We start from the raw sequence: 57,671 nt of genomic DNA, 5'->3' as shown, positions 1-57,671 counted from the left end.
TAAATACCCGACCTGAATCGCTGAGTCTCAACAAGACCTTAAGCGGTTATAAGGCAAAAGTGAAGTTTATGCTGCGCAATGTATCCAAAGTAACGATTCCGCTTCCGGCTTATGATTATTACATACAGTCAGCCGAAGGGAACATGTACAAGCTGACTCCAACAACCAAGCTTGAAAACTTTATGCTGGAACCAGGAGTTCTCAAAGAAGTTGCCTTGTCAGCAGATCTTCCTGCTTTATCGAACACAACCAATTTCCGATTGGTCGTCACGCAGAGCGTGTCCTCGAAGGACGGGGATAAAATCACCATACCGGTAGGGTCTTATGTCATCCCTAATAAGCAGGTCGTAGAAAATACGACGGTGAACACAAAAGCATCCTACTCTAATGATTTTGGTACGTACGATGCCGAATTGACAAGCTTGCAGAGACTTCCATGGCTTTCATCCGACAATGTAGTGGCACAGGTCGTCATCCGGAATAAAGGCAATTCTTATCTTCCTTTGCCCACATACTTAGGCAAGTTTGTATTAGATAACAATGTCAACGTGGATGCCAAAGAAGTTCAAAATACGGCAGATGTAGGACTAGCCCCTGGAGCGCAAGCCATTGTCTATTTATACGGAACGATTCCTTACAATTATACGCTAAATGATATAAACATCTCGTTGGGTCAAAAAGACGAGTCGGAAGAAGTAACTCTTTTGTCTTTTAATCAAAAGGGGAATGCGTTTAAACTCCCGACGATTGCAGTTGGCCAAACCTATGAATCGAAGGATAACGGGAGAGAGGTTGCCATTTCCATCGATTCTATTCGAACCTACACGGGAACCAGTTCCGACTTTGTAGCCGCCTATGTGAATGTTACCAATGCGCAGCAGAGAAATGCCGAGCTGAATGCGTGGACGGGCTACTTTAAAACAAGTGACGGCGTGTACCGGTCAGCTAAGCTTATCAAAGCAAAGGGAAGCGTCACCCCGGGTCACAAGGAGCAAATTGTCCTCTATGCAGATCTTCCCAAAAATACGGATACAAAAGATATGCAGTTAATCATCGGAGAAGGTGTAACGGAAAAAGGTTTTGCAGCCACGGAAGAAGGTCTGCTGGGATATGTTAATGCTGCAACGTTTCAAATTCCTAGCGAAGTTCCGACGAACAATCAGTTCCAAAACCTAAAAGTGGGTCCATACACCCTCAACTTTAGCTCGCTGATCACCCATCTGGATGTCAATGAAATTAAGTTCGGAATTAATGTAGATATCGAACGTGACTATTCGGTGGATGTCTTCTCGCCACGAAAAATAACGGTCAAGATTGAGGATATTGGCACCGGGAAATCAATTATCTCTGAAGAAATTGAGATTGAGAATCCACAAGCCACTCATAATTGGAAACAAGGATTTAACACTGATTTGATTACCAAAGATCTTGGTTCTACAATGGTAGGCTCAAACTACATGTTGTCTATCTATGAGACCATTGATGGCAAGACAAAACAATTGGCTTCGAAAAGCATCACTTGGAATCCGTTCACCAACTGGGCAGATCCCAATTCTATTAACAGTTAAATTTCAAAAATGACAACAATCGCCACTTCGACATCCAGACGAAGTGGCGATTTGTCGTCAATCCTGGGTAGTATTGTGTTATAATTGGGAATGATGAGTCGGAAAATGCAATGGGGAATCGAAATGCCGAATCTACATGTAGGTCATTCCTCTACCGGAGGACGAACGAACAATTATACGGAGCGTGTTGCTATTCAAAGGCAATATTCTCAACAACGGAGACAACTTCTGCATGTAGGAATTTTGGTTGCCGAATTGGTGACTTACATGCTGACGTTTATTTTATTGTTCGCCATTCGCGTATGGCCGGAATTTGAGAACGGCGAGATCGGTCGGATCCCGGTGTTGCAAAACTATACGTTATTTTTAGCGCTCTTTTTCTTCATTTACTTTCTTCTTACGTACCAGAAACATTTTTATAAATGGGATAAAGACCAGAGTCTATCTGAAGAGTATGTTCAAATCATGAAAGCGGTATGTCTAAGCTTCCTTATTGCCGTTGGCGTTTCTTATTTGTTTAAAAACACATTCATGCTGTCACGGATCCTGCTTGTTTCTTTTGCTTTGTCATTTGCGGTTGAAGCTGCGTTTTATCGTTACATAAGAAAATGGTTCATGGCCAGGTTGAAGGAGAAAGGAGTCTTTGTTCGAAGGGTCCTCATCATTGGGGCTGGTAAGGTGGGGATTCAATTAAGAGACTTTTTAAGCGAGGAAAACCGTGCGGGGTACGAAGTGATCGGTTTCTTAGATGATGATCGAAAAAAAGAAGGTGTCATCGGGAACGTTTCGGAATTAGAACGCGTCATCGAGAAAGAACGAATCGAAGTCCTCTACATTACGATTCCGTCTGCAAGGGAAAGAATGCAGGAGCTGCTTCATACGATATACAAATATCATGTCGATATTCGCATTATTCCTGAAATGTATGATCGAATTGGTACTGTGTTCGAATATCACCAGGATGTAGACTTTCCCTATATTGAAGTAGTAAAGACGCCATTAAGAGGCCTTAATCTTCTCATCAAAAGAATCATGGATCGAATGATCGCTATACTCGCTTTATTGTTTTGCTCGCCCCTCTTTTTAGTCATCGCAATTGCCATCCGAATAGATTCCCCAGGAGGCGTGCTATACAAACAAGTTCGAATCGGAAAAAATGGACTGCCTTTCTACATGTATAAATTCAGATCAATGGTGACTGATGCTCATCTGATGCAGCATCGGCTTCATGGTACGAATGATATGGAAGGTCCGGTCTTTAAAATAAAGAGCGACCCAAGAGTAACGAGAGTGGGCCGATTCCTGAGGAAATATTCGTTGGATGAGTTGCCTCAATTGCTAAATGTGCTAAGGGGCGATATGAGTCTAATCGGACCGCGCCCGCCACTTCCAGGCGAAGTAGCGCAATACACGAATCACCACTGGAGAAGGATGGACGTGCTTCCAGGCATGACTGGATTGTGGCAAGTCAGCGGACGAAGCGATTTGGACTTTGAACAGTGGGTGGATTTGGATATCTATTACATCGAAAGATGGAGCTTTGGATTGGAAATGAAGATCCTGTTCAAGACTATACCGGTTGTCCTTCGAGGTACCGGGGCTTACTGATGAGGAGTGTCCGCGTTGAAGAATCGGAAAGAAGCCGTATCGGCTATGGAATGGTTCGCTTGGGCTTGGATCGGCATGTTTTTGTTGATTGCTTTGTTCAATCAGGGAACATTTGCAGGAAACGGTATTTTTCAAATTAGCCAAATGCAATTTGAACAGCCTATATTGATGACCGTAATTGTGATCGCCTTTGCAGCAGTATGGGTAGCATGCCGCTTTCTAAGCAAGCAATTTACGCTGGAATTTCGAATGCTATATGTGGCGGCAGCTATTGCACTACCCCTAATCTATCTAATCAGCTCCTTTCAAGGTGTATCACGCTATTTGTCCGGTTATGGCGTGCTTACCAGTTGTATGTTGTTTGTCTTTTTTGCGGCGGGAGCTTATTTAACGGATTTTCCTCGTATCATCAATCAGTTGCCGCGAGTATTTCTAGCGTTCGGTTATCTCATCGTTTTTTACGGCTTTCTAAATCTGTTTGGCAACGTTTATCTTCTAGACTCTTTGTCTGCACAAGACGGCGTACGGATCAGTTCCATTTTTCAGTATGCGAATGCTTATGCCGTACTGCTGCTGATTCTCTGGGTGATTACACTTGTTGAGATCCAACGGTCAAAACATATTGCAGTTCAAGCAGCTTACGGTTTTATGCTGGTTCCTATTCTTGTCTCCTTCCTCCTGACGCTTTCTCGGGGAGCCATCGTTATCCTTCCTGTGATTGCGATCGTAGCTCTTCTGATGTTTCGATTGAAGCAGCAGTTGATGATCATTCTTTATTCCGTCATTGGGATGGGGCTTTCCCTGCTCATCTATACGAAGTTGGCGGATCGGGGTATTGAAATCGTGAAGCTGATTGGGCAAGCGCTGGATCAGAAGCAGCAGCCGACGACGGTATCATTGTTCAACTCCGAATCGCTCGCAGTATGGGGACTACTGATCGGTGTCTCCTTGATTATGTGCGGTGTGACCTACGTCATTCAGAAGTACCTGGAACCTAAGCTCGACGCTAAGCTCGGTTCGGTACCAGCCTCAAGAGGATTGATTGTTCCGTTGGGATTAATCGCCGTATTTGTTTTGGGGGCACTTGCGATCGCTTCGGATTGGATCACGAGGTTTCTGCCTGCAGTGATTCGAACTCGCGTCGAAGATATTAACTGGAATACCCACAGTGTGTACGAACGGTTAACTATGTATAAGGACGCTCTTAAGATATGGAGAATCCATCCGATTATCGGAGGAGGGGGCGGCGCTTGGGATGCCTTGTATGAACAATATCAATCCTACTCGTATACAAGCAACCAGACACATAGCTTTCTCGTACGATATCTTATTGAGGTAGGTACGGTTGGTATCCTGCTGCATCTCGCACTTTTCATAGCTGTTATAGTAAGCTTTGTCCGTTATTACCGTCGAGCGGATGAAGGGCAAAGAAACCGGTATGTATTTTACTTCGTAACACCCGTTACGATCCTACTGCATGCTTCCATTGATTTTGAGATGAGCTATACGCTTTATGGGGGGCTTGTCTTTCTCTCCTTGGGTATCATGGCTGGAGTACAAAGACAAGAGCTGGGAAGCTGGACGAAACAAAAGCTGAAGAGCATTCGCTATACAGGAGCTGCAGTGCTCGGTATGCTAGCAGTTGTATTGTTAATCGTGAGTATAATCAAGCTTTCCGTTAATCAGCACTTTCATCAGGCAATGAAAGAAGCGAGTAATTCGCAGGCAAACTTCCAAGTTATTGATGGAGAGCTTCGTCAAGCCCATGCAATCGATAAAAAGCATCCGATTATATTGATCCAGTTAGCTTCCTGGAACTACAAAGCCTATGAACAGACGCAAGATAAACAGTACTTGGATCTTGCAACGCGTTATGCGACCTTACTGCAAAAATATGAGCCACGTTATCGAAGCGTCGCCGAAATGAATTATGTGACACAGGTAGCTTTGGGTCACCGGGATCAAGCGCTGGGCATTATGGAACAAGCCATTGAACAACGTCCTTTTACCGTAAGTTATTTCGATCAGACCATAAAGGATCTACAGTCCGATTGGGAATCATTGCAACAGTCGCAACAATCAACGAAAAAAGAGGAGCTTGAACAGCAGATTCTTCATTACTACGATAAGATGAAGCAGCTCGACGAAGTCATGAATGATCTGCCGGATACCGTCATCCCATCTAAAGAATTCGCGCTTTCGAATGTTGCGCGTCTGGCAGCAGGGAAAGTAGAGTTTGATAAACACCAATATGACCAAGCTGCAGAAATTCTGCAAAGTGGAATAAAAGAAGACTTTAGCGTGGATGCGGATCGAGATGTTGCAGCTTATTATGTTGCTGCGCTGCGCAAGCAAGGAAAAGATGATTTGGATCTCTATCAGAAGCTGATTCAATCAGAACCCTCCATGGAGCAGAAAGTGGATCAACTCACATCATCGTAAGGAGGTGGCTAAGTGCGTATATCAGTCATCCTTCCCACTTATCAAGCGGAGCCCTATCTGGCTGAGTTAATCGAGAGGCTGCAAGCGCAGAGTTTGCAGCCACATGAGATCATTGTAGTGGACTCGTCCTCATCCGATCGCACGGTTGAAATTGCAAGTAGCTATGATTGTCGCGTGCTTGTTATTGGCAAGTCGGAGTTCGATCATGGGGGGACGAGAAATCACGCTGCTAAAGAGGCTTCTGGAGACGTTCTCGTCTACATGACCCAAGATGCGCTCCCTGGTAGCAGAGAGTTCCTGGAGCATCTTATAGAGCCTCTCAGGGACGCTCAGGTGGGGGCAGTCTGCGGCAGACAAGTCGCAAGGGAAGACGCCAATGTCTTAGAACAAATGACGCGTGAGATCAATTACCCGAATCAAATGATTCGTAAAACATTTGAGGAGTTGGATCGGTACGGAATCAAATTGTTCTACTTTACAAATGTATGTTCGGCTTTTCGCCGAGAGACCTTTATGAAGCTAGGCGGGTTCCCGGATCCCATTATCCTGAATGAGGATATGATGATTTCTGCCAAGTGCATTCTGAGCGGCTATACTGTTATTTACAACCCAAAAGCAAGTGTAATTCACTCTCATAACTACTCCATTAAAAAGCAATTTCAACGAAACTTTGATATTGGTGTATCTATGCGGATGAACAGCTGGATTCTTCAGTATGCCACGGCCGAGCGAGAGGGGCGCAAGTTTGCTCAAGAACAATTGAGTCAATTGTGGCAGGGTGGACACTGGCGGTGGATCCCAAGATGGTTTGTGGAGTCTGCAGCCAAGTATATCGGTTATCGGCTCGGTCTTTCCTATACGACGCTTCCTTTTGGATTAAGACAATGGTGCAGCATGAATCCGCACTTCTGGCATCACCATCGGGATCTACAGCCTACAACGGTCTTTCCAGGGCGGACGCCTTCAGCATAATTCGATTCCTACTAAACGTAAAAGGATGATGTTCGATGAAAAAACGCACAAAGGTCGCCACTATTCTCGCCACGCTTAGCGCAGCAGTCGCCATTGGAGGCGTTGGTTGGTATCAATCGGCCTATGCGGATAGCCAACAATCCACTCCCGGCTATGCGGACGATCCGCTCGTGACGAAGAGCTATGTAGAACAAAAAGTAGCCGAGTTGGTAAAGCAGGAACTGGCGAAAAACGGCGGCGGCGGTGCCACTACGGGCTCCGGAGCCGTTGCCAAACTCGAGGTCGTGACGGTGCCGTTTGGCAAGAAGATTATTGTCGAGGATGGCGGGGAACTTATCGTTCGATCTGGTAAAGCTGTTGCCTATAGCACGGACGCCAATGGTTTGTCCGACATGACGGATGGCTTGGATATCTCGCCTGGCAAGCCTGTGGGGAATAATCATTTGATCCTATTTCCTCGTGGAGGTCGCGGAGTAGAAGCGGACCCGAAGCAGAAGAATGGATTGACGGTGTTGGTGCGGGGGAGTTATAAAATTCAATAATTACTACTGAACCTTAGTAACTTGGGAATAAGATTTTTCATAAAAGGGAATGAACTGGGTTGCTTAAGACAGTTAAGGAAGTATTCCGATTTAGAGAGCTCTTATTTGAATTAGTTAAAAGGGATTTAAAAATTAAATATAGAAGATCGATGCTAGGAGTACTTTGGAGTGTACTAAACCCTCTATTGTTTATGAGTATTACTTCGATCATCTTTTCAACCATGTTCAAAGTGCAAATTCCGAACTTTCCAATTTATTTTTTATGCGGACAAATTATTTTTACTTTTTTTGCGGAGTCTACAAGTCTGGCTCAGAATGGGATTATTGGTAATGGCGCGCTTATTAAGAAGGTCTACACACCAAAATATATTTTTCCTCTTTCGAAAATTTGCTTTGCATTAATTAATACGCTGTTTTCATTAGTGGCCATACTGATCATAACTTTATTTATGGGATATTCTTTGCCACTAACATCCATTCTGTTTTTAATTCCGATACTTTACGTTTTTATTTTCTCAGTAGGGGTGGGCATTCTACTTTCAGCATTAACTGTATTTTATAGAGATATCCTTCATTTGTACTCCATATTTATTAGCTTGTTGTCATTTTTTTCGGCAATCTTCTATCCAGTTGAGATCATTCCTGAGAAAGTTCGAACGTTCGTTCTGTTTAATCCCGTATATGTATTCATTTCGTATTTTAGGGACCTAATTCTTCATGGAAAATTGCCTGGTTTGGGAACAAACCTGTTATGCATAGCCTACTGTTCTCTTTCAATTCTAATAGGATTTATAGTGTTTAAGAAAAATGAAAATAAACTCGTTTTGTTTATTTAGATTAGAGGGTAGCCAATGATCAAAGATGCTGTTTCTCTAAAAAATGTTTCGATTGAGTTTAACCTTCATAAAGAGAATATAGGGAGTTTTAAGGAGTATATTATCAAAAAAATAAAAAGAGAGTTGGTTGTTGACAAATTTCTTGCCCTCGATGATATATCTTTCACAATTAAAAAAGGTGAGGTTGTTGGAATTCTGGGTTTTAATGGTGCTGGAAAGAGTACTTTGTTAAAAATAATTTCAGGCATTCTAAGACCAACTAAAGGGGATGTTAGAACAGAAGGGATGATCTCGCCTCTAATAGAATTAGGTGCGGGATTCGATATGGAGTTAACTGCAAGAGAGAACATTTATCTAAATGGTGCAATTCTGGGTTACTCTCGAAAGTTTATTAATGAAAAATTTGATGAAATTGTCGAATTTGCAGAGATTGATGAATTCCTTGACGTACCATTGAAAAACTATTCATCTGGCATGGTAGCACGAATTGGATTTAGTATTGCAACCATTGTTAAGCCAGAGATACTGATCATTGATGAGATTTTGTCTGTAGGTGATTATAAGTTTCAGAGGAAGTGCGAAGATCGTATTAAAAATATGCTTATGGGACAAACAACAGTAATCATTGTTTCTCATTCGATAGAACAAATCAGAAGCTTGTGTAGTCAAGCTTTGATTTTAAAGAAAGGGAAGTTAATCGAATTTGGGGAAGCGCAAGCTATTTGTGATCAGTATATGAACAATATGGATTAAGGCGATCGGAGGATTAGTAATGAAAAAAGAAATATGTTTGGTTACCGGCGGAGCAGGGTTTATAGGGTCGAAATTATCTCAGTCACTTGTAGATGTATTTGATGAAGTCATTGTTATCGATAGTTTGCACCCACAAATTCATAAAAATAGCGAAAGACCGGTTGAATTGGATTCAAAAGTAAATTTAATGGTAGCAGATATTTGCGATGGAGATATGTGGGATGCGATTCTAGAAAAGGCAAAACCGACAGTGATTATTCATCTAGCAGCTGAAACAGGTACGGGCCAATCTCTTACAGAAGCAACAAGACATGCAAATGTAAATGTTGTTGGGACCACTCAAATGTTAGATGCCTTAGTAAGAAATAGAGCTATTCCAAGAAAAATTATATTATCAAGCAGTAGGGCTGTTTATGGTGAAGGCAGATGGAAGCCACTAAGCGGGCAAGAGTTCTATCCAGGTCAAAGAACCCAAGAACAACTTGAAAACCAAGAGTGGGACTTTATAGACTCCAAGTATTTGCCCATGAACAGCAAGATTAATGTACCGATGCCTACTAGTATTTATGGCTCAACAAAGTTGGCTCAAGAGAATATTATATCAAGTTGGTGCAAATCTTTTAGCGTCGATTTTACAGTATTAAGATTCCAGAATGTCTATGGACCGGGTCAATCTTTAATCAATTCATATACTGGAATTGTATCATTATTCGTAAGAATGGCTAAAGAAAATAAATCAATTCCTTTATATGAAGATGGTAATATGCTAAGGGATTTTATTTATATTACGGATGTTTCAAATTCTATAATGGCAGTGTTGCCAAGTGAGAAAGCTATTAACGGTGCAGTTTTTGACATAGGTAGCGGGTATGCAGCTACTATTAAAGAGGTAGCGTATATTATTGCTCATCGTTATGGAGCTCCTGAACCTCATGTATGTGGAAAATATCGAAATGGAGATGTAAGACATGCTTCATGCGATATTTCAGATACACGGGATTTCATTAATTGGACGCCGCAAATTTCATTAAACGAAGGGCTAGGATTACTGTGCGATTGGATTGATCAGAAGCTGCAATAATCATTAATTATAGATGGGGAGAAGTGTAAGATGCAAACTGGTAGAAGTCTGCATATACAATCGGTACTATATAATAATGATCAGGAGCGGATAACGAAATCAATCAAAAGTTTAATAAGGGCTGCTGACTTTGCGATAAATAAAGGCGTTTTTTTTCGCATTAGTCTAAACTATGGAGATGGTTCCTCAAATCCGATTTTTACTGATCAGGAAATAATAAAACTGAACGATCAATATAGAGAATATATTGATATTCATTATACTCATTTTAATTCGAATTTAGGATCTGCAAGGGGCCATAATCAATTGGCAAGCTCCTGTTCTTCTGACTATATTCTTATTATTAATCCTGATATCTTAATGGCGCCTGATACTCTCATCGGGCTTTTTGAGCCATTTAAAACCAATAGTAAGGTTGGAATTGCTGAAGCAAGACAACTTCCTATCGAGCATCCCAAGTTTTACAATATTAAAACCGGAGAAACAAGTTGGGCTTCAACCGCCTGTGCAATGATTCCAAGAGAGGTTTTTGAATTAGTAAATGGCTTCGATGCGGATACTTTCTTCTTGTATTGTGATGATGTCGATTTTTCATGGAGGGTTAGACTGAAAAACTACCAGGTTATTTATCAGCCTTCGGCCGTAGTATTTCACGATAAGACTTTATCGAACGAAGGAAGCTGGATAACAAGTGACGCTGAAAATTACTATTCTGCTGAGGCTGGTCTTCTAATGGCGTATAAATGGTCCCGAATGGATGTGTTGGAAGGGATTTTGAAGTATTTTGAAAACTCAAATATTGATTATTACATAAAGGCTGCAAATGCGTTTAAAATACGAAAAAACGATGGGAAGTTGCCCGAGCAACTAGATGGTGATCACAAAATCGGCGAATTTGTTAATAATAACTATGGGAAAATGAGGTTTTCGCTGTGAAAAACTCTGATAATTATGTATACAAATTTGAATATGCCCATGATAATGTCTATGGACATGTCATAAGTCTTATTCAAAATATGAATTTTCCTGAGGCAGGACTTCATTTGGATATCGGTTGTGGTTGGGGGGCTATTAGTAACAAGGTTCAAGAATTGGGAGAAATAAAATATATTGGGATAGACGCTAGTGAAGAAGCAGTAAATCATTTGATTGAAACAGGAAAGGAAGCACATTGTTATAAGCTCGGGAAATTTGAGGAGAACATAAAGTTTCTTGAATCCATAATTTTAGATCGTAAGATAGCCTCTATTTCCATTATTGATATTCTGGAGCATGTATTAGAGCCGGAAGAACTAATAAAGACCGCAGTGGAATTGTCAAAGAAACATAGTGCACCTGTGGTTATTAGTGTGCCAAATTTCACCCATGACGATGTAGTCTTGAAGCTACTTTGTAACAGGTTTGATGAGACAGATTCAGGGTTGTTAGATAAAACTCATATTAATATTTTCAATGAAGAAAAGCTGTTAACTATTTGCAAAAAGCACGGCTTGTATCAAATAGGCGAAAATGATGTGATTATGGAGAAGAGTGACCAACATTTCCCAAACGAATTGTTGACATTAGCGGGTGGGTCATCCCTATCTCAAGTTTTGCAAGGATTAAGGCGCAACATGGGGAGGACAGGGAAGGTTAATCAGTTTGTTAGATCTTTCTTAGCAGGACACCCCACCGATAATACAAAGAATGTAAATGAAAATAGGCCCTTTTTATCTATAATTACCAGAACTACAGGGAACAGACCGGAAGAACTTAAAGAGATAATATTATGTCTAACTGGGCAAGAATGCACTGACTTTGAAGTTTTAGTTATGGGTCACAACTTGAATCTTGAAAAACAATTAATAGTAGAAAAAGTCATTAATGATTCGCCCGAGTGGATTAGGAATAAAGTCAAATTAATAAGAGTAAATGGTGGGAATCGTTCAACTCCCCTTAATGTTGGCTTTGAAAAAGCTCAAGGATATTATATAAGCATACTTGATGATGACGATTTAGTGTTTAGTAATTGGGTTAGTGAATTCAAGGAACTGTCCCAAGCTAGTTACGGGAAGATCCTAAAGTCAGTAACTGTTAGGCAAGAGTATGAGCCGGTTCAAACGACATATAGTCCTAAGACATCAAGAGCAGTATCGTCTTTTCTAAAGGATTATCCATCCGAATATGATTTCCTCACCATGCTTCATCACAATCAATGTCCAGGACTTTGCTTGGCATTTCCTAGGTCGATTTATCACGACTTTGGGCTAAGATTTGATGAAAATATAAACACAATTGAAGACTGGGATTTTATAGTTCGAGCGTCCTTCCTGTGTGGAGTTGAAAGTTCGAATGCTATGACAAGCATCTATAGATGGTGGAAAAAAGGGGAGAGCTCGCAGTCACTACATAAACAAGAAGAGTGGCAAGAGAATTACAAATATGTGCAAAGTAAAGTTAACTCTCAATACATATTATTGCCACCTGGAAGTGCGAAGAAAATTTCTGATTTAATAGACTCCGTCTACAATAGAGGATACACGCACTCGAGTGAATCTCCACCTACTTACTCTCAAAAGAGGGAAGTGGCCCATCGTCTGTTAACGTCTAATTCGTGGTCAATCACAAAACCACTTAGAGCGTTAAAGCATTTACTTGGGGGGGATACTAATATCCCCAATATTTTTACCGCCTCCGAAGACCAATTAAATGAGTTGATAACGAATATTTATAATTCAAGGAGTTGGAGATTAACTAAATTTTTAAGAAGAGATACTTATTCAAGAAGAGAGTAATTCTAGAGAATGTGGAGTGCGGAGAATGGAGAGGGCGAATAACAGATGGAAATAGATATTATCATTGTTACTTATAATTCATCGAAGTGGGTGAATGCCTGCCTAGAAAGTATTCGCAACTCTTCATTCTCCGTTGGAAATGTACATTTAACATTAGTTGATAATAAATCATCTGACAACACAGTGGAATTACTTGAGAGATATCCGAAACAAAAAAATTTTGGATCTTTTACTATAATTAAATCTGAAGTAAACCTAGGTTTTGGAAAGGCCAATAATTTAGCAGTAAGTCGTACTAATCAGGATTATATTTTTTTTCTCAACATTGACACCGAACTCGATTTGAATTGTTTAAGTCAGTTGGAAAAAACCATTCAAAGCAGCTGCAAGGAAGTGGCATTGTGGGAGTGCAGGCAGTTTCCCTATGAACATCCCAAATACTATAATCCAGTCAATTTAGAGACAACATGGGCAAGTGGTGCCGCTTGTGTTGTAAAGAGAAATGCTTTTGTGGATGTAGGAATGTTTGATGAAGAAATTTTCATGTATGCAGAGGATGTCGATCTTAGTTGGAGATTAAGGGCGAGGGGGTACAAACTACTCTATAGTCCAAATTGTATTGTCCACCACTATACCTATCAGAGCGCTGGAGAGGTTAAGCCAAATCAATACTATAACAGCACATATAATAACTTAATGATGCGTTATAAGTTTGGTACTTGGAAGGATATCATAAAAGGTTACATTCTTTACGGGGCATTAATGGTGATCCCTAACTCATTTAAAGGTCATCGTAAAAAGATTGCTAAATCATTGGTGAAAAGCATTGCCCAAGGAATTCATTTTAGACAAAAGGGCCGACATATTCGCAATGCTGGCTTTAAACCAAAGTTTAAAATATGGAATTATGAAATAGTTCGAGAGGGCGCCTTTTATGTAAATGAGTTACCTTCGAGTAATCCGCTTGTGTCTGTTATTATTCGTACATGCGGCAGACCAGACGTACTTAGAGAAGCCTTGCTTACAGTCCGTCACCAGACATACTCAAATATTGAAGTTGTGATTGTGGAAGATGGTCCAGCGATCTCAGAAGAAATGATAAGAAATGATTTTTTTGATTTGAATATTAGATATATTTCCACAGAAAAGAATGTTGGAAGGTGTATCGCTGGTAATATTGCGCTAACAAATGCAAGTGGAGAGCTTTTTAACTTCCTAGACGACGATGATGTTCTATTTGCAGATCATATCGAAGTTCTAGTTGCTCAATATTATCAGCACCATTCTGACAATGTTGCAATATACGCGATTGGATTGGAAACGCCTATTCGAATAATGTCTAAAACACCTTATGTCTATGAAGAAACATCATACAATTTAATTCACAGACAGGAATATGATCGGCGTATATTATTGCATCATAATTATTTTCCTATCCAGACCGTATTGTTCTCTAGAAAGTTGTTTGATCAGTTTGGCGGTTTTGATCCCAAACTGGAGGTTCTGGAAGACTGGGATCTCTGGCTACGGTATTCTTTTGCAGGTGAGTTCTACTTCGTTGACAAAGTTACTTCCATGTACAGAGTTCCGAGTGAACCGACGGATAATTTGAAGAGACAGCAAATGTTGGATCATTACTTGAAAGTCGTAAGAGAGAAACACGTTGGAACAGGAGAAGCAAATATCGAAGCAGAACTATCAGATTTTGTCGGTTTTAAAAGCAAGTTACTCGTTGTAATGAGTCAAATCAGGCAGGGAAGATATGACGTGTTAATTTACAAAATGAAAAATAAGTTGAAGGCGAAAATCAAAAAAATATTCTAGTATCAAAATGATTCTTATAGATGAATAATCATCCATTTGATATACTGACAACAAATGACATTATTATTCGACAAATATGGTTGTTCTACGAAAGGAAATCGTGATGGGCTTCTTATATGCAATAAGTATAATTAGTTTGGGATTCGCCTTATTGAATTTATTTAAGTTTGGAAGAGAAACAAATATAATCAACGCCATCATAATTGTTGTTACATCTCTTATGTCATTTGTGGCATTAGAGAGTTTAGTATTGGAGTTTTTCACAATAAAGAGCAGTCTTTGGCTTCTTTCCCTTATTCACTTGGTCTTTTCAAGCTACATTTTGTACAAGAGGAAAATTGTTCCGGTCAAAGAATGGGAATGCAAGTTAATTGGTTGGGATATAGCTGCGATAGTCATGTCGCTAGCGGCAACATTTGGATTTTCAGTATACTATTATACTTTAGACTTAAGTGTACGATTCGAAACTTCTGATCCTGCAATTCACTTCTTTCTAAGTAAGAAGTTTGCCCAAACAAGCCATTTAGCGCTCACATCAACAGATCTTTTTCCTTTTCAACATCTGAGTACATACCCCTTTTTGGATTATGTGAATACAGGCTTATTAATGAAAGTGTTTTACTTTATTGATAATATTAATGTCTATATGGTTGGTAATCTGTTTCTATTCTCCTTAACCATACTTTTAATTTATGCCTTATTAAAAGAATTTATCAAGTATGATTTGTTTATATTTATTTCAATGATGGTGTTGGCTTGCACCGGCTATAATCTCAATTCCGTTATTTGGGGATTTAGCAGTCAAATGGCTGGGATCATAATGATTCTGAGCTTACTTCTAATTAACAAAACGCTAAAGAATAAGATTGATAGAGGTGTGTATCTATCTTTAGTGGCACTACACGTTTTAGGTGTTTTATTTGCTTACTACTATTTTGCTCCAGTAATATTGGCAAGCGTTGTTATTCAGGAACTCGTGATCAGAAAAAAAATAAATATTAGAAGCTTATTCTGTTTAGAGAATATTGTATACGTCGGCTCATTTGTGGTATTTGCATACATTTACCTAGTCCATTTCGGGTCTAATATTGAAAATGGTAATATTAGCTCGGTAAAACTAGAGGGGTATATTACTAGAGATTTATACTCCACATTTGCACCTTTATTACTTTTTGCAGTATTCGTAACCCTCAACTGGATAAAAGAGAGAAAATTTGAGTTCATATTAATTTTGTTGAGTTGCCTACTGCTATTTGCCGGCATTATCTTGATTGCGGGGCTGCAAGGGTATGCATCATCGTATTATTTTTATAAAAATCATTTCGTCATAGGATTGTTATTAATAATTCTATATGCAATTGGGCTTTCAAAAGTGAAAGAAAAATCGAAGGCATTATATATCAGTTATGTTATATGCATTCTTTTTTTCACACTTCAATACACATGGTTTGATAAATATATAAACCAGAAGAATGCTTTATTTAACCCTGTAGCTCCTAATTATGTGGGGCAAGTTTTTACAATAAATAAAATAAAATTGAACCAGACTGAAGTGATTTTAAACGGAGAAGAAAAAGCTATATTGAATGAAATTAAAAATAATAAAGCACTTTATCTAAATGGGGCAGATTACTTGCCAGTCCTCGGTGGATCTCTGCAACTTCTATGGTTTGAGATTTCGACTGAAATATGGCCAAGCTATGATGATCGTACGCTATATGCATTATTTGATGAAACTGTCAAAATGGATATCAAAAAATGGGAGCAAGATCCTCTGAAAAATCCCTATTTGTTGGTAATTGGAGGAAAGGGAAGGGAGGCATTTTCTGAACGTGCAGACATTTCGCATTATAAAATTATCTTCTCAACTAAAAGTAAAAGTACTGTTTTGTATAAATATTTCTCTAATTAAATAATAAGGGTGCATATAATGACTAACGCAAAAACCTTGGTGCTTATACCTGCATACAATGAGGAACGAAATATATCCTCTGTAATTAAAGGTATTCAAGAAGAAACTTCAGAAATTGATATCTTGGTCGTGGACGATTGCTCTAAAGATAACACTGCAAAAGTGGTTAGATCCCACAGTGTAAATATGATTTCCCTTGGTGCAAACTTAGGGTACAGTGGAGCAATTATTACAGGATTTAAATATGCTTTAGATCATAATTACAAGTATGTAATCCAGTTTGATGGCGATGGACAACATGATCCAAAAACGATAAAGGAGTTGATTCATTTTATTAAAGAATCCAATTGCGATATCGTAATAGGTTCAAGATTTCTACAAAAAACAGCCTATAAGCATGGTTCGTTTCGCAGTTTGGGAACTAAACTGTTCTCTTTAATTATTAAATTGTCTACAGGGAAAACCATAACAGATCCAACATCAGGTCTGCAAATTCTCAACCAACAAGCATATAGCTATTATGTTTCTTCTGATAATTACCCGGAATATCCAGATGCGAATATAATAATATTAATGTTACGTAATGGTTACGCGATTAAAGAAATGCCAGTAACAATGCATTCACGATTAAGTGGGGTAGGTATGCATGCATGATTCTATAATTAGAAATATAAAGTATATTATCTCCATGTTTTACTCCATTTTCATTTCGTTACTAAAACAGACGACTGCGAAGAGGATTGACAATGGATTATAAATTAGTCGTTCTTTCAAGAGTGGTTTCTTTATTTGTCGCCGTTTATATAATTAATAAAACTAGAAAGAATCTATTAAACGAAAAAGAATCTTTGTTTTGGGTATTGGGAAGTTTAATTATGTTATTAATATCATTTTTTCCTAGGGTTTTAGATGTTGCAGCTAAAAGTATCGGTATACAGTACCCACCAGCGATGTTATTTCTAGTGGTAATTCTTGTAATATTGCTTATTCTCTATAGACAATTCGCTAAATGGTCATTATTAAATAAAAAATTGAATTATTTGGTTCGCACCGTAGCATTATTGTCGAATGAGCTTGAAGAGCTGAAAAGGACAAAGAAAGAATAAAATAGAACGTTCGGGTGGGATTGAAATTAATATTCAATATTCGTTGCTTTTGCTTGTAAATATTCTTTTGTTAGTAGTAGGGCAAATCCTTTGGAAGTTTGGTTTGCAAAATATTAATGTGAGCATCCAACAAATTAATTTGATTATAAAATCACCATTAATTTGGGCCGGTTTATTACTTTACGGTGTGGCGACATTGATTTGGTTTAAACTTTTGTCTTCTGTACAATTTAGTGTTCTATATCCTTTGCAGAGTATAGCTTATATTGTAGCAATGATTGCTGCATGGTACTTCTTTGACGAGAATATTTCATGGACAAAAATTATAGGGGCTTTGATTATTTTAATTGGTGTATATATTATTTCGAAGTAAGAGAAGGTGAGTAGATGAGAGTCTTAGTAACGGGTGGGGCAGGATTTATTGCTTCTCATATTGTTGATGAGCTTGTACTTCAAAAATATGAAGTACATGTCGTAGACGATCTTTCAACGGGAAAACGAGAGAATTTAAATGAAAATTCAATATTCCATAATATAAACATACATGACGATAGATTTGAAGAAATGTTTGCTAGAGTAAGCCCTGATATCGTGATTCATCATGCTGCACAGGTGTCAGTTAGTCATTCAATGATTTGGCCTGTAGAAGACGCAAAGATAAATATGATCGGCAGTATTAACGTTATAGAGTGTTGTAAAAAATATAAAGTTAGAAAGATTATATACGCCTCATCCGCAGCTGTATATGGAGTTCCAGTAAGTTTACCAATTCAAGAAACTCATGAAATTAGACCCCTATCACCGTACGGTATTAGTAAGTATACGCCGGAAGAATATTTAAGAATATGCACCACACATTCGGAAGTTGATTATACAATTTTGAGATATGCTAACGTTTACGGTCAAAGGCAAGACCCAAAAGGCGAGGGGGGGGTTGTTTCAATATTTATGGACAGATTTTTAACGGGGCATGCACCATCTATTTATGGAGATGGAGCTCAAACTCGTGATTTTATTTATGTGAAAGATGTAGTCGCAGCTAATCTTCAGGCATTAACATCCGGAAGTAGGAACACGTTCAATATTGGAACTGGGACAACAACATCTATTAATGAATTAGTTACAATTCTAAATAAGATATTTCAGACTAATATCACTCCCCAGTATTATTCTCCAAGGTTGGGGGACATCACACACAGTGTATTATGCAATCAAAAAGCTGAGCAAGAGCTAGGTTGGAAGAGTAAATATAGCATTTTTGAAGGTTTAAATGAGACTTATAGAGCTATTCAGAAGCAAAGCAATTCTCAATTAATGATCGGTTGAAGAAGGGGTAAATTAATTTGATTTCGCTCACTAGAAATAACAATTTTGATTTTTTGCGCTTCCTAGCGGCTACTATGGTTATTTTAACCCATAGTTATGCTTTGACAGGGAATGATAGCCAAGAGGTTTTAGTTAGACTAACTCATGGCCAATGGACACTTGGGGGGCTCGCAGTTGCAGTTTTCTTTATGATTAGCGGTTTTTTGGTAAGCCATTCATATTTGAATTCTAAAGATATATCGGAATTTATTTTAAAACGATTTTTGAGAATTTTCCCTGGATTGGCCGTTGTGATTTTACTTTCTGCATTTCTTCTTGGCCCGATTATCAGCGAACTTACTCCTAAAGAGTACTTTACACATCCCCAAACTTATCATTATTTACATACAATTGTGCTGTTTCCGATCGAATATGTTCTTCCGGGGGTTTTTGGAAGCAATTTATATCCGAATGCGGTTAATGGCTCTATATGGACGATTCCCTATGAAGTATTATGTTATATCGGTGTATGTCTACTTGGAGGATTTGGTTTTTTTAAACAGAAAAAAACGTTAATTGCATTGTTTTTGATAATATTCTGCGTCATGTCTTATTTGCCGGAATCTATTCTAATAACCACAAAAAATGGTATAACGATTCGCTATCTGCTAGAGTTATCCTGTTATTTTCTTGTTGGAGCGATTTTTTATTTCTATCATAACAAAATAAAATATAATTACTTGTATTTGGCGCTGTCACTAGTAGTATTGATTTATTGTTCTTATCAAAATGAATTCAAAAATGCATTTATGCTTGCAGGGGCTTACGTTGTTTTTCATTTTGCATTTGATACTAATATTAAGCTTAGTAATTTTTCGAAATATGGAGACTTTTCATATGGATTGTATATATATGCATTTCCTGTTCAACAATTAGTCCAACATTTAACAATAAATTCGGTTGGCTTTAAAGGTAATTTCTTAATATCATTTGTAATCACTTTAATCTTAGCTTTTCTCTCCTGGCACATAGTTGAAAAAAATTTTATTAAGAAGAAAAGCTATTTTTATACTACATTAAAACGATTCCAAAAAGATGTATCACTTGCCTCAAATAATGCAAAATAGGAGTGTATGTAATGAAGGGCATCATCTTAGCCGGAGGTACCGGCTCACGTCTGTACCCTTTAACAAAAGTAACAAATAAGCATTTGCTTCCCGTCGGGAAATATCCCATGATATTTCATGCCATTGCCAAATTAAAAAAAGCTGGTATTCATGACATTCTAGTTGTAACCGGCAAAGATCATATGGGTGATGTGGTAAACCTCCTAGGCAGCGGTCGTGAACTGGAACTCAATTTTACGTATAAGGTTCAAGACGAAGCAGGAGGAATCGCGCAAGCGCTTGGAATGGCTGAGCAATTTGTTGCCGGTGATTCCTGTGTTGTCATATTGGGGGACAATGTATTTGAGGATTGCATCGAACCGTTTGTCAATAATTTTAACAAACAGCAGGACGGAGCGAAGATTCTAATCCAACAGGTTCCTGACCCCAATCGGTATGGGGTGCCGGAGTTGGATGGAGAGCGTATCGTCTCCATTGAAGAGAAGCCACAGCAGCCTAAGAGCCATTACGCAGTGACAGGAATATATATGTATGATGCCAATGTCTTCGAAATTATTCGGACACTGAAGCCTTCTGCAAGAGGCGAGCTCGAAATCACAGATGTCAACAATGCATACATTGCACAAGGAAAGCTGACCTATGACGTGCTTACCGGATGGTGGACCGATGCCGGGACCTATCATTCGCTCATGCGTGCGAATGAATTAGCTCAAGAAGTTCGCTTCGGAGAAGAGTTTGGCAAACTTAAACTATAAGGTGATCTAAATGAAGGTGATAGAAGGTCGATTGCCGGGTGTTAGGCTTATCGAACCAGTCGTGCATGGCGACCATCGAGGTTTTTTTCTGGAAAGTTACAATCGCGAGCGGATGGTTCAGCATGGATTGGCCATGGAATTCGTTCAAGACAATCATTCGCTCTCCGTTGAGCCAGGTGTCCTTAGGGGGTTGCATTACCAGCTGACACCTAAAGCGCAAACCAAACTTGTGCGCGTGGTTGCAGGCGCCATATTCGATGTTGTCGTAGATATTCGCAAGGGCTCTTCTACATTCGGTCAATGGGAAGGATACGAGCTATCTGCCGAAAATAAACGTCAACTCTTGGTGCCACAGGGGTTTGCTCACGGATTTTGCACATTGGTGCCAAACACTGAAGTTCTCTACAAAGTGGATGAATTATATTCCTCGCAGCATGATCGCGGAATTCGGTGGGACGACCCTGAAATTGGAATCCAATGGCCAATTCAGACCCCAATCTTGTCCGATAAAGATAAAAATCATCCAGGATTGCTGGAAGCCGATAACAACTTTGTCTTCGCAAAGGATGGAATCTGATGAGACTGTTAGTGACCGGATGCGCCGGTTTTATCGGAAGCAACTTTATACATTATTATCTAGCGAAGCATCCTGCACATCAACTGGTAAACGTTGACGTACTAACTTATGCAGGCAATCTCGATAATCTTGCATCTATTTCCAACCATAAACAATATCAATTTGTGCGTACCGATATTACAGATCGGAAAGCATTAGAACCGTTATTCCAAGCGGGAGTCGATGCTGTTGTCAATTTTGCTGCAGAGTCTCATGTTGATCGGAGTATTACGCAACCTGATATCTTCGTAAAGAGCAATATTCTTGGGACACAAACGCTTTTGGATTTGGCTAAGCAATATCAAGTGCAGAAGTTCGTTCAAGTCTCCACGGACGAAGTTTACGGCACGCTAGGTCCAACTGGTCTTTTTAGTGAGGACACGCCTTTAGCACCCAATAGCCCATATTCTGCAAGCAAAGCCGGCGCGGACTTACTTGTACGCGCATATCACGAAACCTTCGGCATGAACGTCAATATTACACGCTGCTCGAACAATTATGGCCCCTTTCAATTTCCGGAAAAACTAATTCCTTTAATGATCCGGAACGCACTTTCCGATTTGCCGCTTCCAGTTTACGGGGACGGACTTAATGTACGCGATTGGCTCTATGTGGAAGATCACTGTAACGCGATCGATCTTGTGATTCATAATGGGGTCAGCGGCGAAGTCTACAATATTGGTGGCAATAACGAACGAACCAACCTGCAAGTTGTGAAAACTATACTTGAGGCCTTGGATAAGCCCGAATCATTGATCCGCTATGTAGAGGATCGCCTGGGACACGATCGTCGATATGCAATCGACGCAACCAAGATTCAAAGAGAATTGGGTTGGAAGCCGAAACACCAATTCGAAACAGGAATTCGAAATACCATTTCGTGGTATCTGGCCAACGGCGAGTGGATGGATCGAATCGCAACCGGTGCTTACTGGAGCCCAATGTCGGAGAGCAAGTCGTGAAGCCGATTGTGGTAATGGTAACCGGTGCCGGAGGCCAGTTGGGGCGAGAAATCGTCGGGCTGAATCTTGAAGGTATCCGATTCGTTGGAATAGATCGCCAAGCGTTGGATATCACGAATGGCAATCAAACTAGGCAGGTAATCCATGAGCTCCGACCCGACGCGATTATCCATGCTGCGGCCTATACGGCCGTTGACAAAGCCGAATCCGAACCTGACGCGGCGTACTCTGTCAATGCAATCGGAACTCGAAACGTGGCACTAGCGTCAGATGAGGTCGGCGCCAAGTTTTGTTACATCAGTACTGATTATGTGTTCGATGGAACTGGAACCCGGCCTTATGAGACTCAGGATGCTCCAGCGCCCCGAACCGTATACGGCCGTACAAAGCTGGAAGGGGAACGCTTCGCAGAAGAATGTTGCCGCCGATCTTTTATTGTCCGTACTTCGTGGGTATATGGAAAACATGGGGCCAACTTTGTGAAAACGATGCTGCAGCTCGCGAACCAACGATCGGAAGTAACAGTTGTTCAAGACCAAATTGGCTCTCCGACTTTTACCCTTGATTTAGCTCTCTTTTTGGCAAAATTGGTAGTCAGCGGCCGGTTTGGCGTTTACCATGCCTCTAATACAGGCACTTGTTCATGGTTTGAATTCGCAAAAGCCATTTTTGAAGAGGCTGAAGTAAAAATGGCCGTTCACCCTTGCTCGACGGAGCAGTTCCCTCGTCCTGCGCCGCGTCCTGCTTATTCCGTACTGGGCCATGAAGCTTTGTTAAAAAACGGATTCGAGGAGTTTAGGCATTGGCGCGATGCGCTAAAAGATTATTTTAAACGTTAGTACCTATAATTTTCCCCCATAGCCAAAATGTTATGCGCCTTCGGAGAGACGGTTCGGCACATACTACGTCCGTCAAAATCAATGGAGGTGCACACGCATGGCTAGAGGCAAGCGGAACCGGAAACTCGTGCCGGAATGTCAGCAAGCGTTGGACCAAATGAAGTACGAAATCGCCGCCGAGCTTGGCGTGCCGTTCGGCCAAAGCGGGGCGGCTGGAGCGGGAGACGCGGAATTCGCAGGCGAACTGGGCAGCGTTGCGGCAGCTGGCAGCGGCTCGCAATACTTGGGCAATCTGACGTCCCGCGAAGCGGGTGCCGTCGGGGGCGGAATTACGAAGCGTCTGGTCCAGCAAGCACAGCAAACGCTCCTATAAACCCTGTAGAGATTAGGCCCGGAGTAAGTTAAGGCACATTGACACTCCTCGACAATTCCGGTATTATTATCTTCCAGAAGGTCTGTCTAACAACCTTTTCCTACCGGAAAAGGTTCATTTTTTGTGTAGGGGAGGTTGAAGATTTTGTCGATCAAAGGCCGACATCTCTTCACGTCCGAATCGGTCACGGAAGGCCATCCGGACAAAATTTGCGATCAAATCTCGGACGCCGTTCTCGACGCATTTCTAGCTGCCGATCCGTACGCTCGCGTCGCATGCGAAGTTTCCGTTGCGACCGGACTCGTGCTCGTCATCGGCGAGATCTCCAGCAAAGCGGATTATGTTGATATTTCCGCGATCGCACGCAGCACCATTAAGGAAATCGGGTATACCCGTGCTAAATATGGCTTCGACTCCACCACATGCGCGGTTCTGACGTCGCTTAACGAGCAGTCCGCCGATATCGCACAAGGCGTTAACGCCGCCCTGGAAAGCCGCGACGGCAAAGACGTGCTGCAAGAGAACCCGGACATCGGCGCCGGCGACCAAGGGCTTATGTTCGGCTTCGCCACGAACGAGACGCCCGAGCTGATGCCGCTACCGATCGCGCTGGCTCACCGTTTGTCCCGCCGTTTGTCCGAAGTGCGCAAGAACGATACGCTCGGTTACCTGCGCCCGGACGGCAAGACGCAAGTCACGATCGAATACATCGACGGCAAACCGGTACGCGTAGATACGATTGTCATTTCTACGCAGCACTCCGAGGAGATCACGCTGGAGCAAATCCAGGAAGATATCCGCAATCACGTCATCACGCCGGTCGTTCCGAAGGAATGGCTGGACGCGGAGACGAAGTTCTTCATCAACCCGACCGGCCGCTTCGTCATCGGCGGCCCGCAAGGCGACGCAGGCCTCACCGGCCGCAAAATCATCGTCGACACGTACGGCGGCTACGCCCGCCATGGTGGCGGCGCGTTCTCCGGCAAGGATCCGACCAAGGTCGACCGTTCCGCGGCTTACGCGGCTCGCTACGTGGCCAAGAACATCGTCGCGGCGGGTCTCGCCGACAAATGCGAAATTCAGCTTGCTTACGCCATCGGCGTCGCCAACCCGGTTTCGATCAACGTCGATACCTACGGCACGGGCAAGGTAGCCGAAGAAAAGCTGGTTGAGCTCATTCGGGCCCATTTCGACCTGCGTCCGGCCGGCATCATCAAGATGCTCGACCTGCGCCGCCCGATTTACAAGCAAACCGCCGCTTACGGCCACTTCGGTCGCACGGATATCGATGTGCCTTGGGAGCGCACCGACAAGGTAGAAGTGCTCAAGCAAGGCGCTTGGGCCTAATTTTTCCGAGTTTACCGCTCAGCCGCTTCCCGTACGAAACGGGGAGCGGCTTTTTTGTTTTTCCCGTAGAGATTTGCCAACCTCGATTCGCGGCTCCTGGAGAAGCGACTCTTTTTGGCGTTTTCTCTCTCTAGTACGATTCTAATAGATAGATTTTCCTTCTCGGCTCGTGTCAATAGATATAAATCTCTTATCAGATGTAACTTTTTGACGATTTTAGAGTCTACTAGATTAAGGACAAGTGGGCTTTTCATAGGCCCGTAGACTCCGCAAATCGACATCTGCATGGGAGAGTAGTCAAACAACATGCTGTATCCAAAGAAATCCGCAAGCCGAATCGCGAGAATCGTCGTCATCCCGGCGCTCGCCGGTACCCTCGTCGTCACCTCGTTCACAGGAGCGTTCGCTCCGCTGTCGTACATATCCCCTTCGGTCGTACACGCCGCCGAGGCTGTTACTTACAAGCTGGTGAAGCAGGACGAGCAGATCGTCACTTCCGGCGTAAAGCAGATCAACTATAGCTGGGTTCCTTCGAGTTCTTCCCAAGTCACTCAGTTGGTCCATGTTCTCCAGATCGACCTGACCAATCCCTACGTCCAATTGAACGCTATGAGCGGGAAAAACGGCAGCGTCACCACCGGCCAGTCGGTCGGCAATATGGTCAAAGCCACCGGGGCCATCGCCGGCATCAACGGAGACGTCTTCAACACGGGCAGCTCCAGCGAAGGCGCGCCCTTGGGAACGGAGATCGTTTCCGGGCAAATGGTGGTCAGCCCCTCGAAGCTGCAGGGCATGTTCGCCTTCGCCGTGACGAAGGACAAGCAGCCGATCATCGACCAATTTTCCTTCACGGGCAGCGTTGCCGCGGAGGACGGCTCGACCTTCAAGCTGTCCGGCATGAACCAGTCTTCCTATACGACCTGGCCGGACAAGACGCCGAGCCACTCGGGCGCTCTTTACATTTACACGAACAAATGGACCGCGGCGCAGCGGCCCGCCAACAGCGGCACGACGCCGACGGAGGCGCTCGTCGTGGACGGCGTCGTGACCGAGATCGGCGACAACACGACGATTTCGACCCCGATTCCGGACAATGGCTACATTTTGCGCGGCCATCGCGAGGCGGCCGACTTCATCCGCGCGCACTTGCAGGTTGGCACGAAGGTCTCTTCTACATATGGACTGACCTCCATGACAACCGGAAAGGCGTATTCGCCGGATGCGTTCCAGATGGTCGTCAGCGGCCATACGATCCTGATCGACAGCGGCAAGACGGCGGCGTTTTCCCGCGACATCAGCGGCGTAAGCGGCTCTGCGAGCCGGGCCCGCACCGCGGCGGCCTACTCCAAGGACGGCAAGACGGCCTATCTCGTGACTGTCGAAGAGAACGGCACGCTCAAAGGCGTCACGCTGGCCAATCTGCAGAAGATCCTGCTCCAGCTCGGCGCCTGGAAAGCCGTCAATCTGGACGGCGGCGGCTCCACGACGATGATTTCCCGTCCGCTCGGCGAATTCAACACCGTGCTGGCGCACCCGACGTCCTACGGCACGACGCAGCGCGTCATCGCGAACGGGATCGGCGTCTATACGATCGCGCCGCCCGGATCGACCAAGGGCATCGTGGCGAGCGGTCCGAAGACGCTGCTCCTCGGACAAACGGCGACCTACGCGCTCAAGGCTTACGACACGTACTACAACCCGATCGATCCTGCCGGGCTGGCGCCGCAATGGAGCGTCAGCGGCGGCGTCGGCACGTTCCAGAACGGCGTTCTGACGGCGACGAAGGCGGGCAAGGCGAAGCTGACCGTGAAGTCGGGCGCCGCCAGCCACTCGATCGATCTGGAGGTCATCGGCGCCGACCAGGTGGCCAAGCTGGCCGTCAATCCGAGCACGACCGTGCTTGCCCCGGGCACGACCATTTCGGCGCCGGTGAAGGCGACGCTCAAGGACGGCCGCACGCTCGACGTCCCAGCCGCCTCGGTCAAGTGGGAATTCCGCGGCTTCACCGCCTCCAAGGATGCCAGCGGCAACCTGGTCATCGACAAAGTCGCGGACAACGCCGCCGCAGGCTACGCGATCGCGCGCTATGACGGGTTCTCGACGATGTTCACGCTGGCGGCGGGGACGGACAAGCCGCTCGAGACGTTCGAGAACGTCGGTTACGACATCAGCTTCTCCGGCCTGCCGGCGGAGACGACGGGCTCGACCTCCATCGTGACCGGCCTGTCGGGCAACGAGACGTCAAAGGCTCTACAGCTGACGTACGACTTCACGAACGGCACGGGCAGCCGCTTCGCCTACGCGCTCCTGAACGGCGCGAGCGGCATTCCGATCACCGGCAAGCCTAGCACGATGTCGATCGACGCGCTCGGCGACAACAGCTACAACTGGCTGCGCGCGGAATTCAAGGACGCGAACGGCAAGCAGGTATTCGTCACGATCGCCAAAACGATCGACTGGAGCGGTTGGAAAAACTTCCGCATCGACCTGACGGCCGCAGGCCTGACAGGGCCGGCGACGCTGACGAAGCTCTACGTCGTGAACCTCGAGGAGGATCAAGACGAGCGGGCGCTGCAAGGCCAAGTCGCGTTCGACAACATCAGTTTACAATATGCGCCGGCCTCAATTTCCACGGCGCAGGCGAATATTGTAATGACTGCGGGCAAGAAGGAGGCGAAGGTAAACGGTAAAGACACGAAGCTCGATACGGCACCGCAGGTGCTGAACGGCACGACGTATCTGCCTCTTCGGTTCGTTTCGGACGCCCTCGGCGGCCAAATCGACTGGAACGGCACGAACAAGCAAGCCACCGTCATTCGCGGCGGTACGCTGCTCGACCTATGGGTAGGCGGCAAGGATCTGATCAACACCGGCGTGCGTCAAGCGGCTGAGGTTGCGCCGATCCTTCAGCGCGGCCGGGTGCTCGTGCCGGTGCGCGTCGTATCCGAGCAGCTGGGCCAGAAGGTAGACTGGGATCCTAAGACCAAAACCATTACAATTCACTAATGTTCGGTCCAAAGTCCCGTTCCCGCCTTCACGGAAGTAAGAAATATGATATGATGGAAACAAGCCCCGTTTCCCTTGTTGGATCTGGCGAACCCGATACAATTAAGGACGAAAGTTAGGCTGGGATGCGCCTCGCTGCGCAGGGGAGTCGTTCGATGGATTATCGTGTGGAACAGATTGACCGAGTCATTCAGAATGCCGTTCGCGTGATGGAAGACAGCAAGATGCAAGTTTTCGAGATTTGCGAAGCGGCTAGAAGGGAGCTCACCTCCCTCGGTCAGGAGCTCGAGAAGGTGCTGCAGGATACCTCCGAGACCATCGAAAAGGTAGACCGCCTGGAACGGGATTATCGGCTGTCGCGCATCCGTCTCACCGAAGTCAGCCGGGACTTCGTGCGCTTCACCGAACAAGATATCAAATCCGCTTATGAAAAAGCCACCCAGCTCCAATTGGAGCTCATGGTCTTCCGGGAGAAGGAGGGTTACCTCAAGGCGAGACGAGACGAACTGCAAAGCCGCGTCCGCAACGTGGAGATTTCCATCGAGCGTGCGGAAAGCATCGGCTCGCAGATGAACGTCGTGCTCGACTATCTCTCGGGAGATCTGCATCAAGTCACGCGCATTCTCGAATCGGCGAAGAACAGGCAGCTCATCGGTCTAAAGATCATCCTGGCACAGGAAGAGGAGCGCAAGCGCATGGCCCGCGAGATTCACGACGGGCCCGCGCAATCGCTTGCCAACCTGGTGCTCCGGGCGGAAATTGCCGAACGTATGCTGAATACGCAGGATTTGGAGATTGTCCGTAGCGAATTGATAGATTTGAAAACGCAAGTCCGAATGGGACTCGAAGAGATCCGCAAAATCATCTTTAACCTGCGGCCGATGGCGCTGGACGATTTGGGCTTGGTCCCGACCTTGCGCAAGTTCGTCCAGGATTTCGAAGATCGAACCACGATTCGCTCTGTCTTCGAGACCGCGGGCAAAGAGAAGCGAATCTCGACCGCGATGGAAGCGGCCATGTTTCGACTCGTGCAGGAAGCCTTCAACAATGCGCTGAAGCACGCCGAACCGACCTTCATGTCACTGAGCATTGTCTACTGGGAAGAATCGATCGTCCTGACGATCAAGGACAATGGCAAAGGATTTCATGTGGATCTGGTCGAGGCGCGCGCCAAGGAGCATTCGCAGTTCGGCCTGACGGGCATGAAGGAGCGCGTCGACCTGCTGCAGGGGACGATCCTCATCGAGTCGGCCATAGACCAAGGCACGACCATCACCATTCAAGTTCCTATCAAGGCAGAGCTACGGGAGGAGTTGGATCATAATGGAGAATAAGACCGTGAACGGGGGTCAGGGCCGTAAGATTCAAGTATTGCTAGCTGACGATCACCAGCTTTTCCGGGAAGGCCTCAAGCGCATCCTCAATATGGAATCCGATTTGGAGGTTATCGGGGAGTGCGGAGACGGGATCCAGGTGCTGGAGTTTTGCAACCTGCAGAAGCCGGACGTTGTCCTGCTCGACATCAACATGCCCACGGAAAACGGCGTCGTCGCCACAGAGCGGCTTCGCGACATTTTCCCGGACATCAAAGTCATCATCCTCTCGATCCATGACGACGAGAGCTATGTGTTTGAGACGTTGCGCAAGGGCGCGACGGGCTATCTGCTCAAGGATATGGAGGCGGAATCGCTCGTCGACGCGATCCGCACGGTCGCGCTCGGTCATGCCTACATTCATCCAAAGGTGACGGGCAAGCTGATCAACCAGCTCCGGCGGATGACGTATCTGGACGAGATCGGAGCGACGTCGGGCGCGGCTGCGTCCCGTGAGACGGTCACGAAGTTCGTGCCGCGAGGCAACAACCCGCTCACCCGCCGCGAAGCCGAAGTGCTGCGCCTCATGGCGGAAGGCAAGAGCAACAAGAACATCGGCGAGAGCCTGTTCATCAGCGAGAAGACGGTCAAGAACCATGTGAGCAGCATCCTGCAAAAGATGGAAGTCGACGACCGCACCCAAGCCGTGATCAACTCCATCAAGTATGGCTGGGTCACGCTCTAAAGAGCGTTACATAGGAAAAATTCGCGCCGCAGCGATCGGAAGATCGCGCGGCGCAATTTTTTTGCCTCTGAGACCGGACTCGAGCGAAAGAAAGGTGGAGGGAAAACAGGGAGTCCGGGGCACGATTGAGGGGAGCAAAGGAACTGGGATAAGGCGAACCGGTAAGGCTGGGCGGATTCGGAACCCGATGCTGACGACCGGCATAGGATGGCGTATCAGAGCGATCGAGCCCGGGGGAGCGCCGCCAGCGCGCCTTGCGCGCGATTGCGCAGGATCAGGAGGTGGCCGCCGTGATCTCCGTGCTGCTGTGGATTATCGGGTTATACGCCGTGGCTGCGGCTTGCATGCATGTTTGGTTCCGCCGGCGTCAGTCCGGCAAGCGTCAATACGTCCTCGTCGCGGGCAACCACCAGCGCGAAATCGAAGGCTACGTGCGGAAGCTGCAGTGGCAAGCCCAGCGCCTGGGTCGCGACTTCGGGATTACGGTGCTGCTCTCGCCCGAATCGACGGACGATACGGCCGCGATCGTCGAGCGATTCGCCCGGGGGGATGCGGGGGTCGGTCTCGTGCGGCAAAGCGCGGATGACGCGAAGCGCGCGCGTACCCGCGAAGACTGGGAGCGGGAGCTGGCCGGCGACGGCGCCGCGCCGGGTCAGGAACAGTGGATCTGGGTAGAGCTGCCCCCGGAAGCGGTCAATTCCGTCGCGGTGCGGCGTTAAGAGGAAGCGGGAAGGCACCCTATTGAACTTCCCCTTGCATCTGGTATAAAATGGAGGAAGGGTTAATGGGCGAGAATTGGGAAGCGTAGCATGGGCAAGTAGTAATGCAAATCGAATAGTCGTTTCAAGCGAAGCACGCTTGCAGGGCCGAACCGGCCGATGCGGGGTGCTTTTTTTTGTAGCCGGATAGCCGACTGTGAAACGGCGGGAGCGTAGAAGGGGGAATAGGAATGAAGGTTATCGTTTATGCGGTTCAGACCGTCGAAGGCTGGACGCCCTATTGGACTGTCGACTGGTCGATCGACCGCCGATATTGGTTGGACGGCGGTTTTCGGGAGGGTGTCGGGGAGGCGATCGGGCCGCGCGGAATTCCTCGCCCGTCCGAGGCGACGCCCAGGCTCGTCAAGCTGATGGAGCCCCTTCCGCTGGGCTGGGCGGAGGCGGTTTGCGATCGGCTGAAGGCGGAGTGGTCGGGTCGCAGCCGCGAGTTGGCTTTGGAGTCGGTCAGGACCGGGATGGGTCAGGCGCTACAAGCGGTCGTTGGAGAAGGCGAGAGGGGGAATCTTCTTTCGACGATGACCGAGATCGTGACGGCAGGGGGAGCGGGGGCTAAGGACGAAAATGAACCGGGAAGGGGAAACGCGTGGGAAGGGAGCAGCGACGCGAACAGTCGGGCGGCGCGCAGCAAAGCCGAAGGGCGCGCGCTCGCGGAGCGGCTGCCGCGTCTCGCGCAGCAGCTGGCCGGCCGCTCCCTGCTGCGCGAGGAGGCGGCCTCGATGCTGGCGGCGCCCGACGCCGCTACTCTGCTGCGCGAGCTGCAGCTCGCCGCGCTGCTCGGCGCCGCGCGCCTTTCGGCCGCGATCGCGCCTGCAGCCGCGCGCGGCCCGGGCTTGCGCTGCCGGCGCTGCGGCAGCGCAGAAGCCCGTATGAGGCGCACGGCATGCGCCTCATGCGGGCGGAGCGGCTGCGCCGTGTGCGAGGCGTGCCTCGCACTTGGCCGCAGCCGCGAGTGCGCTTTGCTCGCGCGAGGCGCCGAGCCGGGCGCGTCAGTGTTACAGGCGAGGCGCGCCGGGGTGCCGGCGGCGGACGAGCTGTGCGGCCGCTGGGGGCTCAGCCCCGCGCAGCGCAGGGCGTCCGAGGCGGCCGTCCGGTTTTTGCGCGGCGAGGGCGAGTTCGCCGCAGGCACGCGCGCAGCCCAGGCGGCGGGACATGGCGGCCGCGAACGCGGGCTGACGGATTCTGGGCCGCCGAACGTTGGTCTCCGCCGCACCGCGATCGCCGCATCGTCCGACGAACATGGCTTGCGCTCGCTCGTGCGGACCGCGACCGCCCGTCTGCTCGCGGGACGCCGCCGCGATCCGATGGCGCTGCAGGCGCGCTCGTTTCTGCTATGGGCCGTTACCGGCGCGGGCAAGACCGAGATGATCTTTCCGCTGCTCGAGGCGGTGTTGTCCGCCGGCGGCCGCGCGCTGATCGCGACGCCGAGGCGCGACGTCGTGCTCGAGCTGGCGCCCCGCCTGGCGAAGGCTTTTCCCGGCTATTCGCGCGCCGTGCTCTACGGCGGCAGCGAGGAGAGGTGGCATCAGGCGGCGTTGACGCTGTCCACCACCCACCAGCTGCTGCGGTTTCAGGAAGCGTTCGACCTGGTGCTCGTCGACGAACTGGACGCATTTCCCTATCACAACGACCCGATGCTGCATTACGCGGCGGCCGCCGCCCGGAAGCCGGATGGCGCTACCGTGCTACTCAGCGCTACGCCTCCCACGCCTTTGCGTCGTGCGGCGAGCCGCGGCCGGCTGCCGCACGCCAAGGTGCCGGTCCGCTACCATCGCCATCCGCTGCCCGTTCCGCGCGCCTTGCGGATGCCGCCGCTGCATCGGCTGGCCGCTTCCGGCAGGCCGGGGCTCAAGGCGGGCGTGAAGCTGCCGGGCCGGCTGCTGCAGGCGCTCGGGGCTTCCGTCGCCCGCGGCGCGCAAGTATTCGTCTTCGTCCCCTATATCCGTCAGATCGACGGACTTGTCGCTTACCTCCGTTGGTCGGCGTCCGCCTGGGGGATTTCGCCCGAGGCGATCGACGGCACCTCCTCGAAGGACGAGGGCCGCAGGGACAAGGTCGTCGCCTTTCGCGACCGGCAGCTGCGTTTGCTCGTCACGACGACGATTCTCGAGCGGGGCGTGACCGTCCCACGCAGCGACGTCTTCATCTTCGACGCGCATCAGACGTTGTTCGACGAGGCCGCGCTCGTCCAGATGGCCGGTCGCGCCGGACGGTCGGCCGACGATCCGGCGGGACGCGTCTACTTCTGCTCCGCCTATCATACGCTTGCCCAGCGAGGCGCGATCGGGCAGATCCGGATGATGAACCGGCTGGCGCGACGGGGGCGATACCTTCTCGGGTCCGAGGAGGGCGAGGGGTGAGCGCGCTCGAGTGGCTTCACCGGCTCTTGCATCCGCAGTTGGAGGCGTGCCCGCGTTGTGAACGGGAGGTGCGTACCGCTCCAGCAGCCGCCCTGCCGATTCGCCATCCCGGGCCGAGAGCGGTGCTCTCCCGGTTGTGCGGCGATTGCCGAAGCGCCGTACCATGGATTCTCGCAATCGGCTGTCCGGTCTGCGGCCGTTCCGCGCGGTGCCAGGACTGCCTGCGCCGACGGGTGCGTCACGTCGAACGGAGCCGGTGCGCGGTCCGTTACACGGAAGAGATGAAGGAATGGCTGGCTCAGTATAAATATTCGGGGGCGGAGCGTCTGGAGCCGGTGCTGGCCGCCATGCTGGCAGCTCCTCTGGAGAGGCTCATCGTCGAACGCGCCGTCCCGTTCGATCTGATCGCCGCCGTGCCGCTGTCGGCCGAGCGGCTGGACGAGCGCGGGTTCAACCAGGCGGAGCGGATGGCAACTCGGCTTTCGCGATGGTACCGGATTCCGTATCGGCCGCTTCTGCAGAGGGTGCGCCATACGGAGAAGATGAGCTTCAAGAGCCGCCGCAGCCGGTTGACCGATTTGCGCGGCCTGTTCGAAGCGCTGCCCGAAACGCGGGAGCTGCGGAAGCCGGACGACGCCCCGATTTCCCTCTTGCTCGTCGACGACGTCTATACGACGGGCAGCACGATAAACGAATGCGCCTTCGCGCTTCGCCGTTCCAACCCCCGTTTGGACGTATGCGGAGTCCTCTGGGCGCGCTCCTAAAGCCCGTTAGTTCCAAAAGCATGTGTACTTTCCCCCAAAATTTAGTACAATGGAGACAAGCTATAGTCGAACAATGTCGATCTTAAGATCGAGATTGGAGGAACAATTCGCATGGATTTAGCCAATTGCGCACGCTGCGGCAAGCTGTTTGCCCGGCATTTTCGGGACATTTGCCAGAATTGCCACGCCGACCTGGAAAAAGAATACGAGAGCTGCGCCGACTACCTGCGCCAGCACAAGGGCGCGACGATCCAGGTGCTGTCCGAGGAGACGGGCGTCAGCATCAAGCAGATCACGCGTTTCATCCGGGAAGGCCGCATCTCGCTCTACAACGCGCCGAACCTCAGCTACCCTTGCGAGGTGTGCGGCATCCTGATCCGGGAGAACAACATGTGCGACGGCTGCCGCGGCAGATTGCAGCGCGACGTCCGTCAGGCGACATCGTCCGACAGGCCGACCTCCGCTTCGCAGGAATACCGCAACGGCGGCAGCGCCTACCGAATCGGCGACCGACTCCGTGACAGGAATTAGCAACGAATGGTCTATTAACATTTGATAAACCCCGACCGATAATACCTCTATAGGTAATCGGTCTTTTTCAATTTGCCGGCATGTCTGGTTCGAGGTGATCCCTTTTGAAGATTAACGATACGCAGCGCATCGGCGCCTATCGCGCCTATCAGAATACGAACGAAGCCCGCACGGGGCAAACGGAGGGCAAGCGCCGCATGGACGAGGTGCAGATCTCTGCGGAAGCCAAGGAGCTGCTCGATGCGCAAGCCCAAGACGGCACGGCCCGCGCCGAGCGGATCGAGAGCTTGAAGAAGGCCGTCTCCACCGGTACCTACCACGTCGAGACGAACAAGCTGGCCGAGTCGCTGCTGCCCTTTTTCCGTCCCTTCAAATCGAACGACTGAGGTGAACCTCATTGAGCATCCAAGGGTTGCTGACGACGCTGGAGACGCTGACCGACATCCATGAGGAAATGCTGCAGCTCGCCCGGGAGAAGGTTCGCATCGTCGTCGAGAACAGAGTGGAAGAACTGGTCGCCCTGACCGCCAAGGAGACGCGGGTCGTCGCCCGGATGGAAGACTGCTACCGTACCATGACGCAGGAGACCGCGGGCGGCTGGGCCGAGCTCGGGATGGCGCCCCGCCCGTCCGTCAAGCTGTCGGACCTGATCCAGGCCGTACACCGGGCCGACCGGAAGAGCGAGCTGACGGAGCTCGCGAAGAAGCTGCGCGGCCAGCACGAAGAGCTCAAAGTGCTTAACGAACGCAACCAGCTGCTCGTCCGGCAGTCGCTCGAGCACATCCAGTTCGAGCTGGATCTCATCGCCGGTCCTTACGACCAAGACGTGACATACTCGCCGAACGCCGGCCAGCAGGCCTACCAGGGCGGAAGCGCGAGACGCATGTTCGACACGCGAGCTTAACCCAATTTGAACCAAGGAGACGTGAATCCTTGAGATCAACCTTCCATTCGCTTGAGACCGTCAAGCGCGCCTTGTTTACCCAGCAGGCCGCGCTCAGCACGACCGGTCAAAACATCGCCAACGCCAACACGGCGGGCTACTCCCGCCAAATCGTCAACATGCAGGCGACGCGTCCCATCGAAGCTCCGGGATTGACGCACTCGACCATCCCGGGGCAGCTCGGCACCGGCGTCGAATTTACCTCGATCACCCGCGTTCGCGAGCAGTTCCTCGACACCCAGTACCGCAACCAAAACACGGACACGGGCAACTGGACGTTCCAGGCAAGTGCGCTGGACAAGCTCGAGGCGATCTTCAACGAGCCGAGCGACACCGGCTTGCGTTCGCTGATGGATAAGTTTTGGACGTCCTGGTCCGACCTGTCCAAGGATCCGGAGAACGTGACGGGCCGCAAGATCGTCCGGGAAAATGCACTCGCGCTTGCGGATACGTTCAACCTGACGAGCAAGCAGCTGTCGGACATGAAGAGCGACTTGACGGCCAACATCAACACGAAGGCGAACCAGATCAATACGTACCTCGGCAACATCGCCGAGCTGAACCAGCAGATCGCGCGCATCTCGGCTTATGGGGACAACGCCAACGACTTGATGGACCAGCGCGACCTACTGACGGACAAGCTCTCCCAGTTGGTCAACATTACGGTGACCGATTCTCCGCAAGGCTACAACATTTCGATGGGCGGCATCGAGCTGTTGAACGGCTTTAACGCGACGAACGTGGACGCGGCCGGCCTCGAAGCGGCCTTCGCCGGCGGCAACGGCGGCGATCTGCGCAGCGGCGAAGTGTACGGCATGTTCGTCGCACGCGATACGTACGTGACGCAGTATCAGCAGCAGCTCGACACGCTGGCGAACAGTTTGGCCAACGGCGAGTTCACCGTCACGCTGCCGGCGGGCACCGTCCTGCCGAACGGCATCACGTTGGGCAGCGTTACCTACAACGACGCCAACCGCAGGCTGACCTCCGATTTGACGGTCACCATTCACGGCGTGAACGAGCTCCACAAGCTGGGCTACACGATGAAGGATCCGGTCACGACGGGCGTCGACTTTTTCACTTCGAAGGACGGCGGCCCGATTACGGCGGCAAACTTCACGCTGAACAAGATCATCCAGGATTCGCCGGACGCGATCGCGACCTCGATGCGGACCGACGGCACGCCGGAGAAGGTCGTTCCGGGCAACAACACCCTCGCGCTCATCATGTCGAACTTGAAGGACACCAAATTCAACTTCGTCAGTCCGGACGGTTCGACGCCGGTCGTCGGCCGGGGCACGATTGACGACTTCTATCAATCCGTCATCGGCCAGTTGGGCGTCCAGTCCGAGAATGCCCAGCGCCAGGTCGAGAATCAAAATTCGCTGCTCGCCAACATCGACAATCAGCGGCAGTCGGTCAGCGGCGTCTCCCTCGACGAAGAGATGTCCAACCTGATCAAGTTCCAACACGCCTACAGCGCCGCAGCCCGGGCTATGACGACTTACGACGAGATGCTGGACAAGATCATTAACGGCATGGGCATCGTCGGCCGATAAGAGAAAGTTTCACTCATCACTAGTGCGAGGTGACAAGCTGCCATGCCGATCCGCGTGACGCAGGGCATGATTCAGAGTCAGACGATTAATGCGCTGAACAAAAACTTAAACCGCATGGGCACCACCCAGGAGCAGCTCACGACCGGCCGCAAGATCAACCGTCCTTCGGACGATCCGGTCGGCATTACGTATGCGCTGCGCTATCGCGGCGAGCTCGCCATGAACAATCAGTACCAGCGGAACATTACGCAGGCGAACTCGGCGCTGGAGCATGTCGATACGGTTCTGGGACAAGTGAACGATCTGATCACGCGCGTGAAGGAGCTGACCGTCAAGGGCATCAGCGACACGAGTACGGCGGAGTCTCGTTACGCGATCTCCCAGGAGCTTGACGGCATCTACAATAACTTGTTGACGCTGGGTAATGATCAATTGAACGGCAAGTTTATTTTTAACGGTCAAAAGACGGACGAATCGCCCTACGATGCCGCAACGGCGGGCTCGTTTGACACGGACGATGCGGACATTCTGCTGAGTCTCGCGCCAGGCGTCGACATCGCGACGAACATATCCGGGAACAAGGTGTTCGGCAATGCCGCGGACACGGACAATCTGTTCAAGGTTGTCCGCACGCTCCGGGACGCTTTCTCCACGAATAATGCGCCCACCGCAAGAGACAACATGGCCAAACTGGATTCGCGTCTGAACAAGTTCCTCGGGATCCGCTCCGAGGTCGGCGCGCGAGCGAACCGCATCGAGATGCTTGATAATCGCAACCAGGACTTGGATGTTACCTTGAACAGCCTGAGCGGCAAGACGGAAGACGCGGATATGGCCAAGACGATCACGTCTTTGCAAACGCAGCAAAACGTCTATCAAGCTTCGCTGTCGGTCGGCGCCAAGCTGATTCAGCAGAGCTTGGTCGACTATCTCCGCTAATCGAAAGCGAATCCCTGCAAAGGCGGTGCCGCGTTGGAGTTTCTAAGATTATCGATTCGAACGACGCCCGCCCGGATCGGGATCGAGTCGCCGCGAGGACAGTTCGACATGAAGTCTCCCCGCGGGGAATATGAGATGAGCTCTCCGCCCGCGGATATGCAGATCCGGCAGCCCCGAGGGGAGCTCGAGATCGACAGCTCCGCATCTTACCTCGCTTACAGCATGGGCGGCGTATTCGAGACGAGCGATTTGCTGGCGGATCAGGCGGCGCAGCGCGTATTCGACAATATCGGCAAGATCGCCCAAGAAGGCGAACGCATGAAGCAGATTTCGAACAAGGGCAACGCGGTGGCGGAGATCGCTTCCCAGGTTTTTTCCGGCAAGGAGAATTGGAAGCCCTATGGCCCGGCTGGGCTCTACAACGTAAAGATCGCCTATACGGCTCACCCGGCCGAGATCGAGACGACGCCGCGGAAGCCTAATATCGAATACCATGTCGCGAAGCCCGAGATCAATTACACGCCCGGGAAAGTGAAAACGTATCTCGAGCAGATGAATTCGATTCGCATGTGGGTGAGCTCCTACGATTTGTACGCTTGAAGTCGGTAGCGAACCCCGTTACTGTTAAGCTATAGGCGCGAACCGGCGCTTGTAGCTTTTTTAATCATGTAGAAAAGATAGAATCTCTATTCTCTCTTGTTTTTGGAAGTATATGAAGGAGGCTTATTTATGCTCGCATCGCTGTTCGGCAAGCCCATCTCCACCAAAGGAACGATCCTCGGTTTTCCGGAGCTCGACGATTTTGTCCTTGTTCCGGTGGATGAATCGAATGTGGATTCTCCTTTCGCGTATCTGCAGAGCGTCACGGAGTCGGAGGTCGGATTTCTCGTCGCCGATCCGTTCGCTTTTTTCCGGGATTATGAGATCAAACTGAGCGAGCAAGACAAGGCGGCGCTGGAAACGAATGACCCGCAGGAAGTCGTGGTGCTGTCGATCGTGACGATCGCGAATCCATTCAATCAATCGACGATCAATCGCCTCGCGCCTCTCGTAGTGAATGTAAACAAGCTCGTTGGCATACAAACCGTATTGCCGCCTGAATCTGCGTATACGACGCGGGATCCGCTGTTCCGCGCTTCCTCCCCGGAAGGGAGCGAACCGGCATGCTGATCCTCTCCCGTAAAAAAGGACAATCCATCGTCATCGGCGACAACATCGAGATTTACGTCGTAGGGACCGAAGGCGATCAGGTGAAGATCGGCATCGCCGCGCCGGACCAGATCAAGGTTTACCGCAAGGAAGTGTACGAAAGCATCAAGGAGAGCAATCGACAAGCGTTGGCTTCTCCGGAGCAACTGCAGACCATGAAGCAGCTCGCCGGACAAGCGATGAATCTCTTAAAAAAAGAAGAATAAAAAAATCGCGAATCCTCTAAAAAATGGACGGAGTTTGCCGATATATGTAGTGAGAGCTCACACGGAAGTGGGCCGTTACACATCCAAGGAGGAGAAATCGCAATGATTATCAACCACAATCTTAACGCAATGAACGCCCACCGCAACCTGCAGCTGAACAACATCTCGCAAGGCAAGTCTTCCGAGAAGCTGTCTTCCGGCTACAAGATCAACCGTGCGGCTGACGACGCTGCCGGCCTCTCGATCTCCGAGAAAATGCGTACGCAAATTCGCGCGCTGAACCAGGCGCAAGCGAACGCGCAAGACGGCATCTCGCTGGTTCAAACGGCTGAAGGCGCGATGAGCGAAGTTTCCGACATGCTGTCCCGCATGAAGGAACTGGCTGTCAAAGCTTCGAACGGCACGTACAACGCGTCCGACTTGGAAGCGATCGACGCTGAGTTCAAATCGCTGAGCACGGCGATCGACAGCATCGCGAAGAGCACGACGTTCAACGGTATCACCGTCTTGAACGGCACGACTGCGATCAGCATCCAGATCGGCGACACGACTTCTGCGCAAAACACCGTGGCGATCACGCTGCAAAACGTAGAGCTGAACCAACTGAGCATCAGCGGCAAGGACCTTACTACGGGACCTAACGCTTCCACCGCGATGGTTGCGATCGATTCCGACATCGGCAAGATCAACAAAGCGCGCTCCTCGTTCGGTGCGCTCCAAAACCAATTGGAGCATACGTTCAACAACCTGGGCGCAACTTCCGAGAACCTGCAAGCTGCAGAATCCCGGATCCGCGATACCGACATGGCCAAGGAAATGATGAACTACTCGAAGCTGAACATTCTGCAATCCGCAGCTACGTCCATGTTGGCTCAAGCCAACCAAGCGCCGCAAAGCGTACTGCAACTGCTTCGCTAATTCGAGTAACCAATCGATCAGGGAGAGCCCATTACGACGTAATGGGCTCTTTCCCATAGATGAGGTGTCAGCATGAGAGTCAGCGTATGCTTAATCGTCCGGAATGAGGAACAAAATCTCCCGCGGGCGTTGGCGAGCATTCCGATGTCTTTTGAGACTGTCGTTGTCGATACAGGCTCGACGGATCGTACGGTCCAGATCGCCGAAGAAGCAGGGGCTATACTGGGGCACTATCATTGGAATGATGATTTTGCGGCCGCGCGCAATTACTGCGCTTCCTTGGCGACCGGAGATTATCTATTGGCCATGGATGCGGATGAAGAGCTTCCTGCGGATACGGCAGAGAAGGTAAATGCTTTTGTGGGAAGACACCCTTATTCGGCGGGGGCTGTCATCTTAGAGAACGTAATGGGAGAAGAGCGTCCGAGGCATCGGATGATGCGTTTCTACCCCAACGATCTCGATTGGGCTTTTCACGGTAACGTGCATGAGCAGATCTATTATAAAGGGGAACCCGCCTCGTTCGAAAATACAGCCCTTGTGCTCCGGCACTATGGGTACGAAGAAGACGAGTACGCGCGCACAGGAAAAGCCGAGCGCTATATCCCGCTTTATGAGCGCAGACTGGCATCCCATCCGAATGATGCTTATATGCTTTATCAATTTGGCAAATTGCTCTACAGCTTGAACAGGCTGCCTGAAGCAGAGCGTTACTTAAGGAGAAGCTTCGAACTGCAAGAGTACAATCGGTTGTATTTTCCCGTCATGGCCGTGATGTTGGGATACGTATTAAAGGAACAAGGCCGGTCTTTGGAGGCTGAGCAATTGTTGAAGGAGCTGGAACCGCTCTATCCCGATTTTCCCGACCTTTACTTTTTGCTTGGGTCGCTGGCCATGGATACAGGTGGAATCACGGCTATCCAGCATTATTATACACAAGCGCTGAACATTGGAGAAACCGACAAATATACGTCTGTTCAAGGCGTTGGATCCTATAAAGCAGCCTATAATTTAGGCGTCTTCTATGAGATTACCGGGAACACGGAAATGTCCGTTCGTTGCTATACGATTGCAGCCGATTATGGCTACGGGCCGGCAAGGAATCGTTTGAAATAAATGGTTGCAGGCTCTTAAGAATAGGCCTCCAGATTACGATAAATAAAGTAAGGAAACACTTCGGGGAGGTTGCGGAATGGTTACGCGAATAAGCGGTATCAACTCGGGGCTGGACATCGATAGTTTGGTCACGCAGCTCATGCGGGCAGAGAAGATGCCTCTAGACAAGTTGAAGCAGAAGAAGACTACCTTGTCTTGGACTTCAACGTTGTATCGGGAAATCAATACAAAGCTGGCAACATTCAAAACAACCTTGGATACGATGCGGCTGTCCGGAGATTGGAAGAAGAATTCGACAACATCCTCGAATTCCAATGCCGTCTCCATCACTGCGGATGGGAATGCGAGTGCGATCAGTCATAGCATTAACGTTAGCAGGCTGGCGCAAGGAGCGAATGTAAGCAGCAAAAATGCGATCTCTACCAATTCTCTTATGGGGACGGATTTGCCTCCGGATTCAACCACGACACCTCCCGTATCTACGAAAATTACTTCCGGAAGTAACGATCAACTTCTCGTTACATTGGGGGGCATGACGAAAAAAATAACATTAGCTGCAGGGGATTACTCGCAAGCTAAGTTGGCTGAACAATTGCAAACTCAAATCGACAATGCCTTTGGAGCTAATAAAATCTCCGTGAACTTGACTGGAAATGCATTGAACTTACAGTCAAACGGAAGTAGCGGCAGTAATCCGCAAGTGATTGTTGGAGCAATTGCTAACAATGAGGGGTTATCCGCGCTCGGTTTTACGGATGGGCAATCCAATAAGATCAACGTCACGGCACAACTAGGTTCGATTGCATCGAAGTTCGCTACAGGGTTGACCTTCGATGCTGACGATAAGGCTGATTTTGTTATCAATGGCCAGACGATTACATTCTCCAAAACAGATTCTCTAGCAAGTGTTATGAATCAGGTGAACAATTCTCCAGCCGGCGTAAATATGACGTATGATGATGTTACAGACAAGATTGTATTCACAACGAAAAGCACAGGAACCACAGCCCAGATCAAACTGGAAAACGGTTCAAAAGGAAACTTCGTCTCGGTCTTGAACATGTTGCAGCCTACGGGAAAGGCACCTGATAATACAGACTATCGTACAGTATCTGGCGGTACAGTCATCGATATTAATGGAATAGATGCAGATGTAACGATTGACGGCGTTCAATCTTACCGCTCCAGCAACACTTTCACAAGTAGTGGCGTTACCTACACGCTGAAGCAAACGACGACCTCGCCGGTAACGGTAGGCATCTCCCAGGACATCGACAGTGCCGTAGACAAGATCAAGAAATTTATTGCAAGCTATAACGATACTATCGAGCTGCTCAACAAACGCGTCAAGGAGAACAAGTTCCGAGACTACGCTCCGCTGACGGACGATCAGAGAAAAGGGATGGAAGCGGAAGACATCAAGAGCTGGGAAGAGAAAGCGAAGAGCGGACTGCTGCATAATGACAACATTCTCACCTCCGCTATTAACGGATTCCGCTCCCTCGCGAGCACGTCCGTCGGTTCCATGTCTCCTAGCTACAACGCTTTGTACAAGATAGGGATCTCAACCAAGCCCTACAACCTCAGTGCGCAGCAGGATTCAGGCAAGCTGGATCTGGATGAGGATCAACTGCGCAAAGCGCTTTCTGAAGATCCTGCGGCAGTGACAGCTCTTTTCTCCAACCAACCTGATGGTATTGCTCAAAAAATGTACGATCAGGCGACTAAGAGTGTAAACGAGCTGATTAAAAAAGCGGGGGGCATTGGCTCGGTCGAAGACATCGTCACCAACGATATCGGGTTTAAGATCAACGACCTGAATCGAAAAATTTCGGACTTCAACGTCAAGCTGACGAAGAAGGAGACCTACTACTACAACATGTTCACCACCATGGATAACGCAATTGGAAAGAACAATTCTACGCTTACTTGGTTGGCCCAGAATATGTCTAGGTAGATGAATAGGTGAGGTGACGGTGTTCAATGGACGTTAAAGCGATCTCGGCAAGTATGAAAGCACCTATGGTTGAAACGGTACACTTAGGAGGCTCATCGCAAGCAGTGCCTCCGATCGAAGCCTATCCCAGTGCCTCAGAGCTGTTGCACAAGGAGAAATACGAGTTGTCTGTATCCGACCAGGCTGTTCGTATCGCGCTGGAACGTGCCAACAAGACGTTGGAGGGGATCGACCGGCGGTTCGAATACAGCGTGCACGAGAAGACGGGCGACGTTATTATTAAGGTAATCAATAAAGATACGAACGAATTGGTTAGAGAGATTCCCAACGAGAAATTCCTGGATCTAGTAGCGAAGCTGCAGGAGCTCGTCGGCATGAATATCGATGAAAAGAGGTAATTCCTTCCATGAACCAACAAGCGCAGGATACTTATCTTAGAATGCAAATCAACACCGCCGCGCCCTGGGAGTTAACCGCCTTACTTTTCAACGGTTGCATCAAATTCATGAAGCAAGCGCTAGAAGCGATTCACAGTAAAAACATCGAGATGAAAAACCATAATATCAAACGGGCCATCGCTATCATTAACGAGCTGGACTTCACGTTGGACAAGAATTACGAGATCTCCCACAACTTATCAAGCTTGTACACTTATATTCGGGAGAGGCTGTTCGAGGCCAACATCAAGCTGGACGCTCAGGCGCTGTCCGAAGCAATCGAGTTGATGACCGACCTGAAGGACACGTGGATCAAGGCGATGAAGGAGCTTCATGCCACGGCGAGAGCGCAATCATGATGGCACCTGTTGCCGAGATTCAAGAGACGCTTCTGCTTCTCATTCAGTCTTTCGATCAGATTGGCGCATTGGACTTGGAAGACGAGGAGCAAGTCGAACAGCTTGAGGCTCTTCAGCTGCTGCAGGAAGAGTGGAAAGGGCGGTTGGACGAGCTGGGGCTGAAGGATGCCGCCTCGCACCCTCAGATTGAAACGCTGCTTCAAGCCGCCTATCAGTCAGGGTTAGAAGCAGGAGCGAAGCTTGAAGCGTTTAAAGGCGAGATCTCCGCGCAATTCGCCAAGCTCCAGGAAGGCCAAAGAATGAAGAATGCGTACAATCAAGCGTACAACAGTTCTGAGGGCTACTTTATTGACGATAAGAAATAAGATAAGGGTCAGGCTAAGCCTGACCCTTTATCATTTGCTGAATGATTGGAATTTGGTAGTAGGACGGGAACTCGTTACGATAGCGTTCAATTATATGATTTCTCTCCGAGCTGTCCGTACTGGATTTCAAGTAACGAATATACCAAGGCGACTGTGAGGGAACCAGCTCAATTGCTTTGCGCAAGAGCGCAAGTCCATCCGTGACTTCATTCTGATGTAGATAGAGCTGCGACAAATGGTAATAGCCGGGGCCGGCAAGCTCTTCGTTGCTCAGCAGCAAGGAGTAGTAATCGACGCTGAGCTGATACTGCGTCTGGTTGTAAAAATAATCGCCCAGCAGGTTGGCGAGTATAGCATTGTACGTTGGGTATTGTTGAATGAGACGATCATAAGCTTCGTAGTATCCCATCTTGAACAAATCGATGAGCAGCGTCACGATGTAGTTCACATCAAAGGCCAGCTCTTTTTCGTCCGAAGGGACCTCATCCAAGGTTTGAATCATATCTCGGAGCAACTGCAGAGAGGGGTCACCTGCATCCTCCGACTCGTCTAGATACTCCCCATATCGAGTATCCTGCCATACAATGGCGGCCAAGAAGAGCAACTTGTTAATCTGACCTTTGTTCGGACTTTCTGGAATGGCGGATACATTCGAATCGAAACGACCACGCTCACCACAAATTAGCGCGTAGTGCAGCTCTTGATGCGTACGAATGGCGACGTTTTTGTCCAAACAAGATTCGTAGAAATAAGTGCTAAGTTCCCTATGCCCCAGCAATAGAGATTCATGAAGCAACTTGATGAGATGGCTCTCTTGCTCGAAGTCGAATATCTTCTTCAGAAACGCAAGGATGCCCTCTGGCGATTCCGATTGAACGAGGATGTTCAAGAGGCGGAATAGCGATAAATGATCGTTCGTATTCATCTGGACCAATTGGGTCAAATGGTAGACGGTTTGTGGGATATTCTGCGCATCTTGATAGAGCTTCACTAGGTTCGTAATCGGGAGGTGACTGCCCAAGCTCGGCGACATGACCCAGAATCGGCCGTTCTTCCCGTGCGAATCGGCTTTCTCCAGCGCCTCTTGATAGAGTGCTATAGCCTCCTCATACAGGCCTAATGCTTCGAATACGGACCCTTTGATCGTATAGTAATCCGGGTAGTTCGGCCAGCGGCGCAAATTATCTTCGATATAGACCAGAGCGTCTTTATACCTTTTGAGCTCGATTAGCACGAGTACGATCTGATACCGCACGAACGGAAAGATGGACATTTTTTCTGTTTTCTTGGTGAGCGCTCGCTCATAGTAATACAAAGCCTTCTTATAGTCCCTGATAACGGAATATTCGTTGGCCAAGGTGAAGTAATCGTATTCCGTAAAGCTCTGAGAAGACTTGAGGTCCTTGAAAATGCTCAAATTACGGGCGGACTTCTGCTTCTCCTTCTTTGTCTCCGTTAGATAGCCGGTATGGAAGATAACCAGCGGATAGGAAGCGCTCGGTAATTCCCCGCCACGCAGTTCAACCTGTTCGTGAATCGGCCGGTCGAAATAGATGTCCGGATGGTTCGGAAACAGCCGAACGGCTGAGGATTCCATGAATTTGCCGGATTGTACGGGATCGATGAAGTTGTAGATCGGCAAAACGTATCCCACCGGTTGGCGATGATCTTGATTCGAGAGATACGCCAGAAATGCATCCTTCCCATCTCGGTCCAAATATTCGTCCGCATCCAGAACCAAGATCCACTTGGAGGTCGCTCTTCGGATGGCCTCGTTTTTCGCCATCGCGAAGTCATTCACCCATACGAAGTCATAGACATGCTCGGTGTAGCGACGGGCGATCTCTTTGGTTTTGTCGGTCGACCCCGTATCCACCACGATAATCTCATCCGCGATCCCCTGTACGCTCTCCAAGCAGCGAGTCAGAACCTTTTCCTCATTCTTGCAGATCATGCATAACGATAACAGTTTGCTCATGATATCCTCCCGAACCCCGAATCCGTCTCTAGGTGCCATATGGACATTATCGGCATAACACGAATGAACGTTTACAAAGGAAGCAGCGTAAATCCCCTCAGTCCCGGGAAATGCTGAAGCAATTGATCTCTCACGGCTAGCTGAGCATCCGAGGAACGGTTATGTATTAGCGCTAGCATGTACAGCGGAATTCGATCCGGCGCCAGGAGGATTGCATTCTCCAAGAAGGGGATCGCATTTTCGATATCTCCCTGATGGATATACAACCGCCCGATATGCTCCAGGCCCTTGGCGGATAAAGTGTTCTGATCCAGGGCTGCCGAATAGTAATCGAACGCGAGCTCGAATTGCCGATCCTCGAACAAGGCGTCGCCAAGCAGATTGGCCAGCGCCGTCGTCTGTTCAGGGTGAGATTGAATCAATTGATCGTAATCCTCAAACCGCTGGAGTCGATAAAGAATCATACAAGCATCCGCCAGCAGCTTTGGATTCCCTATCGAATCCGGAGTCAGATATCCTCGGAGCAAATCGGATTGTTCCGGCCATACGAAGCTGGCGGCGTAGAGAATCGCATTTTCCGCTTCCTTCAAAGCTTCTGTCTCAGTCACGGTTGACAAGCTCTGGTTAAACAAGGACCAATCGGCTTGAAGGAGCGCGTATCTAAGTCTAGCGATACGTGGCGTCGATGGGGACTTTAGTGCGCCGGCATCCCAATACTTGGCTGCCAGTCCCCGAAGTCCGAGCTGTGCACATGCATCTAAGAGCATCGACGTTTGATGTCCTTCGGGATGTGGATAGAGCTTCTCTATAAAAGGCGCTAAGCGATCCTCCGGCTCTGAGGGTGCGGTAAGCTTCAGCAGCTCGATCAATGCAGATTGCAGGTTGGGATTGACATAGCATAGCTTGGTCAATACGTTTACGGCTTCACCGTTGGCGAAGCGGCGCAGATAGAGAGAGGCCAACTGCTGCAGAGGCAGCGTACTGCCATAGTTGGGGCTAATGAGCCAAGTCGGTTGGCGGGATGCCGAATCTGCTTTTTGGAGGCAGGTACGTAAAGCGCTAATCGCTTCTTCATCCAGTCCAAGCAACGAGAGGAGGTGGCCTTTGAACCAATAAAAATCGCAAGCATGTTCCCAACTTTTAATCGCGTGCTCGATGCGGCTGTAGGCATCCGTATAGGCATGCTGCTTCAAGTGACAGGCAATGATATTGGCGTAGCATTGCGGGAGCCACGTCTTGTCCCGTTCCGATGGTTGATCCGCCGCTAGATAGCAGGATAAAGCCTCTTCATATCGATCCTGCATCAAATACTCGTTGCCTAGCGTGAACGAGTCGTAAGGAGTAAATTTGCCTTGCGCACGCAATTCCCGAAAGATCGCTTCGTTGCGTTCCGACTTTTGCTTGCTCTCGATCATCTCGGATGTATAGCCGGCGTGGTAGATAGGTAAGTCGTATTCCAATTGAACGAGGGGACCGGAGCTGGATGCGAGCTGTTCATGAATCGGACGCTCGAAGCGGAGGTTCGAATGACGATTGAACAGCCGAATCGCTTGAGACTGTGAGATTTTCCCTGAACTAGCATGACCTACGAAGTTAAAGATGGGCAAGACGATGCCTGTCGGCTTAGAGGAGTCGAGGCTATGCAAGTAAGAGCGCAGCGCTTCGGCTTGATCCGTCGATTCCAGATATTCATCGGCATCTAGTACAAGGATCCATTGCCCCGTTGCTTTGGCGGTAGAGGCATTGCGTGCCGCCGCAAAGTCCTGAACCCATGTAAAATCGAATACATGAGGCGTAAACGATGCCGCAATCTCCTTTGTCTCGTCATTGGAACCGGTGTCCAAGATGACGATCTCGTCGACAAATCCGGATACGCTCATTAAGCATCGGGCCAACGTAGCGGCTTCATTTTTAACGATCATGCAAAGGCTGATAAAAGGTGTCATACAAACCTCGCGGTGGATGTGATTTCCAAGAGATCGTGCTTCAGTTCTCTTCGAATTTTGTCGATACATGTTATATACAGTATAACAGAATGAACAGGGCCCGAATATGGAGGAGATCCCGTGCTGACGAGCATCGTTATTGCTACTTTTAATAAATTGGACTACACGCAGCAATGCATAGAAAGCATACGTACCTATACGGAAACGGGAACTTACGAGATCATTGTCGTGGACAATTGCTCGACGGACGGAACTGTGGATTGGTTGCGCGAGCAAGCAGACATAAAAAGCATATGTAATGCAGCTAACGAAGGTTTTCCGAGGGCATGCAATCAAGGGATTGAGATCTCTAGCGGAGATAACATCTTGCTGCTGAACAACGATACCGTCGTCACGGAGAGATGGCTGTCTCAATTAACCGCCTGCCTCTATAGCAGCGAGGATATCGGAGCAGTTGGCAGTGTGACGAATAATTGTTCCTATGCACAGACGATACCTGTCGACTATGCTTCTATGGCCGATATGCAAACTTTTGCGGCCAATCACAATCATGCGGATCCCAACCTCTGGGAGGAACGACTGAAACTCATTGGATATTGCATGCTCATCAAGAAGTCCGTCGTAGACCAAATCGGATTTTTGGATGAACGCTTTACGCCGGGCAATTACGAAGACGATGATTACTCTTTGCGCATTCGGTTGGCTGGGTACAAGCTGTTGCTGTGCAAGGATACGTTCATTCACCATTATGGCAGCGTATCTTTCCGTGAAGCACCACCGGCTTACTTGCAGCTCATGCAAGGCAATCGTCAAAAATTTACGGATAAGTGGGGTTACGATCCGGATCGGGAGGCTTCGTTCCGCCATGATTTGCGATCGCTTCTTAACAAAGGTGACCCTAATACGTCTATACGGTTTCTGGAAATCGGCTCCGGCTGTGGAGGTAATCTTCTTGAAGTTCGAAATGGATTCCCGCATGCGGAGCTCTTCGGTACCGAGAGAAGCGCTAGAGCGGCAGACATTGCTGAACGTTCGGGGGCCAGCATTTTCGTCGGTGCGGCAGAAAATATCATTTGGGAACTGCCGGAAGGTGCGTTCGATTATATACTCGTGTCGGAGTCGATGGCCGAGTGGCCATCATCTGTCGCAGCTCTCGCCCGTCTTCGTGCCCTGCTGAAGCCGGGAGGCACATTGCTGGCTTATGTACCCAACGTGTTGCATATTCATCGTCTCCGCGTCTTGCTTCGCGGTGAAGTCGGACCGCGTCAACTAAACGGCTTTACCCTCCAAGAAGCGCAAGAACTGTTTCAAAGCGCGGCTTTCGATCAAGTTCAAATTTCAGGTGTTCGCCAGCCCTTGTCAGAGAAAGATCAATTGCAAATACAGCAGCTTGCCCTGGTTGCAGGTCTCGATGAAACGCTGGCTTACGAGCTATCGGAGTTTCTATTCTTGGCTTCAGCGGCAAAAGAGAATATAGAACCCGAAAGCAAGCGAGATCGAATCAAAGAAGTGGTTAACGGGATTCTCATGCAGGAAGACATGGAAGCAAACATTACTGCTTTGGTCGCTTACGATGTAGACGAAGTTGCAGCCGTAATCGACCATGCCGGAGGAGAGCAGAGAGTAGAACTCATAAACTATCTTGCTGTTCAATTGCTGGAACGTCAGGAGCTAAAGCTATCGCAGAAGTACCTTCAGCAAGCTTTTGAATGGAATCCGAATGACGAATCGACTATTTTTAATTTTGGATTGGTTGCCTACAAGCTTGACCAAGTGGACTTGGCACTTGAATGGTTCGAGTTGCTTCCCAATAAATCCGAACAAATCAACACTTGGATTCAAAAGATTCTGTTAGAAAAAAACCAAGGTAAACTGGACGAGAAACAGATTGTATTTCTGCTTAGAAGAATTGAACAAGATATCGATCGAGAAGAGAGTCTTGAACAATTAGTCGCTTGTATTCAAATGGGGAAAGTTACGCCTGATCAACTGCAGCAATTCGCTCAAATCGCTTTAATTGAAAAAGCGGAAGTGCTCACGCAGGTAGCGATCTCCGCTTTTAATGCCGGCGCATTCGATACCGTATTGGCACTCTTTGAAGCTGCGTTGACTTTAGAGCCGCACCATGACAGCGCTAATTACCACCTTGCAGAAGTCTTAGGTGTTTTAGGAGAGCGGGAACTGGCATTGGCTTATCTAGATCGCGTGAACAACGATTATCCTTCCCTACAACAACTTAAGGATCATCTCAGAGGAGCTTGAATATGAGGAGCTTGAATCCCAACAAAGTCTGCTTCATCACTTGCTACAATGACCAAGATCTATATGAAGAGTCGCTTCGGTACATTCAAACCTTGCATGTGCCCGCAGGCATTGAGGTTGAGACGATATCGATAGCAGGCGCAACGAGTCTAGCTGCAGGCTATAACCATGCCATGCAACAATCGGACGCCAAATATAAAGTGTATCTTCACCAGGACGTCTTTATTATCAATCGTAATATGATTCAGGATGTAATGTCGCTATTCCAAGAAAACCCCAACTTAGGCATGATTGGATTGGTAGGTGCCGAGAAACTTCCTATGAATGCGATATGGTGGCAAGCCTCATCCATCTGGGGGAAAGTTTATGAAAACCACACAGGTCGAATGAACCTTTTAGCATTTCAAGATGTTAATCATTCCTATCAAAGCGTTGAATCTTTAGACGGTCTTCTTCTTGTCACGCAGTTTGATCTTCCTTGGCAGGAGGAACATTTTGACGGATGGCATATGTACGATCTTTCACAATCTATGGAATTTAAGAATCACGGTTATGACGTCGGCGTTCCCAATCAGCAGAAAGCATGGGCTATTCATGACTGCGGGATCGTCAACGTGAACAATGGGTTCGAGAAGTATCGACATAAGTTCCTTCAGATTTATGGCCCCATTCTATTCCCGAAAGTCAGTGTGCTCATCCCTACCTTTAATCGGCCGGAGCTATTTGAAGCGGCGCTTCAAAGCGCTCTTAGTCAATCCTATCCAAACATCGAAATCATCGTTGGGGATGATAGCACGAATGATGAGACCGAAAGGCTTATTCAGATTTATTTAGCTACACATCAACATATTCGTTATTACCGCAACGAGAACAACCTGGGGCAATTTCAGAACGATTTAAAGTTATTGGAATTATCTCATGGAGAATATATTAATTTCTTGATGGACGACGACCTATTTCATCCAGAGAAAATAAGTAAAATGATGAAGGCTATGTTGGAGTTTCCGAATGCAGTTATAGCTACTTCTAAACGGCAGATCATTGATAGTCAAGGTAGGAACATGGGTGATATAAGGTCCTCTTCATCATTATTTGATAACGATGTGATAGTTAACGGTTTTGAAGCGGGCGAGTACGTTTTAGAATCGATAGCCAATACGATTGGGGAACCTACAACGGTCTTGTTTAAAAAATCAGCATTAACAGAATCTTTTGGTACCTTTTATAAAAGGGACTATATTTGTAATGTTGATTTGGCCTCGTGGTTTACATTGCTTGCAGAGGGGGATTTAATCTATTTTTCCGATCCGCTTAGCTACTTCAGAGTGCACGACGGTCAACAACAAAATGGAAGTGAGCAGCTACTGAACGGTGTAGCGGATTTTTCGCATTTAGTGCTTAATGCCCCTAATAAGGGGTTCTATAAGAAAGACGTAGTTTATTATCGGACCTTACGCAACTGCCGGGAATACAATCGTAAAATATTCGCAAAGTTAAAGGATGTCGAAAAGTCAGGCGAAGCTTTTAAAATAGCTCTTTCATTTCAAGAAAAGATTCTTACTAGAATGAAAGAGATATCCGATCGGTTACCCCTAGTTAGTATATTAATTCCGGCGTATAATCGTCCCGATTTTATTAGACTAGCCTTAGAGAGTGCATTGGAACAAACCTATCCTAAAATAGAGATCATAATTAGTGACGACAGTACAAATGATGAAGTGGAAGAAGTTATTCAGTCCTTTGTTCAAAAATATGATTACATCAGGTATATTCGCAACCCCAAACCACTAGCTAATTTAAATCTTCAGCAGTGTTTGGATAACGCTTCCGGCGAATATATTCAATTTTTAATGGATGACGATCTATTCATGCCGAAAAAAACCGAGGTCATGCTCGAATACTTGCTTACAGATAACAATATCACCCTGGTAACATCTTATCGTGAGATAATCGACGAAAATGGAAATATTATACCTGAGAATGAAATCAATCAAAAGCTATTCGCAAACACTACTACAGTAGAGGGGCATGTTATAGGTGAGTATTGCCTGCATCACTTGTCCAATAAAATTGGAGAGCCGTCAAATGTGATGTTTAGGAGACAAGACATTGTAAAGTACGGAATGTTTAATGGTAATTCTTTTAGATTCATCAATGATTTTGCAACCTGGATGCATCTGTTATCCAAGGGGAAGATGGTCTATATCGCAGAGCCTTTAAGCTTTTACCGTATTCATTCTAATCAGAATCAGCAGAAAATCCATTTGCGCATGTGGAATATTTATCAGTGGTACTCCATGCTTCAAGCTGCGCGTTCAGTTGGTTACTTGAAAGTGAATACTCATTACAAGCAAGCTTTGTACAGACATCTCAAAATGAGTATTGATATAATGGGCGAGGTCCTGAGTTTAAATCGTCTAGAGTTGTTGGAGGACAAGCAGGCTCGTATGGCACTACAAAACGTCATCAACGAGATAACGGCCGAACTTGTTGAAAATAAGGATGATTAAGAGATGATAAATGTTACAAAGACCTATTTACCTAATCGCGAAAAGTATAAAAACTATATCGATCAAATATTTGACTCTGGCTGGATAACCAACAATGGGGAATTTACGAGAGAATTAACGAATCGATTAGCTCGCTATTTGGGAGTCAAAAATTTATTGCTCGTTTCTAATGGTACATTAGCGCTACAAGTGGCTTACAAATTACTAGGGCTCAAAGGGGATGTCATTACAACTCCGTTCTCCTTCGTTGCCACTACAAGTAGCTTGGTATGGGAAGGGTTAAATCCAATTTTTGTCGATATCGACATGAATAGTTTTAATATGGATCCTCAAAAAATAGAAGTGAGGATAACGGAGGCAACAAGTTCTATTGTTCCCGTACATGTGTTCGGTAACCCATGTAATGTGGAAGCGATTGGGGACATCGCTAAAAAGCATAAGATAAGCGTAATTTACGATGCGGCACATGCCTTTGATGTGAAGTATAAGGACGGCAGCGTTCTTAATTATGGGGATGTTTCTATTCTAAGCTTTCACGCCACGAAAACATTTCACACAATTGAAGGAGGGGCTCTCATCATTAACGATGATGAGCTTTTCGAAAAAGCGAAGTGGATGATTAATTTTGGCATACAAGGTCCTTCCAAAATTGTAGGGCTCGGCATTAATGCCAAAATGAACGAGTTTCAAGCAGCAATGGGCTTGTGCCTACTTGATGATATAGAATACTTGAATCAGGAAAGGAAAACGAGGCATAACAGATACTTACAAGCTTTACAAGACATTCGGTCCATAAGATTCCCCGCACGGAATCCAGATGGATCAGACAACCATAGTTATTTTCCTGTCGTATTCGAGACAGAATCTATTTTGTTGGACATCATTGAGGATCTGAAGTATGTTGACATATTCCCCAGAAGGTATTTTCATCCCTCTTTAGAAAGTCTGAATTATTTGGCACCTCAGGAAGCGCCAATATCATCTGACATATCAAAACGGATTCTCTGCTTGCCTTTATTTAGTGAACTTGATGATGTGAATCAAGAGCGTATTATAAATATAGTTCGACAAAGAACTTCATAGACCGCAGAAGGAGGATTTTGTTTGAATAACTCTCAACATGCGGCTTTTATTGTTTTTTCCGGATTCAATCAGAGAGCGGTAATCGCTTTTTGTAGAATGCTCACGACATGGAGGATTCCCTTTTTCATCGTCGCCTTATCCGAGCAGGACCAGATCTTTCAAACGAGTTACAGGGAGCAAGTCGTTGCTATTCGTTCTAAGGAGAGTTTAGTCCAAGAAGATTTGGTAGATCAAATCAACAAAGTCAAAGAAAAGAGCGAATATAAGCTTCATTACATCCTGCCGAGCTCGGAGGCTTTGAATAGACATCTCCTGATTCATAGAAAGCAATTCGAAGATATAAATTGCATCATTCCTCTAGTTGACGAGGATTTATACACTAGAATATCTGATAAGTATTCGTTTGGTTCTCTATGTGAGAAATATGGGGTTGACGTTCCGAGCGAGAAAACGGCAAATCCTAATATGCATTTCCCTGTTATTATCAAACCCAAAAAATACCTGGGCAGCGAGGGGAAGACGTACTCTCCACGATTCATTAACAATTTTGGTGAGCTAGAAAAATTCTTTCAAGAGGTGAATAGCCGAGACGATTTCTACATTCAAAGCTTCGTGCCAGGTGACTCTTATTATTTGATGTATTACATCTCTCGAGGCGGATATATTCGTTCATTCTCACAACAAAATTTGGTTCAACAAGGCGGCGGGAAATCCATTGTGGCTGCAATTCCGTCAAGTCTTCACAATATGGAAATTTCGCACCTCTTTGAAAAGTTGCTAAAGCAGGAGGGCTTTTTTGGATTAATTATGATTGAAGTAAGGTGGTTTCAGAATAAGTATTACATGATCGAAGCTAATCCTAGATTGTGGGGGCCCTCACAACTACTTGTTGACTGCAAGGCGGGATTGTTCGAAGCTATGCTTTTGGATTTAGGATTCGATCTGCAATTAGAACAAGATGAGAATAACATGTCAGCTCGTTATTTTTGGTTAGGAGGCTTTTTGGATGCCCTTGCCCATCAAAGCATAGATTTTCACGGGACTACACCTGAACAGTTTTTATTTAGTATGAACGAGTTCATCAACAACGAGGTATATCTAAGAAAGGATACATTAAGTATTGCAATCCCCCAGAAAGAGATATGAACAGGACAGGAGTATACAATGGAACTAAATTCAATGCTTAAAAAACTATATAATGATGAATCGAAACATTCACGATACCAGAATATCCCAAAGTTCGTTAGGGAAGCAGCGAACTATTCCGAAGAAATCGATGAAAGTTGGCGAGGGGATACAGCAAGATATGAATATGTTAAACGAACAATCAATATCGATGACGGAGAAATCATTGCCGATATCGGAGCTAATACAGGTTTTTTTACGTTAAGCTTAGCGAATGAAAACAAAAACGCTAAATTTATTGCATACGAACCTAATATAAATCATGCAGCTTTTATTTCTGAGATCGCTGATCACTTTCAATTATCGAATGTTGAGATTAGAGGACAGAGTATAGGGCTGAAAGAGATTAATCAGATTAGCGTATCTGATCGGATGATTTTATTTAACGTACTCCATCATGCTGGCGTGGATTTTGATAAGGAACTTGTAAGAACTAAAGCGGATTTCAAAGAATATGCATTTCAATATCTAAATCAACTTAGGAAAAAAACGAAGCAACTTTTGTTTCAAATTGGTTATAACTGGGGGGGAGACAAGTCCAACCCGATCGTCGATGTAAACCATGTAAGCGAGATGACTTTATATGTGTCGGAGTTATTTATGAACGCCGGATGGCAGATAAAAACAATTGCTTTTTACTCTTATAGCAACAAAAAAGGGCTCTATGAGGATATTCACGATGATCTATTAAGAGGTATTATTCAAAATGCCAGGGATGCATCGGTAATAGAAGGTTTGGAAAAACATGTCCACAAACTTAATATGATGGGGAATAGTGAGTTTTACAAACGTCCCATATTTGTGTTTGAGTCCTGATTTAGCCGACATGCCTTAAAAATGCAAGAGCGGCGTCTCAAGGTGATAAATCAAGCGATTGACACCGCTTTCAAAAAACCCATTGACACAAATCTTTCCATGATGTTATATTCGGGGTGTGGGCCAGGCCAAATCGCCTATGTCAATTGAACATGGAAGGGAATGTTGTAGCACATGCAAGGTAAAGTGAAATGGTTCAATGCAGAAAAAGGTTACGGCTTCATCGAAGCTGAACAAGGCGGCGACGTGTTCGTTCACTTCTCCGCAATCCAAATGGACGGTTACAAGGCGCTTGAAGAAGGCCAAGCCGTTGAATTTGACATTGTGCAAGGCGCAAGAGGCCCGCAAGCAGCAAACGTCGTTAAAGTGTAATCATACGCATCCTTTAGGGTGCACCTACGAATAGAGAAACTGGTTACCAAATAACGATTTGCCGGCCACCCGCCTCGGAGAGATCCGAGGCTTTTTTATTCCCGCGCAAAAGTTCGATTGATGTTTAAGGAGGCAATCCAATTAAGATAGCATATTTTATAATGGCGCATCAGAATATCAAGCAGCTTTTCAAAACGATCAATGCGATCTACGACCCCTGGAACGTCTATTTGCTGCACATCGATGTCAAAGCTGGCGAGTCCTACAAACAAATGGTGGAACAAGCCTTCGCAAACTTTGGCAATATTAGGATTATGGCATCACGCGACATTGCTTGGGGTGCATGGACTCAAGTAGATATTCAATTAGAAGCCATCATCGAATTATTATCCCAATGCGACTGGGACTATTTCGTAAATATGTCCGGATTGGATTATCCGTTGAAGTCTCAGGCATACATCAAGGAGTATCTGCGGGTCCATCCCAGCAATTACATCCATGTCGTTGATGAACCTGAAGGGCACCGTTATGCTGCGGAGAGGTTTCGATACGATTTAGATGAAGAGGGGAACTTGATACGGGGCGAAGAAAAACCAATGTTTGCAGAAAGCTTCCCGGGTATGCAATCCCATTTTGGGTCCGGATGGTTTATCCTGACTCGAAGCTTTTGTGAGTATTTAGTTACCCATGAACAGCCCAAAAGGATAGCCGACTATTACAAGCACTGCTTGATGTCGGACGAATCCTACTTCCAGACGGTCATGATGAACAGTGGTGATAGATTCCCTCATTTTAAGCACAACTTGAGATATATCGTTATGACTCATACGGGACAGTTTATTTTAAACGCGGCGGTTCTGGATCCTTCCCATGAAGAGAACATGATGAGTTCCGGACTACTGTTTGCTCGCAAAGTAGATTGCACGTTGTATCCGGAAATGGTCGACCGCATTGATCGCGTCCTTTTCGCCCGATGAATGCGTCGTAGACCAAGATGCGTGAGACCGCTCACGCCTCACCAGACAAGTTAACAGAAAATTCTCATTTATTATCGGAATGTTTTGAAACGCCTCCTCGGACTGTGGTAAAATGGAGTCAGCAAAGGAGGTTTCAGCATATGAAATACAATGTTCGTGGTCAGCGCATGGAAGTGACGAACGCTCTTCGGGATTATGTCGAGAAGAAGCTCAGTCGGCTGGAACGGTATTTTGAAGCGCCTCCCCAAACCGACGTCCATGTCACCCTTAGCGTCACCAAGGGGCGGCATGCCGTCG

53 protein-coding genes (2 of these 53 cut by a window edge) are annotated in these 57,671 nt (G+C 47.5%); 51 read left to right on the top strand and 2 right to left on the bottom strand.

All coding sequences use genetic code 11. The annotated features are described in order from the left end of the window. The 43 genes from LKX83_RS13625 to LKX83_RS13415 form a co-directional block, all read left to right on the top strand. Positions 1-1,568: the 3' portion of a hypothetical protein gene (locus LKX83_RS13625; RefSeq protein ID WP_227882817.1), read on the top strand. It extends 553 nt beyond the left edge of the window; the window shows 1,568 of its 2,121 coding nt (coding positions 554-2,121); its start codon lies off the left edge, out of view; the stop codon is at positions 1,566-1,568. A 105-nt stretch (positions 1,569-1,673) separates the two neighbouring features. Beyond that, entirely contained in the window at positions 1,674-3,176 is a 1,503-nt protein-coding gene (locus LKX83_RS13620) for a sugar transferase (protein ID WP_227882816.1), read from the top strand. A 15-nt stretch (positions 3,177-3,191) separates the two neighbouring features. Then, positions 3,192-5,618, top strand: coding sequence for an O-antigen ligase family protein (locus tag LKX83_RS13615; RefSeq protein WP_227882815.1), 2,427 nt, complete (start codon positions 3,192-3,194; stop codon positions 5,616-5,618). A 12-nt stretch (positions 5,619-5,630) separates the two neighbouring features. Further along, complete coding sequence (locus LKX83_RS13610) at positions 5,631-6,590, top strand: glycosyltransferase family 2 protein (RefSeq protein WP_227882814.1); 960 nt, start codon at positions 5,631-5,633, stop codon at positions 6,588-6,590. Positions 6,591-6,625: 35 nt separating this feature from the next. Next, complete coding sequence (locus LKX83_RS13605) at positions 6,626-7,132, top strand: hypothetical protein (RefSeq protein WP_227882813.1); 507 nt, start codon at positions 6,626-6,628, stop codon at positions 7,130-7,132. Positions 7,133-7,191: 59 nt separating this feature from the next. After that, positions 7,192-7,968 (top strand): ABC transporter permease, encoded by a 777-nt coding sequence (locus LKX83_RS34355; protein ID WP_227882812.1) that lies wholly within the window; start codon positions 7,192-7,194, stop codon positions 7,966-7,968. A 15-nt stretch (positions 7,969-7,983) separates the two neighbouring features. Continuing rightward, a complete protein-coding gene (locus LKX83_RS13595) occupies positions 7,984-8,721 on the top strand; it encodes an ABC transporter ATP-binding protein (protein ID WP_227882811.1) in 738 nt (245 codons plus the stop codon). Between the two features lie 19 nt (positions 8,722-8,740). Next, entirely contained in the window at positions 8,741-9,802 is a 1,062-nt protein-coding gene (locus LKX83_RS13590; RefSeq protein ID WP_227882810.1) for an NAD-dependent epimerase/dehydratase family protein, read from the top strand. Positions 9,803-9,832: 30 nt separating this feature from the next. After that, the gene (locus LKX83_RS13585) at positions 9,833-10,738 is read left to right on the top strand and encodes a glycosyltransferase (RefSeq protein WP_227882809.1); all 906 of its coding nucleotides are present in this window, start codon (positions 9,833-9,835) and stop codon (positions 10,736-10,738) included. After that, entirely contained in the window at positions 10,735-12,576 is a 1,842-nt protein-coding gene (locus LKX83_RS13580; RefSeq protein WP_227882808.1) for a methyltransferase domain-containing protein, read from the top strand. Before LKX83_RS13585 ends, LKX83_RS13580 begins: the two co-directional genes overlap by 4 nt. Positions 12,577-12,621: 45 nt before the next feature. Beyond that, positions 12,622-14,400: a glycosyltransferase family 2 protein gene (locus LKX83_RS13575; protein ID WP_227882807.1), complete on the top strand. Its 1,779-nt coding sequence runs from the start codon at positions 12,622-12,624 to the stop codon at positions 14,398-14,400. A gap of 151 nt (positions 14,401-14,551) precedes the next feature. Beyond that, positions 14,552-16,312, top strand: a complete 1,761-nt coding sequence (locus LKX83_RS13570; protein WP_227882806.1) for a hypothetical protein — start codon at positions 14,552-14,554, stop codon at positions 16,310-16,312. Positions 16,313-16,330: 18 nt separating this feature from the next. Continuing rightward, positions 16,331-16,966: a glycosyltransferase family 2 protein gene (locus LKX83_RS13565; protein ID WP_227882805.1), complete on the top strand. Its 636-nt coding sequence runs from the start codon at positions 16,331-16,333 to the stop codon at positions 16,964-16,966. 92 nt (positions 16,967-17,058) lie between these two features. Further along, complete coding sequence (locus LKX83_RS13560) at positions 17,059-17,418, top strand: DUF2304 domain-containing protein (protein ID WP_227882804.1); 360 nt, start codon at positions 17,059-17,061, stop codon at positions 17,416-17,418. Between the two features lie 118 nt (positions 17,419-17,536). Further along, positions 17,537-17,791 (top strand): EamA family transporter, encoded by a 255-nt coding sequence (locus LKX83_RS13555; RefSeq protein WP_227882839.1) that lies wholly within the window; start codon positions 17,537-17,539, stop codon positions 17,789-17,791. A gap of 14 nt (positions 17,792-17,805) precedes the next feature. Then, positions 17,806-18,744 carry an NAD-dependent epimerase/dehydratase family protein gene (locus LKX83_RS13550; protein ID WP_227882803.1) on the top strand — a complete coding sequence of 313 codons (939 nt, stop codon included), beginning with the start codon at positions 17,806-17,808 and terminating at the stop codon, positions 18,742-18,744. 17 nt (positions 18,745-18,761) lie between these two features. Next, on the top strand, positions 18,762-19,850 hold the full coding sequence (locus LKX83_RS13545; RefSeq protein WP_227882802.1) for an acyltransferase family protein: 1,089 nt from the start codon (positions 18,762-18,764) through the stop codon (positions 19,848-19,850). Positions 19,851-19,861: 11 nt separating this feature from the next. Next, entirely contained in the window at positions 19,862-20,605 is a 744-nt protein-coding gene (locus LKX83_RS13540; RefSeq protein ID WP_227882801.1) for a sugar phosphate nucleotidyltransferase, read from the top strand. 10 nt (positions 20,606-20,615) lie between these two features. After that, positions 20,616-21,182: a dTDP-4-dehydrorhamnose 3,5-epimerase gene (gene rfbC, locus LKX83_RS13535; protein ID WP_227882800.1), complete on the top strand. Its 567-nt coding sequence runs from the start codon at positions 20,616-20,618 to the stop codon at positions 21,180-21,182. Then, positions 21,182-22,183 (top strand): dTDP-glucose 4,6-dehydratase, encoded by a 1,002-nt coding sequence (gene rfbB / locus LKX83_RS13530; protein ID WP_227882799.1) that lies wholly within the window; start codon positions 21,182-21,184, stop codon positions 22,181-22,183. The genes rfbC and rfbB overlap by 1 nt, the downstream gene beginning before the upstream one ends. Positions 22,184-22,188: 5 nt before the next feature. Next, complete coding sequence (gene rfbD / locus LKX83_RS13525) at positions 22,189-23,022, top strand: dTDP-4-dehydrorhamnose reductase (RefSeq protein WP_227882838.1); 834 nt, start codon at positions 22,189-22,191, stop codon at positions 23,020-23,022. A 97-nt stretch (positions 23,023-23,119) separates the two neighbouring features. Beyond that, a complete protein-coding gene (locus tag LKX83_RS13520) occupies positions 23,120-23,395 on the top strand; it encodes an alpha/beta-type small acid-soluble spore protein (protein WP_227882798.1) in 276 nt (91 codons plus the stop codon). A gap of 144 nt (positions 23,396-23,539) precedes the next feature. Next, positions 23,540-24,742 carry a methionine adenosyltransferase gene (gene metK / locus LKX83_RS13515; RefSeq protein ID WP_227882797.1) on the top strand — a complete coding sequence of 401 codons (1,203 nt, stop codon included), beginning with the start codon at positions 23,540-23,542 and terminating at the stop codon, positions 24,740-24,742. A 306-nt stretch (positions 24,743-25,048) separates the two neighbouring features. After that, positions 25,049-27,748, top strand: coding sequence for a stalk domain-containing protein (locus LKX83_RS13510; RefSeq protein WP_227882796.1), 2,700 nt, complete (start codon positions 25,049-25,051; stop codon positions 27,746-27,748). Positions 27,749-27,903: 155 nt separating this feature from the next. Next, positions 27,904-29,082 (top strand): sensor histidine kinase, encoded by a 1,179-nt coding sequence (locus tag LKX83_RS13505; RefSeq protein WP_227882795.1) that lies wholly within the window; start codon positions 27,904-27,906, stop codon positions 29,080-29,082. Beyond that, positions 29,072-29,806, top strand: a complete 735-nt coding sequence (locus LKX83_RS13500) for a response regulator (protein ID WP_227882794.1) — start codon at positions 29,072-29,074, stop codon at positions 29,804-29,806. Before LKX83_RS13505 ends, LKX83_RS13500 begins: the two co-directional genes overlap by 11 nt. A gap of 290 nt (positions 29,807-30,096) precedes the next feature. Continuing rightward, positions 30,097-30,525, top strand: coding sequence for a hypothetical protein (locus LKX83_RS13495; RefSeq protein ID WP_227882793.1), 429 nt, complete (start codon positions 30,097-30,099; stop codon positions 30,523-30,525). A 230-nt stretch (positions 30,526-30,755) separates the two neighbouring features. After that, entirely contained in the window at positions 30,756-32,942 is a 2,187-nt protein-coding gene (locus LKX83_RS13490) for an ATP-dependent helicase ComFA (RefSeq protein WP_227882792.1), read from the top strand. Then, positions 32,939-33,706: a ComF family protein gene (locus LKX83_RS13485; RefSeq protein WP_227882791.1), complete on the top strand. Its 768-nt coding sequence runs from the start codon at positions 32,939-32,941 to the stop codon at positions 33,704-33,706. The genes LKX83_RS13490 and LKX83_RS13485 overlap by 4 nt, the downstream gene beginning before the upstream one ends. 111 nt (positions 33,707-33,817) lie before the next feature. Beyond that, the gene (locus tag LKX83_RS13480; RefSeq protein WP_227882790.1) at positions 33,818-34,237 is read left to right on the top strand and encodes a TIGR03826 family flagellar region protein; all 420 of its coding nucleotides are present in this window, start codon (positions 33,818-33,820) and stop codon (positions 34,235-34,237) included. A gap of 104 nt (positions 34,238-34,341) precedes the next feature. Further along, the gene (gene flgM, locus LKX83_RS13475; protein WP_227882789.1) at positions 34,342-34,623 is read left to right on the top strand and encodes a flagellar biosynthesis anti-sigma factor FlgM; all 282 of its coding nucleotides are present in this window, start codon (positions 34,342-34,344) and stop codon (positions 34,621-34,623) included. 11 nt (positions 34,624-34,634) lie between these two features. Beyond that, the gene (locus tag LKX83_RS13470) at positions 34,635-35,141 is read left to right on the top strand and encodes a flagellar protein FlgN (protein WP_227882788.1); all 507 of its coding nucleotides are present in this window, start codon (positions 34,635-34,637) and stop codon (positions 35,139-35,141) included. A 29-nt stretch (positions 35,142-35,170) separates the two neighbouring features. Further along, positions 35,171-36,739, top strand: a complete 1,569-nt coding sequence (gene flgK, locus LKX83_RS13465; RefSeq protein WP_227882787.1) for a flagellar hook-associated protein FlgK — start codon at positions 35,171-35,173, stop codon at positions 36,737-36,739. 42 nt (positions 36,740-36,781) lie between these two features. After that, a complete protein-coding gene (gene flgL / locus LKX83_RS13460) occupies positions 36,782-37,678 on the top strand; it encodes a flagellar hook-associated protein FlgL (protein ID WP_227882786.1) in 897 nt (298 codons plus the stop codon). Between the two features lie 33 nt (positions 37,679-37,711). Next, positions 37,712-38,278: a DUF6470 family protein gene (locus LKX83_RS13455; protein WP_227882785.1), complete on the top strand. Its 567-nt coding sequence runs from the start codon at positions 37,712-37,714 to the stop codon at positions 38,276-38,278. 129 nt (positions 38,279-38,407) lie between these two features. Further along, on the top strand, positions 38,408-38,848 hold the full coding sequence (gene fliW, locus LKX83_RS13450; protein ID WP_227882784.1) for a flagellar assembly protein FliW: 441 nt from the start codon (positions 38,408-38,410) through the stop codon (positions 38,846-38,848). Then, the gene (csrA, locus tag LKX83_RS13445) at positions 38,842-39,093 is read left to right on the top strand and encodes a carbon storage regulator CsrA (protein ID WP_227882783.1); all 252 of its coding nucleotides are present in this window, start codon (positions 38,842-38,844) and stop codon (positions 39,091-39,093) included. Before fliW ends, csrA begins: the two co-directional genes overlap by 7 nt. A 102-nt stretch (positions 39,094-39,195) precedes the next feature. Beyond that, on the top strand, positions 39,196-40,011 hold the full coding sequence (locus LKX83_RS13440; RefSeq protein ID WP_227882782.1) for a flagellin N-terminal helical domain-containing protein: 816 nt from the start codon (positions 39,196-39,198) through the stop codon (positions 40,009-40,011). Positions 40,012-40,083: 72 nt separating this feature from the next. Continuing rightward, positions 40,084-41,127, top strand: a complete 1,044-nt coding sequence (locus LKX83_RS13435) for a glycosyltransferase (protein WP_227882781.1) — start codon at positions 40,084-40,086, stop codon at positions 41,125-41,127. A 76-nt stretch (positions 41,128-41,203) separates the two neighbouring features. Next, positions 41,204-43,084: a flagellar filament capping protein FliD gene (gene fliD, locus LKX83_RS13430; protein ID WP_227882780.1), complete on the top strand. Its 1,881-nt coding sequence runs from the start codon at positions 41,204-41,206 to the stop codon at positions 43,082-43,084. Between the two features lie 26 nt (positions 43,085-43,110). Then, positions 43,111-43,482 carry a flagellar protein FlaG gene (locus tag LKX83_RS13425; protein ID WP_227882779.1) on the top strand — a complete coding sequence of 124 codons (372 nt, stop codon included), beginning with the start codon at positions 43,111-43,113 and terminating at the stop codon, positions 43,480-43,482. Between the two features lie 8 nt (positions 43,483-43,490). Next, positions 43,491-43,880: a flagellar export chaperone FliS gene (gene fliS, locus LKX83_RS13420; RefSeq protein WP_227882778.1), complete on the top strand. Its 390-nt coding sequence runs from the start codon at positions 43,491-43,493 to the stop codon at positions 43,878-43,880. After that, positions 43,877-44,245, top strand: a complete 369-nt coding sequence (locus LKX83_RS13415) for a hypothetical protein (protein WP_227882777.1) — start codon at positions 43,877-43,879, stop codon at positions 44,243-44,245. Before fliS ends, LKX83_RS13415 begins: the two co-directional genes overlap by 4 nt. 13 nt (positions 44,246-44,258) lie before the next feature. Here the strand turns inward: LKX83_RS13415 and LKX83_RS13410 are convergent, their stop codons facing one another. Together LKX83_RS13410 and LKX83_RS13405 are read right to left on the bottom strand one after the other, a co-directional pair. Beyond that, positions 44,259-46,223 (bottom strand): glycosyltransferase, encoded by a 1,965-nt coding sequence (locus LKX83_RS13410; protein ID WP_227882776.1) that lies wholly within the window; start codon positions 46,221-46,223, stop codon positions 44,259-44,261. A gap of 71 nt (positions 46,224-46,294) precedes the next feature. Further along, complete coding sequence (locus LKX83_RS13405; protein ID WP_227882775.1) at positions 46,295-48,169, bottom strand: TPR domain-containing glycosyltransferase; 1,875 nt, start codon at positions 48,167-48,169, stop codon at positions 46,295-46,297. A 120-nt stretch (positions 48,170-48,289) separates the two neighbouring features. Here LKX83_RS13405 and LKX83_RS13400 point away from each other — a divergent pair, with 120 nt between their 5' ends. From LKX83_RS13400 to hpf, 8 genes are all read left to right on the top strand, one after another. Continuing rightward, complete coding sequence (locus LKX83_RS13400) at positions 48,290-50,431, top strand: glycosyltransferase (protein WP_227882774.1); 2,142 nt, start codon at positions 48,290-48,292, stop codon at positions 50,429-50,431. Between the two features lie 2 nt (positions 50,432-50,433). Continuing rightward, positions 50,434-52,941, top strand: coding sequence for a glycosyltransferase (locus LKX83_RS13395; protein WP_227882773.1), 2,508 nt, complete (start codon positions 50,434-50,436; stop codon positions 52,939-52,941). Positions 52,942-52,944: 3 nt separating this feature from the next. After that, positions 52,945-54,024: a DegT/DnrJ/EryC1/StrS family aminotransferase gene (locus LKX83_RS13390; protein ID WP_227882772.1), complete on the top strand. Its 1,080-nt coding sequence runs from the start codon at positions 52,945-52,947 to the stop codon at positions 54,022-54,024. Positions 54,025-54,045: 21 nt separating this feature from the next. After that, complete coding sequence (locus LKX83_RS13385; RefSeq protein ID WP_227882771.1) at positions 54,046-55,170, top strand: ATP-grasp domain-containing protein; 1,125 nt, start codon at positions 54,046-54,048, stop codon at positions 55,168-55,170. Between the two features lie 18 nt (positions 55,171-55,188). Further along, the gene (locus LKX83_RS13380; RefSeq protein ID WP_227882770.1) at positions 55,189-56,025 is read left to right on the top strand and encodes a class I SAM-dependent methyltransferase; all 837 of its coding nucleotides are present in this window, start codon (positions 55,189-55,191) and stop codon (positions 56,023-56,025) included. 174 nt (positions 56,026-56,199) lie between these two features. Then, complete coding sequence (locus LKX83_RS13375; RefSeq protein WP_185142984.1) at positions 56,200-56,397, top strand: cold shock domain-containing protein; 198 nt, start codon at positions 56,200-56,202, stop codon at positions 56,395-56,397. A 140-nt stretch (positions 56,398-56,537) separates the two neighbouring features. Then, positions 56,538-57,374, top strand: a complete 837-nt coding sequence (locus LKX83_RS13370; protein ID WP_370639077.1) for a beta-1,6-N-acetylglucosaminyltransferase — start codon at positions 56,538-56,540, stop codon at positions 57,372-57,374. 140 nt (positions 57,375-57,514) lie between these two features. Beyond that, positions 57,515-57,671, top strand: partial view of a ribosome hibernation-promoting factor, HPF/YfiA family gene (gene hpf, locus LKX83_RS13365; RefSeq protein ID WP_227882768.1) — the 5' portion only. 410 nt of this gene lie beyond the right edge of the window; the window shows 157 of its 567 coding nt (coding positions 1-157); it begins with the start codon at positions 57,515-57,517; its stop codon lies off the right edge, out of view.

Origin of the sequence: Cohnella baijiui, from assembly GCF_020731285.1 — a bacterium.
Lineage (GTDB): Bacteria > Bacillota > Bacilli > Paenibacillales > Paenibacillaceae > Cohnella.
The sequence above is the reverse complement of the archived record's forward strand: the minus strand, read 5'-3'. Positions and strand labels throughout refer to the sequence as shown.

Bases quoted from the DNA above. Each gene is read 5' to 3' on its own strand.
- LKX83_RS13620 (WP_227882816.1), top strand. From the start codon at position 1,674: ATGCAATGGGGAATCGAAATGCCGAATCTACATGTAGGTCATTCCTCT.
- LKX83_RS13605 (WP_227882813.1), top strand. From the start codon at position 6,626: ATGAAAAAACGCACAAAGGTCGCCACTATTCTCGCCACGCTTAGCGCA.
- LKX83_RS13595 (WP_227882811.1), top strand. From the start codon at position 7,984: ATGATCAAAGATGCTGTTTCTCTAAAAAATGTTTCGATTGAGTTTAAC.
- LKX83_RS13590 (WP_227882810.1), top strand. From the start codon at position 8,741: ATGAAAAAAGAAATATGTTTGGTTACCGGCGGAGCAGGGTTTATAGGG.
- LKX83_RS13585 (WP_227882809.1), top strand. From the start codon at position 9,833: ATGCAAACTGGTAGAAGTCTGCATATACAATCGGTACTATATAATAAT.
- LKX83_RS13575 (WP_227882807.1), top strand. From the start codon at position 12,622: ATGGAAATAGATATTATCATTGTTACTTATAATTCATCGAAGTGGGTG.
- LKX83_RS13565 (WP_227882805.1), top strand. From the start codon at position 16,331: ATGACTAACGCAAAAACCTTGGTGCTTATACCTGCATACAATGAGGAA.
- LKX83_RS13560 (WP_227882804.1), top strand. From the start codon at position 17,059: ATGGATTATAAATTAGTCGTTCTTTCAAGAGTGGTTTCTTTATTTGTC.
- LKX83_RS13550 (WP_227882803.1), top strand. From the start codon at position 17,806: ATGAGAGTCTTAGTAACGGGTGGGGCAGGATTTATTGCTTCTCATATT.
- LKX83_RS13540 (WP_227882801.1), top strand. From the start codon at position 19,862: ATGAAGGGCATCATCTTAGCCGGAGGTACCGGCTCACGTCTGTACCCT.
- rfbC (WP_227882800.1), top strand. From the start codon at position 20,616: ATGAAGGTGATAGAAGGTCGATTGCCGGGTGTTAGGCTTATCGAACCA.
- rfbB (WP_227882799.1), top strand. From the start codon at position 21,182: ATGAGACTGTTAGTGACCGGATGCGCCGGTTTTATCGGAAGCAACTTT.
- LKX83_RS13520 (WP_227882798.1), top strand. From the start codon at position 23,120: ATGGCTAGAGGCAAGCGGAACCGGAAACTCGTGCCGGAATGTCAGCAA.
- LKX83_RS13510 (WP_227882796.1), top strand. From the start codon at position 25,049: ATGCTGTATCCAAAGAAATCCGCAAGCCGAATCGCGAGAATCGTCGTC.
- LKX83_RS13505 (WP_227882795.1), top strand. From the start codon at position 27,904: ATGGATTATCGTGTGGAACAGATTGACCGAGTCATTCAGAATGCCGTT.
- LKX83_RS13500 (WP_227882794.1), top strand. From the start codon at position 29,072: ATGGAGAATAAGACCGTGAACGGGGGTCAGGGCCGTAAGATTCAAGTA.
- LKX83_RS13490 (WP_227882792.1), top strand. From the start codon at position 30,756: ATGAAGGTTATCGTTTATGCGGTTCAGACCGTCGAAGGCTGGACGCCC.
- LKX83_RS13480 (WP_227882790.1), top strand. From the start codon at position 33,818: ATGGATTTAGCCAATTGCGCACGCTGCGGCAAGCTGTTTGCCCGGCAT.
- flgL (WP_227882786.1), top strand. From the start codon at position 36,782: ATGCCGATCCGCGTGACGCAGGGCATGATTCAGAGTCAGACGATTAAT.
- fliW (WP_227882784.1), top strand. From the start codon at position 38,408: ATGCTCGCATCGCTGTTCGGCAAGCCCATCTCCACCAAAGGAACGATC.
- csrA (WP_227882783.1), top strand. From the start codon at position 38,842: ATGCTGATCCTCTCCCGTAAAAAAGGACAATCCATCGTCATCGGCGAC.
- LKX83_RS13440 (WP_227882782.1), top strand. From the start codon at position 39,196: ATGATTATCAACCACAATCTTAACGCAATGAACGCCCACCGCAACCTG.
- LKX83_RS13435 (WP_227882781.1), top strand. From the start codon at position 40,084: ATGAGAGTCAGCGTATGCTTAATCGTCCGGAATGAGGAACAAAATCTC.
- fliD (WP_227882780.1), top strand. From the start codon at position 41,204: ATGGTTACGCGAATAAGCGGTATCAACTCGGGGCTGGACATCGATAGT.
- LKX83_RS13425 (WP_227882779.1), top strand. From the start codon at position 43,111: ATGGACGTTAAAGCGATCTCGGCAAGTATGAAAGCACCTATGGTTGAA.
- fliS (WP_227882778.1), top strand. From the start codon at position 43,491: ATGAACCAACAAGCGCAGGATACTTATCTTAGAATGCAAATCAACACC.
- LKX83_RS13415 (WP_227882777.1), top strand. From the start codon at position 43,877: ATGATGGCACCTGTTGCCGAGATTCAAGAGACGCTTCTGCTTCTCATT.
- LKX83_RS13410 (WP_227882776.1), bottom strand. From the start codon at position 46,223: ATGAGCAAACTGTTATCGTTATGCATGATCTGCAAGAATGAGGAAAAG.
- LKX83_RS13405 (WP_227882775.1), bottom strand. From the start codon at position 48,169: ATGACACCTTTTATCAGCCTTTGCATGATCGTTAAAAATGAAGCCGCT.
- LKX83_RS13395 (WP_227882773.1), top strand. From the start codon at position 50,434: ATGAGGAGCTTGAATCCCAACAAAGTCTGCTTCATCACTTGCTACAAT.
- LKX83_RS13390 (WP_227882772.1), top strand. From the start codon at position 52,945: ATGATAAATGTTACAAAGACCTATTTACCTAATCGCGAAAAGTATAAA.
- LKX83_RS13380 (WP_227882770.1), top strand. From the start codon at position 55,189: ATGGAACTAAATTCAATGCTTAAAAAACTATATAATGATGAATCGAAA.
- LKX83_RS13375 (WP_185142984.1), top strand. From the start codon at position 56,200: ATGCAAGGTAAAGTGAAATGGTTCAATGCAGAAAAAGGTTACGGCTTC.